The 57,671-nt window shown below is 60.5% G+C and carries 44 protein-coding genes (2 of these 44 cut by a window edge); 22 read left to right on the top strand and 22 right to left on the bottom strand.

Annotated features, from left to right (window positions below; genetic code table 11):
- On the bottom strand, positions 1-477 hold the 5' portion of the coding sequence (locus JS536_RS05705; protein ID WP_214356149.1) for a family 43 glycosylhydrolase. 432 nt of this gene lie to the left of the window's left edge; 477 of the gene's 909 nt are visible here — the first part of the coding sequence; its start codon is at positions 475-477; its stop codon lies beyond the left edge, outside the window.
- Between the two features lie 71 nt (positions 478-548).
- On the bottom strand, positions 549-1,865 hold the full coding sequence (locus tag JS536_RS05710) for an extracellular solute-binding protein (RefSeq protein WP_214356150.1): 1,317 nt from the start codon (positions 1,863-1,865) through the stop codon (positions 549-551).
- Between the two features lie 150 nt (positions 1,866-2,015).
- Between JS536_RS05710 and JS536_RS05715 the strand changes: the two genes are divergently transcribed.
- From JS536_RS05715 to JS536_RS05740, 6 genes are all read left to right on the top strand, one after another.
- Positions 2,016-3,065, top strand: coding sequence for a LacI family DNA-binding transcriptional regulator (locus JS536_RS05715; protein WP_214356151.1), 1,050 nt, complete (start codon positions 2,016-2,018; stop codon positions 3,063-3,065).
- On the top strand, positions 3,013-3,405 hold the full coding sequence (locus JS536_RS05720) for an AraC family transcriptional regulator (RefSeq protein ID WP_276310830.1): 393 nt from the start codon (positions 3,013-3,015) through the stop codon (positions 3,403-3,405). Before JS536_RS05715 ends, JS536_RS05720 begins: the two co-directional genes overlap by 53 nt.
- Before the next feature lie 202 nt (positions 3,406-3,607).
- Positions 3,608-4,570 carry a MetQ/NlpA family ABC transporter substrate-binding protein gene (locus JS536_RS05725; RefSeq protein ID WP_214356153.1) on the top strand — a complete coding sequence of 321 codons (963 nt, stop codon included), beginning with the start codon at positions 3,608-3,610 and terminating at the stop codon, positions 4,568-4,570.
- Between the two features lie 17 nt (positions 4,571-4,587).
- Positions 4,588-4,995 (top strand): DUF3830 family protein, encoded by a 408-nt coding sequence (locus JS536_RS05730; protein WP_214356154.1) that lies wholly within the window; start codon positions 4,588-4,590, stop codon positions 4,993-4,995.
- Positions 4,992-5,498, top strand: coding sequence for a hypothetical protein (locus tag JS536_RS05735; RefSeq protein WP_214356155.1), 507 nt, complete (start codon positions 4,992-4,994; stop codon positions 5,496-5,498). The genes JS536_RS05730 and JS536_RS05735 overlap by 4 nt, the downstream gene beginning before the upstream one ends.
- Before the next feature lie 513 nt (positions 5,499-6,011).
- Entirely contained in the window at positions 6,012-7,448 is a 1,437-nt protein-coding gene (locus tag JS536_RS05740; RefSeq protein ID WP_214356156.1) for an ATP-binding protein, read from the top strand.
- 278 nt (positions 7,449-7,726) lie between these two features.
- Here the strand turns inward: JS536_RS05740 and JS536_RS05745 are convergent, their stop codons facing one another.
- Positions 7,727-10,666 (bottom strand): glycoside hydrolase family 3 N-terminal domain-containing protein, encoded by a 2,940-nt coding sequence (locus JS536_RS05745; protein ID WP_214356157.1) that lies wholly within the window; start codon positions 10,664-10,666, stop codon positions 7,727-7,729.
- Between the two features lie 207 nt (positions 10,667-10,873).
- On the opposite strand from JS536_RS05745, the gene JS536_RS05750 reads away from it, so the two are divergent.
- The gene (locus JS536_RS05750; protein ID WP_214356158.1) at positions 10,874-11,575 is read left to right on the top strand and encodes a LytTR family DNA-binding domain-containing protein; all 702 of its coding nucleotides are present in this window, start codon (positions 10,874-10,876) and stop codon (positions 11,573-11,575) included.
- A gap of 12 nt (positions 11,576-11,587) precedes the next feature.
- Positions 11,588-12,868, top strand: a complete 1,281-nt coding sequence (locus JS536_RS05755) for an ATP-binding protein (protein ID WP_214356159.1) — start codon at positions 11,588-11,590, stop codon at positions 12,866-12,868.
- Between the two features lie 444 nt (positions 12,869-13,312).
- Here JS536_RS05755 and JS536_RS05760 read toward each other — a convergent pair whose 3' ends face one another.
- The 7 genes from JS536_RS05760 to JS536_RS05790 all read right to left on the bottom strand — a co-directional run bounded on the left by JS536_RS05760 (position 13,313) and on the right by JS536_RS05790 (position 21,363).
- Positions 13,313-14,443, bottom strand: a complete 1,131-nt coding sequence (locus tag JS536_RS05760; RefSeq protein ID WP_240544276.1) for an ATP-binding protein — start codon at positions 14,441-14,443, stop codon at positions 13,313-13,315.
- A gap of 344 nt (positions 14,444-14,787) precedes the next feature.
- Positions 14,788-15,072 (bottom strand): type II toxin-antitoxin system RelE/ParE family toxin, encoded by a 285-nt coding sequence (locus JS536_RS05765; RefSeq protein ID WP_346427461.1) that lies wholly within the window; start codon positions 15,070-15,072, stop codon positions 14,788-14,790.
- A 42-nt stretch (positions 15,073-15,114) separates the two neighbouring features.
- Entirely contained in the window at positions 15,115-15,423 is a 309-nt protein-coding gene (locus tag JS536_RS05770) for a type II toxin-antitoxin system Phd/YefM family antitoxin (RefSeq protein WP_214356162.1), read from the bottom strand.
- A gap of 165 nt (positions 15,424-15,588) precedes the next feature.
- A complete protein-coding gene (locus JS536_RS05775) occupies positions 15,589-16,203 on the bottom strand; it encodes a hypothetical protein (protein WP_214356163.1) in 615 nt (204 codons plus the stop codon).
- 173 nt (positions 16,204-16,376) lie between these two features.
- Positions 16,377-16,856: a hypothetical protein gene (locus JS536_RS05780; RefSeq protein WP_214356164.1), complete on the bottom strand. Its 480-nt coding sequence runs from the start codon at positions 16,854-16,856 to the stop codon at positions 16,377-16,379.
- Entirely contained in the window at positions 16,846-19,947 is a 3,102-nt protein-coding gene (locus JS536_RS05785) for a SpaA isopeptide-forming pilin-related protein (RefSeq protein ID WP_214356165.1), read from the bottom strand. Before JS536_RS05785 ends, JS536_RS05780 begins: the two co-directional genes overlap by 11 nt.
- A 105-nt stretch (positions 19,948-20,052) precedes the next feature.
- Positions 20,053-21,363: a SpaA isopeptide-forming pilin-related protein gene (locus JS536_RS05790; protein WP_214356166.1), complete on the bottom strand. Its 1,311-nt coding sequence runs from the start codon at positions 21,361-21,363 to the stop codon at positions 20,053-20,055.
- 499 nt (positions 21,364-21,862) lie between these two features.
- Between JS536_RS05790 and JS536_RS05795 the strand changes: the two genes are divergently transcribed.
- Positions 21,863-25,105, top strand: a complete 3,243-nt coding sequence (locus tag JS536_RS05795; protein ID WP_214356167.1) for a CAP domain-containing protein — start codon at positions 21,863-21,865, stop codon at positions 25,103-25,105.
- A 101-nt stretch (positions 25,106-25,206) separates the two neighbouring features.
- On the opposite strand, the gene JS536_RS05800 is transcribed toward JS536_RS05795, so the two are convergent.
- The 4 genes from JS536_RS05800 to JS536_RS05815 all read right to left on the bottom strand — a co-directional run bounded on the left by JS536_RS05800 (position 25,207) and on the right by JS536_RS05815 (position 29,856).
- Complete coding sequence (locus tag JS536_RS05800; RefSeq protein WP_214356168.1) at positions 25,207-25,875, bottom strand: hypothetical protein; 669 nt, start codon at positions 25,873-25,875, stop codon at positions 25,207-25,209.
- A 133-nt stretch (positions 25,876-26,008) separates the two neighbouring features.
- Positions 26,009-27,169 (bottom strand): MFS transporter, encoded by a 1,161-nt coding sequence (locus JS536_RS05805; protein ID WP_214356169.1) that lies wholly within the window; start codon positions 27,167-27,169, stop codon positions 26,009-26,011.
- A gap of 210 nt (positions 27,170-27,379) precedes the next feature.
- On the bottom strand, positions 27,380-28,585 hold the full coding sequence (locus JS536_RS05810) for an MFS transporter (protein ID WP_214356170.1): 1,206 nt from the start codon (positions 28,583-28,585) through the stop codon (positions 27,380-27,382).
- A gap of 38 nt (positions 28,586-28,623) precedes the next feature.
- Positions 28,624-29,856: a hypothetical protein gene (locus JS536_RS05815; RefSeq protein WP_214356171.1), complete on the bottom strand. Its 1,233-nt coding sequence runs from the start codon at positions 29,854-29,856 to the stop codon at positions 28,624-28,626.
- Positions 29,857-30,075: 219 nt separating this feature from the next.
- Between JS536_RS05815 and JS536_RS05820 the strand changes: the two genes are divergently transcribed.
- Positions 30,076-30,858, top strand: coding sequence for a GntR family transcriptional regulator (locus JS536_RS05820; protein ID WP_214356172.1), 783 nt, complete (start codon positions 30,076-30,078; stop codon positions 30,856-30,858).
- A gap of 132 nt (positions 30,859-30,990) precedes the next feature.
- Here JS536_RS05820 and JS536_RS05825 read toward each other — a convergent pair whose 3' ends face one another.
- Positions 30,991-34,164 (bottom strand): glycoside hydrolase family 3 protein, encoded by a 3,174-nt coding sequence (locus JS536_RS05825; protein WP_214356173.1) that lies wholly within the window; start codon positions 34,162-34,164, stop codon positions 30,991-30,993.
- 360 nt (positions 34,165-34,524) lie between these two features.
- On the opposite strand from JS536_RS05825, the gene JS536_RS05830 reads away from it, so the two are divergent.
- Entirely contained in the window at positions 34,525-35,430 is a 906-nt protein-coding gene (locus tag JS536_RS05830) for a LysR family transcriptional regulator (RefSeq protein ID WP_214356174.1), read from the top strand.
- Positions 35,431-35,521: 91 nt separating this feature from the next.
- Here JS536_RS05830 and JS536_RS05835 read toward each other — a convergent pair whose 3' ends face one another.
- Positions 35,522-36,508, bottom strand: a complete 987-nt coding sequence (locus JS536_RS05835; RefSeq protein WP_214356175.1) for an AraC family transcriptional regulator — start codon at positions 36,506-36,508, stop codon at positions 35,522-35,524.
- Positions 36,509-36,659: 151 nt separating this feature from the next.
- Here JS536_RS05835 and JS536_RS05840 point away from each other — a divergent pair, with 151 nt between their 5' ends.
- From JS536_RS05840 to JS536_RS05860, 5 genes are all read left to right on the top strand, one after another.
- Complete coding sequence (locus JS536_RS05840) at positions 36,660-37,844, top strand: MFS transporter (protein WP_214356176.1); 1,185 nt, start codon at positions 36,660-36,662, stop codon at positions 37,842-37,844.
- A gap of 97 nt (positions 37,845-37,941) precedes the next feature.
- Positions 37,942-38,814 carry a glycoside hydrolase family 43 protein gene (locus tag JS536_RS05845; protein WP_214356177.1) on the top strand — a complete coding sequence of 291 codons (873 nt, stop codon included), beginning with the start codon at positions 37,942-37,944 and terminating at the stop codon, positions 38,812-38,814.
- 169 nt (positions 38,815-38,983) lie between these two features.
- Positions 38,984-39,817 (top strand): alpha/beta hydrolase, encoded by an 834-nt coding sequence (locus tag JS536_RS05850; RefSeq protein ID WP_214356178.1) that lies wholly within the window; start codon positions 38,984-38,986, stop codon positions 39,815-39,817.
- Positions 39,818-39,931: 114 nt separating this feature from the next.
- Positions 39,932-40,186: a hypothetical protein gene (locus tag JS536_RS05855; protein WP_214356179.1), complete on the top strand. Its 255-nt coding sequence runs from the start codon at positions 39,932-39,934 to the stop codon at positions 40,184-40,186.
- Complete coding sequence (locus tag JS536_RS05860; protein ID WP_214356180.1) at positions 40,186-40,566, top strand: type II toxin-antitoxin system PemK/MazF family toxin; 381 nt, start codon at positions 40,186-40,188, stop codon at positions 40,564-40,566. Before JS536_RS05855 ends, JS536_RS05860 begins: the two co-directional genes overlap by 1 nt.
- Before the next feature lie 322 nt (positions 40,567-40,888).
- Here the strand turns inward: JS536_RS05860 and JS536_RS05865 are convergent, their stop codons facing one another.
- The 5 genes from JS536_RS05865 to JS536_RS05885 form a co-directional block, all read right to left on the bottom strand.
- Positions 40,889-41,701 (bottom strand): NAD(P)H-binding protein, encoded by an 813-nt coding sequence (locus JS536_RS05865; protein WP_240544277.1) that lies wholly within the window; start codon positions 41,699-41,701, stop codon positions 40,889-40,891.
- A gap of 263 nt (positions 41,702-41,964) precedes the next feature.
- On the bottom strand, positions 41,965-42,648 hold the full coding sequence (locus tag JS536_RS05870; RefSeq protein ID WP_214356181.1) for a helix-turn-helix domain-containing protein: 684 nt from the start codon (positions 42,646-42,648) through the stop codon (positions 41,965-41,967).
- A gap of 150 nt (positions 42,649-42,798) precedes the next feature.
- The gene (locus JS536_RS05875; RefSeq protein ID WP_214356182.1) at positions 42,799-43,035 is read right to left on the bottom strand and encodes a macrolide ABC transporter ATP-binding protein; all 237 of its coding nucleotides are present in this window, start codon (positions 43,033-43,035) and stop codon (positions 42,799-42,801) included.
- Positions 43,032-43,616, bottom strand: a complete 585-nt coding sequence (locus JS536_RS05880) for a ParA family protein (protein ID WP_214356183.1) — start codon at positions 43,614-43,616, stop codon at positions 43,032-43,034. Before JS536_RS05880 ends, JS536_RS05875 begins: the two co-directional genes overlap by 4 nt.
- Positions 43,617-44,850: 1,234 nt before the next feature.
- Complete coding sequence (locus JS536_RS05885) at positions 44,851-45,831, bottom strand: replication protein RepA (protein WP_240544278.1); 981 nt, start codon at positions 45,829-45,831, stop codon at positions 44,851-44,853.
- A 1,942-nt stretch (positions 45,832-47,773) separates the two neighbouring features.
- Between JS536_RS05885 and JS536_RS05890 the strand changes: the two genes are divergently transcribed.
- The 6 genes from JS536_RS05890 (at position 47,774) to JS536_RS05915 (ending at position 56,205) form a co-directional block, all read left to right on the top strand.
- On the top strand, positions 47,774-49,150 hold the full coding sequence (locus tag JS536_RS05890; RefSeq protein ID WP_214356184.1) for a prenylcysteine lyase family protein: 1,377 nt from the start codon (positions 47,774-47,776) through the stop codon (positions 49,148-49,150).
- Between the two features lie 319 nt (positions 49,151-49,469).
- Complete coding sequence (locus JS536_RS05895) at positions 49,470-49,946, top strand: MarR family transcriptional regulator (RefSeq protein WP_214356185.1); 477 nt, start codon at positions 49,470-49,472, stop codon at positions 49,944-49,946.
- 223 nt (positions 49,947-50,169) lie between these two features.
- Entirely contained in the window at positions 50,170-51,588 is a 1,419-nt protein-coding gene (locus tag JS536_RS05900; RefSeq protein ID WP_214356186.1) for a hypothetical protein, read from the top strand.
- Positions 51,589-51,594: 6 nt separating this feature from the next.
- Complete coding sequence (locus JS536_RS05905) at positions 51,595-52,287, top strand: cysteine hydrolase (RefSeq protein ID WP_214356187.1); 693 nt, start codon at positions 51,595-51,597, stop codon at positions 52,285-52,287.
- Between the two features lie 724 nt (positions 52,288-53,011).
- Entirely contained in the window at positions 53,012-54,379 is a 1,368-nt protein-coding gene (gene guaD, locus JS536_RS05910) for a guanine deaminase (RefSeq protein WP_214356188.1), read from the top strand.
- Between the two features lie 65 nt (positions 54,380-54,444).
- Complete coding sequence (locus JS536_RS05915) at positions 54,445-56,205, top strand: adenine deaminase C-terminal domain-containing protein (protein ID WP_214356189.1); 1,761 nt, start codon at positions 54,445-54,447, stop codon at positions 56,203-56,205.
- A 35-nt stretch (positions 56,206-56,240) separates the two neighbouring features.
- Here JS536_RS05915 and JS536_RS05920 read toward each other — a convergent pair whose 3' ends face one another.
- Positions 56,241-57,671: the 3' portion of a type IV secretory system conjugative DNA transfer family protein gene (locus JS536_RS05920; RefSeq protein WP_214356190.1), read on the bottom strand. It continues 255 nt past the right edge of the window; the window shows 1,431 of its 1,686 coding nt (coding positions 256-1,686); its start codon lies beyond the right edge, outside the window; it ends in the stop codon at positions 56,241-56,243.

Consider the following 57,671-nt stretch of genomic DNA (forward strand, 5'->3'; position numbering starts at 1 on the left):
GTAGGCGATGCCGTTGCCCCAGACCAGCCAGTCCGTGCCCTCGTCGTCGGTGTAGACGGATGGATCGATGTGGTATCCGGGCAGGTCGTCCTTGGCCACCGTCGGCTGGTCTGCGGGGACGAAGGGCCCGTATGGGGAGTCTGAGCTGGCTGCTCCGATCTGGCCTTCGCATACGAAATACAGGTAGTAGCGGGCCCCGTGTTTGAGGATGGCGGGCGCCCAGGCGTGCTCTTTGCCCCATGGCACGTCGTCGAGGCTGAGAATCTGGCCACCGTCCTGCCAGTCGACTAGGTCGTCGGAGGTGTAGACGCGGAAGGTGCGCGACCCCCAGTCATCGTATCCGTCCTCGGTCGCGTACAGGAAGTACCGGGGCTGGTTCCCGTTGCGGGGGTCCTCGAACACGATTGGGGCGGGATCGGCCAGATAGCGATGCAGTGGCGTGTGTTCCGGGGCGGGCAGATTGAACCTGTCGTTCATTTCCTTGCTTCTTTCATGGGAAAAGCGGCGAGGGGCGGATCACCTGTAGCCGGTCCCTCGCCGTGTGTTCGTTACTTGTTGACGGTGAAGCCCTGGTCGTTGCCGAAATCGACCAGGCTCTTCTGCCAGGCCGCGACCCCGTCGCTCAGGGAGGATTTCTCGGAGAACGCCTTGCCGACTGTGTCGGTGAACACGTTGCGCGCGTATACCTCGTAGGGCAGGTTCGTCCAGCCGGACAGCACGCGCTTGGACGCCTCGGCGAATTCCTTGTTGATGTTCTGTCCGCCGAAGTAGTCGCTGGTGGTGTTCAGGAACTCGTCGGATTCCAGCACATAGTTGGTGGCGGGGAATACGCCGAGTTTGTATCCGTACATCGTTCCCTTCTTGGAGTGGTTGATGTATTCGGCGAACTCCCATGCGGCCTTCTGCTTGGCCTCGTCGCCGGTGTTGAGCAGCGCGATGGACGAACCGCCGTTCTCGGCGTTCTCGGTGCCGCCCTTCTCCCAGGTGGGCATTTGGGCCACGCGCCACTTGCCGGACGCGGCGGCGGCGCCGGATTCGAGGTTTGCGGGCATCCACGCACCGGTCAGCAGCGAAGCGATGGAGCCGTCCGCGAGCCCGTGGTTCCACTCGTCGGTCCAGCCCTTCGTATTGGTGTCGATGAGGCCCTCATCGATCATCTTCTGCCAGAACTCGGTGAACCTGGCGGTGGCCTTGTCCTTGGTCAGACTGATTTCGACGGTTGCTCCGTCGTCGGAAACCTTGTATGGGTGGCCGCCTGAGGCCCAGATCATCGAGTCGTACAGGCCGGCGTCCCCGGTGTCGGAGGTGATGTACGAGCCGACGGCGCGGATCTTCTTGGCCGCCTCGTAGTACTCATCCCATGTGGTGGGGATGTCGGTCACGCCGGCCTTATCGAACACCTCCTTGTTATAGAAGAACGCCATAGGGCCGGAGTCCGTGGGCAGGGCGTAGACGCCACCATTGATGTTGACAGACTCCCATGTGCCCTTTGTGTAATCGTCGCCAAACTTGTCCGCGCCGAACTGCGTGAGGTCCAAGAGCTTGCCGGTGTGCACGAACTGGGGGAGCGCGAAGTACTCGATGGTGGCAACGTCCGGCATGCCCTTGCCCGCGGCGATGGCGTTGTTGAGCGAGGTGTACTGGTCGGAGGCGCTGCCGATGTTCTCGAACTTGACCTTGATGTTGGGATGGCTCTTGTTGAAGTCCTTGACCTGCTCGGCCGGCGGTACGCCCCAGCCCCACCAGGTGATCGTTACAGGACCATCCGACGTGGTCGCTTGCGAATTGCTGTTCCCGCATGCGGCGAGCGGCAGCAGGACCGCGGTCGCGGCGATGGCGGCCATTGCTTTCCTCGTTGAAATCATCTTCGACTCCTTTGGCGTGACGACGGCGACATCACCGACGTTTAACGTTTATATTAACGTTTAACTAAAATGTCGTCAAGCGATCATAGAGCTTGCGCGGTTCCTTGAAACAGGTGCTACGTTGGAAACGTAAGCGAAAGGATACGGCCGATGATTACGATGAAGGACATCGCGAACGCCACGGGCGTCTCGGTGGTGACCGTGTCCAACGCGTTGCGAGGCAAGGACAACGTGTCACCCGAGACCGCGCAGCGAATCCTCGAGACCGCGGACAGCATGGGTTACCGTGTCAATGCCGCCAACCTCGCGGCCAGGAATCTACGGGTCAGGGGTACCAGGAACGCCCTGCCTGAGAAGCCGGTGATCGGGGTCGCCATTTTCGAGTTCGACAATATGCAGCCGGCTCAGCTCGCGGCCGAAATCTCGCGCACCGCGTCGGCCAGACGATGTCAGACGCTGTTCCAACAGACACTTACGGATGCCGAGAACGAGCACTCCATCATCGACAACATAGCTAATCAGTTCTGCGACGGGCTGATTCTGAGCTCGGCGAACCTGCCAGTGAAGGACATTATTCGCTTCACGAAACGGCGTCCCACTGTGCTCGTGGACGATGACCGTCCACAGGAGCAGCTCGATACGGTGCTGTCCCCCTGCGAGATCGGGTCAGCGGAGGCGGTCCGTTACCTACTGGACAAGGGTCATCGCCGAATCGGGTTCGTGGGGGACGGATTCGGCGTGATGGACGATCCGATGAGGCTCCACAGCGTCGGAGGACGAAGGATGCGGGGATGCGCCGACGCGCTCTCCGGGGCCGGCATGGCACTGACCACCGGCCAGTGCATCGATACGGAATGGACCTGGGAGGGTGCTCGTTCAGCTATCCACCAGATAGGGGAGTCCATCCGCGGCTACGACGCGTTGTTCTGTCTGACCGACAACATCGCCCTCGGAGTCATCCGGGGACTGGGAGATCTCGGTATCCGGGTGCCTGACGACATCGCCGTGATGGGGTTCGACGGATGCGCTATCGGGGAATGCTTCATGCCCGGACTGACCACCGTCGCCGTGGACATTCCCCAGATGGCGAGCCTCGCCGTTGATTCCGTACTCGACCGTATCGAAGGCAGAATCGGCGTGAACGAACATGGCAGGCGACGGATCGTGGGCCATCATCTGGAAATCAGGGAATCGGCCTGACAGAGAAAGACGGTGGTGCGGGACGGCCCCTGAAGGACCTTTATCCGAACAGCTGCGCATGCCGGAGGTTGCGCAGGCGATCGGCATCTCCGTGTCCCATATGAACCGTGTGTTCACCGCCGTGTACGGCATGACGCCGGCAGCCTACCATGTGAAATGCCAGCTGGACATGGCCGCGAACTTTCTGGTGCACGCGGGCCTGCCAGTCGGGGACATCTCCAGACAGCTTCGCTTCACTAGCGTACGGTATTTCTCCCCCTGCTTCGGCAAGGAATCCGGCAAATCGCCCCGGGAATACCGCGCGGACAACGTGGTCACCTGGACAGCGGGTGGCTGGTAAGGTTCTGCGTTCGCTCAAAATTGTCAGAGCATAAGCGCTTTAGGCACGACTGAGCTTAAGAACCGGCTATCAGAAACGTCGATGGCTGGACGGCCGTGTCCCGAACGACCGGCCCGTATGGTGGATGTCACCGCGTTTCATCCAGGGGGAATCGGATGAGACACGCTTATCAATGGATATTCACAAGAAGGGGATACGCGCCATGAGCGCAGCTAATGTGGGCGGACCGGTCGAACCGGTGCGCGTGAATCATACGAAACGAAACATCATCCTGTCCGTGATCGTCGTGCTAGCAGTCATCATCGCCGGGTTCTTCACCGTGCGTACGGCCACGGCGTCGAAGACCGCGGAGAAGGGCAGCGCTCAGAACCCCGTCACCATCGGCGTGGTCGGGGCCACCAACAAGCAATGGAAGCCGTTCCTCGACGAGGCGCTGAAACAGGGCATCCACGTCAAGCTCGTCGATTTCCAGGACTATACGTCGGAAAACCCGGCCGTTGATTCCGGCCAGCTCGACATGAACGCCTTCCAGCATCTGCTGTATCTGGCGAATTACAACGTGAAGAACGGCAAGGACCTGCAGCCGATCGGCCCGACGGGCGTATGGCCGCTCGGTCTGTATTCCAAGAAAGTCAAGAGCGTCGACGACATCAAGCAGGGCGACACCGTGCTCATCCCCAACGACGAAACCAACCAGGCCCGTGCCATCGGTGTGCTCAAGGACGCGGGACTGGTCAAGCTGAAAGGCAAGTGGACCGCATTCGTCACCCCGGCCGACATCGATGAGTCCGCAAGTAAGGTGAAGGTCCTGCCCGTCAATCCGGAGAAGAGCGCCAACGCCCTGTCCGATCCGCAGGTCGTGGCCGGAGTGGTGACCGGCGATTACATCACCGACGCGGGGCTTGCGGTCAACGACACGTTGGCCCACGATGACGTCACGGGGGAGACCGGCCGCCCGTATATCAACGCATTCGTGACACGCAAGGCCGACGCCAAGAACCCTGTCTACCTGAAGTTGGCGAACATCTTCGCGAACACCCAGGCCGTGAAGGATGGTCTGCAGGAGCAGTACGGCGGCACCACGACCTTCGTGAATGACTCGGCGGAACAACTGCAGCAGTATCTGGCCCAGATCGAGGCCGACGAAAAGGCTTCGGAGAAGTAGAAAGAGAGGATCCGATCATGGCCAAGCAGCTTCTGGTCACCTTGGGCGGAAAGACGTTCCACGCGAACCTGTTCGAGGACAAGGCGCCACGCACCATCGCCGCACTGGAGAAGGCCGGCAGGTTCACCAGCGTGGTCTTCTCCGCGAAAATCTGTTCCAATGAGATCACCTGGAACACGCCCGTGGGCGACATCGACTTCCTTGAGAACGAGACGTTCCAGCAGACGCCGGGCAACATCGTGTTCTTCCCGGCATGGGGTGCGATCTGCGTGTTCTTCGGTCCGACCGAACCGGTGGGCCTGTGCACCAAGCTCGCCGAGATCCACGCGGACGAGCTCGACGCATTCATCGCTGAGGGCAACCACGTCTGGGAAGAGCAGGGCGGCCGCGTGACCACCGAAATCGTAGAGGAGGTACAAGCATGAGCACGGTACAGGACACCATAAGCAAACTGAAGTCCGCGGAACAGGAGATCTGGATCGACCCGCCGGCGGACATCAAACGCCTCATCGGCAGGAACTACCGCACCGGACGCGAGTTCCCCGTCTGGTTCTACGCGCTCGGCTATCTCGAGGGACTGATCGTCACCTTCAATACGCTGCATGCCAAAGGCAAGGCGCGTGAAGGCGACCTGGACACCCTTAAGGACTGGGCCGTCACCCAGGCCCTCTACTACTCGGACGCCACCCCGACCAGCGAGGGGTTCCGGCGTCTGGGCCATCTCGAGGATCTGTCCGACAACCTCGACCTCGCGGCGAAGGCCTACGGAACCATCGATGATTGGGATGATTTCACCGCGTTGACCAAGGCGCTGCAGCGTTACCTGCTCCAATACAAGTTCCAGGTCGACATCGCGTTCCCCTGGGCCCAGGTCAGCTCGCTGGTCGACAAGATCTGGCACGACAAGTACGGCGACACGATCCAGTGACCTCAGGTGGATGACATACGGAAAGCGGTGTGAGGATATGCCTTGAATGCAATATCCTCACACCGCTTTCCGTATGTGAGAGGTTTTACCAGGCTTTCTGGGTGGCGAAGAACCGATTCCAGAAATCGAGGATCCTCTCGGGCTCGACTGGCTCGAGACGGAAGTCCGTACCCAGATCCATCACCACCATGGCGCAACAAGAACAATAACCGCTTGCACGCATCACCACGGAGATCCGACCTGCGCATCGCATATCTCACAGGTAGGATGCGTGTGCGTATGATATGCGCACGCATCCTATTTACGTTCCATATTCCACAGTTCTCGTAAATACCCGTGGCGACGGGGGAGCGGTTGAGCTTAGCTTTTGACTTGCGACGGCGGACATCACCTTTATCGGCCAAGGAATCGCGAACCGACGACTAACGTGCCGGACACCACTGAGTTCCAGTAGATACTTCCTGGTATGATACTCGTGAGTATCATACTTATGCATATTCTATTGGAGGCGATATGTTCGTCGGCAGGGAACGTGAACTGGGGACGCTGCAAGACCTCTGGGAACAGGAGGATTTCCAGATGTTGGTGCTGTACGGACGCCGGCGTGTGGGAAAGACCGCTTTGCTGGACGAGTTCTCGAAGGACAAGCACGTGTTGTCGTTCACGGCCCGTCAACAGACTTCGGCGGCGAATCTCAGGGACTTCTCCCGTGCGATCTATAGGTTCTTCGGGCTGCCGGAGACCATGCCGGCGTTCGGACTGTGGCAGGACGCGCTGGACTTTATCGTGCGGAAGGCGCAGGACGAGCCAGGACGTCGTATGCTGTTCGTGTTCGACGAGTTCCCCTATGCGGCGGCCAGTGAGCAATCCCTTCCCTCTTCCTTGCAGATCGCCATCGACCATGGTTTCAAGAACGCCAATGTCATGATGGTCCTGTGCGGCAGCAACGAGGGGTTCATGGAAAGCGAGGTCCTCGGGTACAAGAGCCCGCTGTACGGGCGTCGGACCGCTCAGCTTCGACTGATGCCGTTCGACGTGTTCGACACCGCGCGCATGCTCCCGTTCACCCCGCCCGTGGACGTCGTCCAGTACTACGCGACCTTCGGAGGGACACCCTACTATCTCAGACAGATACGCTCCGGCATGACCTATGAGGATAATGTGCTGCGTCTGCTGTTCGATACCAATGGCCTGTTGTACGAGGAACCATTGATGCTCCTCAGACAGGAGCTGCGGGACATCACGACGTACAACTCCGTCATGGGAGCCGTCGGGGCGGGCGCGACGAAGCAGAACAAGATAGCGGATGGGGCGGGACTCGCTTCGTCTTCCGGGGTGAGCAAATACCTCAGCGTGCTGTCCGATCTCGGGTTGCTCGAGCGGGACGTCCCCTTCGGGGAGAATCCCACCCACACCAGGAAAGGACTGTGGCGGATCAAGGATCCGTTCTTCTCGTTCTGGTACCGTTTCGTCGGTCCCAACGCCGACCGGATCGAACGAGGGGACGGCGACCTTGCCGCGCGAGCCGACGTGTTCGGACCGGCGTTGGACACGTATGTCGGGCAGCAGTTCGAATCCGTGTGCGAACAATGGATGATCCGGGCGAACCGACGGAACGAATTGCCGTTCCGGGCCACCAGTTTCGGCAAATGGTGGGGGAGCGACCCGCGCGCACGTCAGCAGGCCGACATCGATGCCATCGCGGCGGCCCCACGCACCGGGGACATCCTGCTCGGCGAATGCAAATGGAAGTCGAATCTTGATATCGCGCAGACCACCGCGACGCTCCGTGCCAGAGCCGACCTGGTGCCGGGATATGACAACCGTTACTTCGCTTTGTTCGTCAAGACCGACGAACTGGCCGAAGCCGCCAGAGCACGCGGTGAGTCGGATCTGACCGTCCTATCGGCGGCGGAGATGCTGCGCGAGACACGTCCCGCTGTCAGCTGAATCACTCGGGAACGACGACGAGAAGAGAGAGACGGGGGGAATCCATGATCAGCAGCGTGGCTATGGAATCATCCGGCAGCTAATCGCCGTTCTACAAGATAGAAGCCGGATAGGGGAGAGCGGACGGCCTTTGGGCAGTGGCCGCCCGCTCTTGGAGGAGGTTCCTAGGTCGTGGTTTACGGCTGCCGACCCTATTAGGAGCCGAATCCTCGATCGTTGAATCCGAATTGCCTCGGGTCAATGATCAAGGGCGAAATCCACGCGGTGTTTGGGATTACTCACTCTCCCTCTGACGAGACAGTGACCGTCGCCATGTTGGACCTACGGATCCTGCGCAGTCTGTGAATGGACAACGCCAACCCGATAATGCAGATCACGTAGACGGCTGCGCTGCCTGCGATTGCGGGCATGCGCCAAGGCGCCATGGCCGGTGTGAGATCAACCGCGAAGCTGTTGGCCACCGTGTACAGGTACTGGTGGGCGGCCTCGCGCAGGAGCTTCTGGCCGGATGCGGTCTCGCGCAGGCGGGTCATGCTCTTGGAGCCGTTCATGCCGTTGTACAGCAGTGCGGTGCCTCCGGCGGTGATGGCCACTTCCTGGTTCATGAAGCCGTGTTCCTCGTTGTTGTCGGTGAGGACGGTGCCCTTGAAGCCCCATTCGTCGCGCAGTACGCCCGTGAGCAGTGCCTTGTCTCCACCGGCCCAGGTGGTGCCGATGTTGTTGTAGGAGGACATGATGGCGGTGGTGCCGCCCTGCTTGACGGCCTGTTCGAAGGGCTTGAAGTAGATCTCGCGCATCGACTGCTCGTTCGCCCATGTGCACAGGCCGTAGTGGCGCCAGGTCTCACGCTCGTTGAGCGCGAAGTGCTTGATATACGTGTACAGGCCGTTCTTGTTGGCTGCCTTCACCGTGGCGGCTGCCATGGCACCGCCGAGGGTGCCGTCTTCGCTGTAGTATTCGAAGTTACGTCCGGTGAACGGGTTGCGGTGTGTGTTGGCGCCGGGAGCGTACCATCCGGAGATGTTCCATGCACGGGCTTCCTTGGAGATGGCATCTCCGAACGTCTTGGCCAGATCGGTGTTCCAGGAGGAGGCGAGCACGACCTGTGCCGGGTAGGTGACGGTCTTGTAGGTGGTGGTGCCCATGAACGCGTCGAACACGTAGGACAGGGCCGCCGGTCCATCCATGTCGTAGATCTGGTTCTTGCCTACGGACTTGACCGCGGCGCTGCCCCAGCCGTTCTGTGCGACCATGGTGTCGATGTCATCCAGGGTGAGCTGGTCGAGGAGCTTGTCCCACTTCGGGTCATCATAGTCGAGCCCGGTCATGTCCTTGATGGTAAGACCGTTCTTGGCGCCGAAGGTGGGGGCCTTGTCGGACTTGTCGATGTAGTTGTCGTCGAGATCGAGCGCGGTCTTGAACGCCTTGATCTGTTCGGCGGTGGCCTTCTGGTCGGAGCCGGGCACGATGGTCCAAGTGTCGCGATCCATGTATTTCACGGTTCCCGCCGCGTCATCGAAGAGGTTCTCCGCCGTGGTCTGGTCGCCTTCACGGCTTCCCACGAACTCGGCGGTCCTCGCGTTGTCGGTGGCGTTGGCCGCGTCCGTGTAGACGATCGGGTCGTCGATGGAGTAGCGGTAGGCGAGTCCGTCCTTGACGGTGTGTGCGTCGGAACGCAGGGAGATCTTATAATCGCCGGATTCGAGCACGTACGAGCCGGTGGTGGAATAGTACTTCTGGGCGTCGTAGGAGGCCATGTCCTGGACGGGCAGCTTCAGCGTGACGGTCTCAGACTTGCCGGGCTGGATTTCGCCGGTCTTGGCGAAGGAACCGAGCACGACGTCGGACTTCTGGATATGGCTGCCGTTCTTGTGGTAGGGGGCGGAGTAGTAGAGTTCGACGACGTCCTTGCCTGCCACGGTGCCGGTGTTCGTGACCTGCACGTCCAAGGTAATGGTGTCGTCCTTGCCCAGTTTTCCGCCGCTGACGGCGTTGGTGACCTTCCAGTCGAAGTTCGTGTAGCTCAGTCCGTAGCCGAACGGGTACTGGACGACGTCGTCATAGGACAGGCCAGTCCGTTTCTCGCCTTCGCGGGTGGTGTAGTCATAGGACTTACGGGTCTCGTAGTAGCGGTAGCCGACGTAGATGCCTTCCTGGTAGTTCAGCAGGTAGGCGGGATGGTCCTTCTGTTCATCGTTGGTCTCCACATCCTTGAACAATCCCTTGGTGTTCGTGTACTCGTAGGTATCGAAGTTGTAGTACGAGGGGATGGTCTCCACGGCGTAGGGGTAGGTGTCCGCCAACCTGCCGGACGGGTTGACCTTACCGTTGAGGATGTTCGCCACACCGATGCTGCCGCGGTCGCCGATGCCTCCCACCCATAGGGCCGCATCGATGTCGCCTGTCTTGTCCGCCGAGGCGTTGCCCTCGTTCTCCAGGAAACCAAGCTCCATGGCGTTGGACATGTTCAGTACGACGACGACTTTCTTGAAGGTCTTCTTGGCCTGGTCGATCAGGGACTGTTCAGCGCTGTTCAGCTCCAGATAATGCTTGTCCTGGTCGGGCTTGTATGTGGTGTAGTCGGTCATCACGGTCGGCAGATCGTTTCCTTCGCCGCCCTTGCGGGATAGCACGACGACCGCAGTATCGGAATACTGCTGCATATCGTCGAACGATGCCTTGCCGGTGTACACATAGTCCTGGCCCATATCGGAGGCGAGCGTGTCAGTGGCGGCCGGTTCCTTGATTGAGAAGTCCACGCTGAACGTATTGGCCGTCTGCGTATCGATATGCTTGTAGGCGTCAATGGGCGCGGGGTTGACCGAGAATCCGGCCTTTTCGAACGCCGTGACGAAATCCGTGCGGTATGCGGTATATGAACTGCCGCCAGAACCGGTGCCACCGTAAATCGGGTTCACCGCCGACAGTCCCAGAAGGTTGATTTTCTCCGAGGAGTTGAGTGGCAAAGCACCATCATTGCTCAACAGGGTCGCGCCTTCCTCCTCGATTTGCTGCGCCACCGAGACCGCGTTATCCGTAGCGGACTGCATCAGGCCATCATCGCCGCGGGATGCGGGAAACGCCTTGTCCAAAGCGGTTCCGTATATGCCGAAGGCAGCAACGTCGACCACCATAGCCACTGCCGCCAGTACGGCGAACACGCCGATCAGAATCCGGGACATCAGTCCCTTGGGCTTGACATTCCTGCTTCTTTTCATGGGATTCTCCTTTGCATCGATACGGGTACTGTCCCTATCGCCTCGCCCACGAGGCGGATCCCGTATGGTTTGCAATCTAATCGGGTCCACGGCATCCAATAGGCGGCTTCACACAACCTGTAGGGCAAACGGCACGACTCGCGCGCACGGGTGGGAAAAGCATGTCCGGGAATCCCTAGAATGAACGGAAGGACAAGGAGGACCCATATGCTGCGCATTGCGATCGTGGAGGACGACGAGCATGACCTGACCCAGCTGAGGGCACACCTAAACAGGTTCTTCGAGAATAGCGGGAACGGGTTCGTGGACGTCAGGTACCCGGATGCCGAGACACTGCTCGCTTCGCCGTTGGAGGACTTCGATATCGTCTTCATGGATATCGAACTGCCTGGGTTGGACGGCATGTCGGCTATACGCAAACTCAGGGCCAACCACCCGGATTTGCCTGTCGTGTTCCTGACAAAGGTCATGAGCCTCGCCGTGGACGGATACCAGGTGAACGCGCTTGATTACATCGTCAAACCCGTCTCGTACGAGGCTTTCGAATTGAAGATGCGCCGCCTGTTGCGCGTCATGGAACGAAACAGGGGCGAGGCGATAACCCTGACCGACAAACAGGGGATACGCCGGCTTTTCCTGAATGACATCCTGTACGTCGAGGTGAATCGACATAATCTGATGTTCCACACAAGCCAAGGCGTATTCGTAACTCGCGGCACCATGAAGACCATCGAACGGGAACTGGAAGAACACCATTTCCTGCGTTGCAATAACTGCTTTCTCGTCAATTTGCGGTACGTGACCAACGTTGATGGGGATGCCATCGCCCTCGGAGATATCACGCTTCCCGTATCAAGAGCCCGCAGGAAGGAATTCCTGAATGGCCTGACCGATTATCTGGGAATCTGAGAGAAAAGAACCATGCCACTCACCCTATATGACGCGTTCGGATTTGTGACCGTGCTGATTCTTACTGAAGCCATGCTGCTGCCATATGGAGAACGCAGGTCGATGTTCGCGGCAAGAGCCGTCTCATCCGTATGTCTATGCCTCTTTGCCACATGGCTGCTGTTCCTGGCGGGCTTTCATAGCTGGTGGAATCTGCTGCGGTATGGATCCTTGTTCATAGTGACCATGATCGCTATATGGTGGTGTCTCGATATGCAGTGGCGGGAGATCCTGTTCTATGGAATCGCGGCCTACGCGATTCAGCACTGCGCCGTGAATATCTCCATAATCATCGGGCTCGCGCCAACGACGCTTAAACCCGACTATCTTATACATCTCCTAATGGAGATGGCATCAGCCGCACTGTTATGCCTCCTGTTCCGAGCTGCCATACGAGGCAACAAGAATCAACACATGGCCGACAAGCAACTCATCATACTGTCCGCCGGAATTCTCGTAGTGACGCTGGTCATCAGCTACATACCCGCTTTGTACATCAGTCAGAACGACATCCCTGCCAAATTGGCTTGCTCCCTGTATGGCATTGCCTGCACCGTACTGTCTCTGGCCCTTCTATCCGGCCTGCTCGTCCAATCCAAATGGCGTCATGACGCGGAAACCTCACGGCAGATCATGGCGATGAACAGGCACCAATACGAATTGAGCCGCAGCACCATCGACATGATCAACATACGCAGCCATGACCTGCGTAACCAGATCAACGCGCTTCGCCGTGACGGAGGTCTGGAAGACGATGCATTGGAATCGATGGAGCGGACCATCGCACGATACGACTCCATAGCGAAGACCGGGAACCATACGCTCGACGTGATTCTCACGGACAAGCTGCTGATCTGCAACCACGAACGAATCACGCTGACCTATCTGGTCGATGGCGCGGCGTTCAACCGTATAGAGGCCTTGGATCTGTACTCTCTCTACGGCAACATGCTGGACAATGCCATCGAGGCCGTACGTGATCTGCCGGAGCCCCGACGATCCATCAACCTTACGGCTTCCGTTCACGGGCAAATGCTTGTCATACGCTGCGAGAACTACACTGACCGCATCATCGGTACGGATGACGACGGTCTGCCCCGTACCACCAAAAGCGATTCCGAGGCACATGGGTTCGGCATGCGCAGCATGCGTATGACCACGGACAAGCTTCACGGCCATATGACTGTGAAGACGGATGACGGGGCATTCGTCGTCACGGTGATAATCCCCATGCCGGAGAAGTCCGACGGCTGATCGCGTGCACCCCCGACGAAGGCTCGAACCGGCACATCGCACACCATAAGATACTTATGAGTATGATACGTGAAAGTATCATACTCACATTCCCAATTCTGCGGTTTTCGCCAATGCTCGTGATCGTAGGGGAGAGGTTGGGCTCATCTTTCGGCTTGCCGGCGGCAATCTTCATCGGCAACGTCCCTCTGTTCGCATGACAAACGGTCAAGCCCGACGGGCCGTCGGCGGCTTACGGTTCGCATGAACCATATCTCTTGATTAGCAAAGTCACCGATGAATCGGACCCACCTGTCCGTTTATGCATCCAAGGCCGAAATCGGCCCCCTTCGTCCGTCTCAGCCCGCGATGATGTAATGGACAAGCATCACAACCATGCGGATAGCCCCGCCCCTTTTTCGATTGGCCGGTACGATTCCCGCGAATGCCCACCGATTTCCGTGGCTATCCGACGAGTCTGCCGAGATCGCTTATGCCGATGACCTGGCCATGCTTGGTGGAGAACGACTCGTCGCCACCGTACACCACGAAACGTCGATCCGGATCCAGTCCCATGGCCGGGGCCAGGTCCTCCAGGATTTCGAAAGCCTTGGGATTGTAGGTGGCGGACGATTTGACCTCGACGGCGTACCATGGCCTGCCGCCCTTTTCGAGGATCACGTCGATTTCCTTCTTGTTGCTGTCACGCCAGTAGAACAGTTTCGGCTCCCGGCCCAGCGCCTGGTACCGTTTGATGATCTCCACCACGACGGAGTTCTCGTACAGGTTGCCCCGATACTGGCTCATCAGCATCTGGTCACCGGATTCGATGCCCAGCAGATTCGCCGCCAGACCGGTGTCGTAGAAGTAGAGCTTGGGCGCCTTGATGAGCCGTTTGCCATAGTTCCTGTGATACGGATGCAGTCGGAACGCGATGAAGCTCGCCTCGAGGATGGACAGCCAATCCCTCACGGTGTCCACGCTGATGCCGCAGTCGTTGGCAAGGCTCGCCAAATTGAGTACCTCTCCCACACGTGTGGCGCACATGGTCAGGAACGTGTTGAATTCGGCCACCTTCTTGACGCCAAGCTCCTCGCGCACATCCCGGTCGATGTAGGTGCTGATGTAGTTTGGGAAGAAATCCTGCGGGTCGATGCCCATCGTCTTCAGACGCGGATACCCGCCCGCGAACAGGAATCCACTCATGCTATCCGGCGTCACACCCGCCGCCGACATCTCCGCGTACGAAAGCGGAAGCAGATGCAATATCGCGACACGGCCTGCAAGGGACTGGGAGATGCTCTTGAGCAGCAGGAAGTTCTGCGATCCCGACAGAACGTACTGGCCCGGTTCGTTCCGATTGTCGATCACGCCCTGCATATAGGAGAACAGTTCCGGCACGCGCTGGGCCTCGTCCAGAATCACCTTGGAATCGAACCGTTCCAAGAACGAGCGGGGATCGTCCTGAGCCAGGGCGCGCACGTCCGCATCCTCCAGGGACACGTATCGGTAATCCGGGAACGCATGCTGCACCAGCGTCGACTTGCCGGATTGCCTTGGCCCCGTAATCGTCACCACCGGGAACAGCTTCGACATCGACAGCATCTTGTCGGTAAGCGCGCGTGGAATCATAATCAATCCGCCCCTATGGATAATCGTTGATTGACATAAATCATAATCCACGATTTACATAAATCAAAACCCATGATTTGCATAATCATTATTCTTTGATTTGCATAGGACCAGACGGCAATCCCATATCGGCCACGGAAATCAGGGTTCCGGCCGCCGTTATCGCGTTTCCGATATCATCAATCTGACATAAGGTACATTATCGGACATATTCCTATTCATGGCAGAACGCCGAATTGCCCAGAGGACTGCTAATCGCATCGATCGGGGAACATCGTCGCCGGTCGGTCTTGCTGCGATTACAGGAATCAGGCTTCTTTGCGAATACGCCTCACGGCCTCCTTGTAGACCGTGCCATCATCCCTGACGGATACGATGATGACGACCATCGACCCGGCCGTGCGTTCCAAACGATAGACGACCCGCAGCCCGTCTCCCCTGAGCTTGACCTTCAGGTATCCGGTGAGATTGCCATCCCGCTTATGACCGAGCGGTTTGCCATAGCCACCTTCAGTGAAGGGCAGCGGGTTTTCGGCGACTTTGACAAGCATCGTACGAACATGGCTTTTCGCCGGTTCACGCAGTCGTTCCACGTCGCGGGCCGCGTCCCTGGTGAATTCAATCCTCCACGCCATCTATTCGAACTCCGGCTCGAACCCGTCGTCCACCGGCCGGTAGCCGGGGCCGAACACGTCGTCCATGCCCAGACGGGTCCCGTCGTCGTTCCTCATCCGTTCCTCGGCCTCAAGATAGAGGGCGAAATCCTCCTCGGCCTCCGTGAACCGCCGATAGTCGTCGGGCGTGATGACCACGGCGGCGGGCTTGTTGTTGCGCATGACTACCACCGGATTGTTGTCGGAGACGCGCCCCAGGGTGCGGCTGACGCCCCCGTGGCTGAGCTCCGACACCGACACGAGATTATCCAACGATACAGTTCCCGCCATGATTCCACCGACCTTCTGACATAAAAGATGAATCATATTGTGATTACGATTATGCTCATAATTATATCCGAAATGCCGAACGGCGCCGGAATCCCCGACAATAGGATGAAGTGGATGGGTGACGCATGATTCCCAGCCACCCGCAGTGGTATGTGACGCCGTACGTTATTCCAGCCTGTCGCCGACGAGCAGAGCGTCTGAATCGTCATCGTAGTGCAGGCCGTCCTCCAGCCATCCGACGCGGTCATTGGGGTCCGCATGCAACCGGACGGCCACCGTGTCTCGCACTGTTTCAAGTTTTGCGCGTCCGTCGCGTACGGTGACGACGCCGATGCGCGTACCTGCCGCCGTCCGCAGCGGCACGGTGAACGTGCGGTCCGTATCCGGCGTGAACAGGATGTATTCGATGTCACCTTTGACCGGATCGCCGTCGTCGTCGGTCGTGTCGGGGAACGCAACCGGTTGGACGGGCCAATCCTTGGTGGGCACGGCGAGCAGGTGCTCTGGTCGACCGCGAAGCCGCCATCTCAGGTAGAAGAAGGCATATAGGACGGCGGTCGCCACAATCAGAACCAGCACGACTGTGCCCATGTCGACCGGCGAATCGCCGTGCGTCACCCTGTTCAGCCAGTCGTCAAGCGGCGCGAGAATCAGACCGCCCACACCCATGGCGACCGAGACCGCACCCAAGGTGAACAGGATCCAATGGCCGCGACGGCGCAGCCAGACCCGGCGGGCGAGATGTTCATCGCCCGACATCCAATCCGTTTCTGTCTTCATGGTTTCATTCTGACGCTTCATGGTGAACGGAGAATGGCGGAGACGATTTGAATTCAAGAAATCATAGGGGAAATCTGTGGCCTTAAGCCAAAGGGCTGGCCATGGGCCATATTTTCTTCATGAGGTCATGAATATTCACCAGTCTGATGGAGAAGTCGCGGCTTGATCCCATATCATTCCGCCGACTGCTCCCCCAGTCGTCGTCTGTAGTCTTCGACGAGCCGACTGAGGACATCGATGACGACCTGGCGGCGATCCGCGTCGATGGTCATCGGATCGAGGCCGAGCCGCTCGCCCAGTTCGACAGCACGGCGTTCCAACTCGGCAATCGTTGCAAGCTGGCTCGCGGTCGTTCGCACCTTCTCATCCCGGGCAGCAGGGATCGGCGGTCGGCCGCGCCGCATCGGTGCCGTTTCGGTTTCACGACGCCATCGGGCCACGCACCGTTCGATGCGTTTGCTGCCGATGATCTCGGGGCCAAGCCCGGCCTCCCGGAACACGGCGGTCGGTGGCACACCCTCCCGGTAGCGGCGCATGACCTCGTCCCGGAACCAGTCCGCGTACACGATGCGATTGGCATCGGCACGGGCCACGGCGGGCAGGCCGTTCAGATACGCGACCTGCCCGGAATCGAACCCGCGACTATCGGACACCGGCCCGTCCGCGCATCCGGTTCATGACCAAGGCGGAGGCCAGGGCCAGGAGCGCCAGCACGCCGCCGGTGACCAGCCAGTCCAGGGCCGAGCCGCCGGTCAACGGCAGCGCCACCATCTGCTTTGCGTTGACGATCGCGTTGTCGTCACCGGTCGCGCCATCGATCTTCACGGTCTCTTCCTTGTCGGTCGAGATGGTGAACGTGTACGAGACGGTGGACTTCACGTACCCGTCCGGGGCGGTCTGCTCGGTCAACGTGTACTCGCCAGCCTTCAGGCCGATGAGGCGGAAGACGCCCGGCTTCGAATCCCTGTCATCGGCCGTGCAGGCGTCCTGCTTCACACAGTCGGTGATGTCGTGGCCGTACACATCCTTGCCGTCTTTGTCGGTCAGTTTCCACGTGCTGCCGGCCAGGGCCTTGGACGTGTCGTCGGAGCCGACCTTCATCCACGAAACCGCGGTGGGAGTGTTCGCGATATTGCCGTTCTCGTCCTTCCCCCAGGCGACCGTGTACTCGGTGCCGTCCGCGCTCTTCGAGACCGTGAACGGATGCTTCGCGTTCGTCGGCTTGAGGTAGCCGTCCGGCACTCCGGTCTCGACCAGTTCGTATGAGCCCTCGGCCAGTTCGCCCCCTAGCTTCAGGGAGAAGCGGCCGGCCTTCGGGTCCGTGTCCGGGCCCTTGCAGTCCTCGGCCTTGTCGGCCTTGCAGTCCGCGATGTCCGTGTAGTCCTTGATGTCGGATTCATTGCCGTTGTCAGTCTTGACGATCTTCCACGTGGAGCCGCCGATCTCGGCGTTGGTCTCGGAGTCGGTCTTCGACCAGGCGAGCACGCCCTTCAACGCCTCGTTCGGGATGTCCGTCGTCCCCTCGGCCTCGGCTTTGTCCGCGGAGGAATCCGTCGTCACGGGCGTCAGCTTCGGCGGCGCGGGCAGGTGGCCGGCCGCGGTCGGCGTGATGGTGAACTCGTAGGTCACGTCCGTCTTCACGTAGCCGGTCGGCGCCACGGTCTCCTTGAGCGTGTAGGTGCCGGGCGCGAGGTTGTCCAGGCTCAGCGAGCCGAAGTCCTTGTTGTTGTCATGCGAGTCGTTATCCGTGATCCGCACGTACCACGTATTCGCATCCGTCTCCGTCTCCGCGGTCTCGGGATTGTCGTGACCCCAGCAGTCGGCCTTCGTGTCGTCGCCGGCCTCGCAGTCGCTGGGACGCATGTCCGTGTCGAAGTACGGGGTCGCGCCACCGTCCGTGCGCGCGTCCAGCTTCGTGGCGGTCAGCAGCCACGTGGAGGCCGTGGACACCTTATTGCCGGTGTCGGCGTCCGTCTTGTTCCAGTCCACCGAGTACGGGGAGTCGAAGATCACCACGCCGTCCGAGCCGAACGCGCCACCCGACAAGCGCGCGCTGTTGCCGGTGAACGTCAGCTGGGCCGCGCTCTTCACGGCGTCCTCCCGGTTTTCGTCCAGAACCTTGGCCTTCAGCGCGAGGCCGGTGCCGATCGCGCCCTCCGGGGTCGGATCGGCGGAGGACAGGGTCAGCAGGCCCGCGTCCTGCGTCCTGTCCTTGTTGGTCTGGGTGGAGGCGAGGACGGCGCGTATGCCCTGGTTCACCTTGGTGTCCCCCCAGGACGTCTCCGGCAGCCAGGAATCCTGGTAGCCGGACGACTCCTTGAGCGGCGTGTTGTTCCACTCCCACGACACGGCCGGCGTGGAGCGGTCCGTGAACCAGGTGTCGAGCAGCTGGAACTGGTTCGTGTCCTTGGCCCAGCCGTGGATGGCCTTCCAGCTCGGGTTCATGATGGCCAGATCGTCGCCCGCGACCGTCGTGTCCGCGCCGTCGGGCAGCGGCGTGACCTTGTTGTCCGGGTTCGCGTCGTACTTCGCTTCAACCAGGTTGTCGAACAGGGCGATGTTGCCGCCCTTCGACGCGGCCGAGTTGCCGGAGGGGCAGAACCACAGGCCGCCGCCGAAATGGCCGGCGATGTTGCTCCACGCGACCGCCTTGCCCACGTACGAGGTCGAGTTCTCCTCCGTGTAGACCGCGCCGCCGAGGTACCCGGACACGTTGTCCTTGTACTCGCCGCCCGTGAAGTACGCGGTGGACCCGCCGCCGTCGAGGAACACGGCGCCGCCCGCGCCGCCCCTGAGGATGCCGTCCTCCGCGATGTTCCGGTCCCCCGGATCGGCGATGGTCGCCCAGTTGTCCTCGAACAGCGGCTTCACCCCGCCCTCGCCGTTCTTGATGGCCAGCGTGCCCTTCGCCCAGATGGCGCCGCCGCCCGACCTGAAGTCCGCGGCCGTCGCGCCGTTATGCCTGAAGACCGCGCCGCCGCGCACCGTGAGCGAACCCGCCTCGGTCCGGACGGCGCCGCCGCCCTGGCCGCCCTTCATGCACGTCGTGTCGGCCGTCTGTTCGGAGCAGCCGGCCGGGGACGCCACGTTGTCCTCGAACGTGCCGCCCGTGATCGCGGTCGACCCCTTCGACTGGAAGACGACGCCGCCGCCCTTGCCGGACGCCGTGTTGCCCTTGAACAGGCCGCCGTCGATGGTCAGGTCGCCGCCGGTTTTGTCGTCGCCGTTGAGCACCACGCCGCCCCTATCCACGCGCAGGCCCGTGAACGTGCCGCCATGGATGGTCACCGTCCCGTAGCTGTGCATGAGCGGGCCATACGTGTTCCCGTCATCCGGATGCGTGAACGTCAACGCGTTCCCGCCCTGGTTGTAGGCCGTATTCTCGACGCCGATGGTCAGGGAACCCGAAGCCTGCGGCCAGAGCATCGATCCCCCTCCCGTCCACGTGATCGTGTGCATCTCCAGCCCGTCGGACACGATCGTCACCGGGCACGTGATATGCGTGCTGGCATCGGACAGGTCCTTCGGCTCCACCGTGATGTCGCCGGTGATCGTCACGGTGCGGGCCGCCGTCGAACCGCCGCACGTCAGCGCCGCGGCCAGGCTCGCCGCATCATTCGCCTCATACGCCGCCGCGTCCTCCGCGTTCGCCGCCACGGTCAGGCCGCCCGCCAGCATCGCCGCGCACGCCACCGCCGCCGCACCGGCGCGCATCCGACGCGCCACGTCCACGTTCCGCATCATGTTCTTTTCCACTCCACCTTCAGGTACGGGCATGCGCCCCAAGCCCCACAACGGGGTCGGGGCGCATGCCTCAATCACTTCAATCGACCGTCAACGGCCATTGGTTCAGCGCAACGCGCGCTTGACGGAACGGGAGCGCGCGAACGTGACGCCCGCGCCCGCCGCGAGCAGCATGGCCACCACCGCGAACATCGCCGTACCGGCCGCACCGGTCAACGGCAGGTGCACGATGGACGTGATGTTCCTGTACTTGTATCCATTAGTGGCATCGCCCGTGAGCAGACCATGATTATTGAGGTCTTCAATCGTGTACGTACCAGCCTGGCCCTGGGTTCCTTCGGTGACGGTCACCTTGAGCACCGCGCGGAAGGAGGTCAGATACTGCTTGCCGCTGTTATCGGTGACGGTCGGCATGGTGCTCTCGTACACGTAGTACGTACCAGTCGGAAGTACGCCGAAATCGACCTTGCCGCCCGTGCCGGAAGTCAAGGTGTTCGTCTTCGAATCGGCGGCACCGAACCCGTTGTACGCTTCGAACTTGGTCGAATCGATGTTTGCGGGATTGGCAAGGGCACCATTCTTGAAATCGCTGTCGTTCGTCGCGGAGGAGGAATCCTTCGCGGTGTATACGGAGAAGACTGCGCCCTGGAGTCCGGTCGTGCCGTCGTCGCCGACCTTGGTGAACCCGGGGTGCGGCTTGCAGACCTCGTCCTTGGTGGACTTCACCGCAACCGCGGCGTCTCGGGCGATATCACCCCATACGGCATCTGCGATGGTCAGGGAACCCGTGCTGAGCGACTTCTCCGCATCCGTCAGCTTGGTGCCGATGAGGATGGCCTTCATCTTGTGATACGTGATAGTGCAGCCTTCGCTGGCACCGGCCTCGTAGTCACCGCTCTGATCGATGATCAGATACAAGCCACGGTCACCCGGATTCGTCTTGGTGAAATCGAACGTCAACGTCCTGCCTTCATCACTCGACGTCGGAGTGATGTCATGATTGGCCAGTCCTTGTAGATTGGTGTTTTCGACGAACTGACGCCAATTCGTGCCTTCAATAGTCGCGGCGTCCTGCGAGCCAAGCCAGGTGAACGGATCCATATTCGCGTCCGGAGTCAGACCAGCCTCCGTCAAAGCTGTTCTGATTGTTTCCTGGTCCACACCCGTCGTCGTGGTCAGGTACGGCTTGTTATTCCCATCGAAGTTGTAGTCGGCGAGCTTCGCGTACTTGAACGTACGCGTCCCATTATCACCGAACTTGAACTGGTCGGCGCTGGATGCCGTGATACGAATCTGCGTATCAGTCAGTTCATCCGCGGTATCAACGGCATCCGCCGTGCCCGCACCGAACGCCATGCCGACGAACAATGTCGCAGCGGCGGCCAGACCGGCCATGACCTTCCTGAACTTCATCATCAAGAAATCCTCTTCCATACTTTCCGTTACCGCTCACATTCACGGTCCGGGAAACTCGTGTCTCTGAAAAACCACCGGAAACACAAACCCCCGTTGGGCGTCTTCCATAACGCCCTCCTTTAGCCACTAATACCCCCCCCCAACACGATTTCGTCAAACGGAACTCGCCGCCTCTACCACTTTCGCCTTATTTTTCGCAAGACCATGGCTTCATAGGCCCTAATGCGAACGTTTTCAACGGTTTTCGAATCTGACTCGTCAGCCCTACAACGTTTGCTATCGGCCGCAGTTTCCCGTGATCTACAGCCCCTCATCTTGACGGTTGCGTCCGATTCGGGCGTGTCGCCCGCCGGTTTGTCCGGTTGTTTGGGGTGTCGGCGACGGAGGGAACATCCCGGGTGACCGGGTTCCTTTCGTCTCCTATCCGTTTTCATTCGTCGTTTGCGACGGGTCGCGGCATGGCAAGGGGTCGTGCCGCGCGATTTGAAAGGAGTCCCTTATGGGAAGCAGCAACGGTAACGGCCGCAAGGCTGTCATCACGGGATTGGCCGCGACTCTGGCGGTCAGCATGTTCACGCCGGCGGCGATGGCCGACGAGGCCACTGTCGACCCGACCGCGTCCGTGCCGGTCGATCCGGCGCCGGTCACGGCCCGTGACGTGGTGTCTGACGCGAGGCAGGCGGTCGAGGACGCCAAGGCCAACGTGCAGGAGAAGCAGGACCAGCTGAATCAGGCGCAGGCGGCGGCCCCGTCGCAGGAGGAGATCGAACAGGCCGGGCAGGCCGTCGAATCCGCTAAGCAGGCGGTCTCCGACCAGCAGACGGTGGTCGACCAGGCGCAGGCCGAGAAGAACCAGGCCCAGGCCGGTTATGATCAGGCGCTGCAGGACACCGGCATCGACAAGGATTCCCTGGACCGGGCGCAGCAGGACGTGACCGACGCCGAGGCGGCGAAGTCCAAGGCCGACCAGCATAAGGCGCAGGCCGAAACGGACAAGCAGGCCGCCGATGCGAAGGCCGCGGACGCAGGACAGGCCAGGGACGACGCCCAGCAGGCACTGGACAGCAAGGCTCAGGCTTCTGCTGACGCGAAGGCCACGCTGGACTCGGCCGATGCCGCCGCGGACAAGGCCGATGCCACCCAGGAGAACATCGACAAGGCGCAGGCCAAAGTCGACTCCCTGAACCAGGACGTCAAGGACGCGCAGCAGGTCGCCGACACCGCCAACAAGCAGCTGACGGATGCGAAGAACTCCGCCGCCGACCTGAAGGCGAAGGCCGATCAGGCCAAGCAGGAAGCCAAGGACGCCAAGGACGCCGCCGATGACGCGAAAGCCAAGGCGGACGAGGCCAAGAGGAAGCTCGACGAAGCCAAGGGCAGCCAGTCCCTCACGGATCTGAAGGCCGCCTATGAGAAGGCCCAAGCCGACTACGAGGCCAAGCAGAAGGAAGCCGAAGCCGCCAAGACCAAGGCCTCCAAAGCCAAGGATGCGGCCACCCAGGCGAAGGCCGACGCCGATCAGGCCAAGCAGGATGCGGACACCCTGAAGGCCGACGCCGAAGGCAAGAAGCAGGCCGCCGACGCCGCACAGGCACAGCTGGACGAGGGCGCCATCGGATTCCTGCGTCAGGAGGGCACGGACGCGGCCAAATATCTGGTCAACAAGGACCCGACCTTCAAGGAGTGGGTCGACAAGGGTTGGATCGTGGGCCCGAACCATGAGCTGGGCACGAGCATCAGCCTGACGAACATGAGGAAGTCGTTGGCCTACATCGACTACTTCAACCAGATCCGCAAGGACAACGGACTACCTGAACTGCAGGTGTCGGACTATCTCATGGGCTCGTCCATGGCCGACAACGAGGCCATTCAGGAGAACGGGTTCAACCATCCCCAGAAGTTCGACGTGGGCGAGAACATCGCCTACGGCTGCACCACCGCGGACTGCGTATTCGGCCTGTGGTACACGGACGAGAAGAACTACCTCGACGAGTACGCCAAGACCGATACGGAACTCGCCGCGCACAAGACCGACTCGGAGTGGATCGCGAAGAACCGTCCGTGGATCTACCATGGCGAGGAGCACGACGGCGTCCAGTACGAGGCGGTCGGCCACTACCTGAACATCATCGACAAGCGGCTGAAGGTCACCGGGTTCGGCATCGGACGCGACTACCGGACCGGGTACACGTACATGACCCAGAACTTCCAGATCCAGCCCTTCGGCGACGACACCCAGTTCTACACCACAACCGAGTATCTGGACCGTCTCGACCGGTACGAGAACGGCCTGAACGCGACCATCGATGATTGGCAGAACGCCGGCAAGAAGGCCAGCGACAAGCAGACCGAAGCCGACACCCTCGCCGGCGTCGCCACGTCCAAGCAGCAGGAGGCCGACGAGGCGGCGGACCGCCAGCAGGCCGCCGAAGAGGCCGCCGCGCAGCTGAAGGCCGCATTGGATGCGGCGCAGAAGGCGTACGAGGACGCAGCGAAGGACGGTTCCGCCACTCCCCCGTCGATGGAAGGCGGCCAGGAACTCATCGACCGGCTCCAGAAGGAGTACGAGCAGGCCCAGGACCAAGCCGAACAACTGCAGGCCGAGTACGAGGTCAGGCAGGAGGCGGCCGACAAGCTCGACCAGCGGTTGGCCGAGGCGAATCGGACCCTCAAGGAGAAGACCGATGCCTTCGACAAGGCCGACAAGGACCTTACCGACAAGAAAGCCGCGCTGAAGACCGAAAACGAGCGGCTCGAATCCTTGAAGGACCTGCGCCGCAAGGCCGATGATGCGGCCGACGCCTACCAGACGGCCGTAACCGCACAGGCGGACGCGAAGACCGCACTCGACCAGGCCGAGCAGGCGCTCCTGAACGCCCAGGCGGATGCCGGGAACGCCCGGACGGCATTGGATGAGGCCTCCCGTGCTGCCGAGCAGGCCGCCACGGACCTGCAGACGGCCCGCGACAGGCTCACCGGACTCGAGCAGACCGCGGCCGACCCGTCCAAGGTGCCGGCCATCAAGGCCGCCCGCGAGGTGCTGGACGAAAAGACGGCGGCACTCGAACAGGCCAACGCCACCCTCGCCGACCTGAAGAACCGGCTGAACGACGCGCAGGCAGTCACGGACCGTCAGGACGCGCTCCTCAAGGCCGTGCAGGACGCACAGCAGGCCTTGACCGAAGCGAACGCCGCACTCACCCAAGCACAGGAGACCCTCGACCGGCTCCTCTCCCCCACCCCGGAACCGAATCCCGACAAGCCCGGCAACCCAGACAATGGCGGTGACCAGAACGGTGGCGACGAGGGAGACGCCGATACCGATGGCAGCGGTTCGAATGACGGCGGTCAGGACAACGGCAGGCCCGGCGACGAATCCGGCTCCGAATCCGGTGAAGACGAGACCGGTCCCGACGATCCCGACGGTTCCGGCAGCAACGCCGGCGACACTTCTGGCAGCGGAACCGACGTCCCGGATACCGGTGGCACCGGCAATGGGAACGGCGCCGACGGCAACACCGTCACCGTTCCGGCCGGCTCGGCCGATCAGAGCGTCGTCCACGCCCCGAAGGACAAGGACACCGAGACCATCCGTTATAAGGTGGACACCGACGCCAAGGACGTGTCCAGGCTTGCCAGCACCGGAACCGATCCGACTGCCCTGATCGTCGCCGCGGCGCTCACCCTCGCGGCAGGACTCGGCATCGAGACCGTGCGCCATGTCTCGGCCCATAGGGACTGACGGACCACGCCTGATTCCGGTATGACGGGCCTGTGCTCCCATCAGGAGCATCGGCCCGTCATACCGGATCTCATGTGAATGTCACATGTCTGCCGGTTTAGTCACTTCCGGTGTTCCCGCAGCCACGCGGCGACACCGGGCAACGCGTCGGGCACCTGCGCGTCATACCGGTACGCGAATGATGGCGTGGTTGCGTCGATGAGCTCCCTGATGATTGCATAATGCCCGTCTTTGATGGCGGCATCGACCGCCTTGTACGTGTCCTCAGCTTGCTTGACCACGCCCCGGCCGCCTTCCACGAAGAACGATGCGTGAGGCAATGGCTTGATGGCGGCGTCATACGTCGCCTGCCATCGTCGCAGGTCCTTTTCATACTCCTCACGCCACGGGGTGTGCCCCACCAGCCGTTTGATGGGGTTCTTCTCCCGCTCACGGTACTCCGCCCATTCCGGTTTCCGCTCGAAACCGGCCTCACGGGTCGCCTCCAACGCATGACAGCGGCGTTCCCGCTCCGTTACCTCCCTGAGGGTGAGGAATTCCTTCCACGTCGGACGCCAGGTATCGATCCACTGCTTGTAGTGTTTCCCGTCATCGGTCTGAATCCACATCGCGTACTGGAAGTCACGGTCGCGACGGCCGATCTCGTCGAGCCTTTGGGTGAGGCCCGTCATCGTTATGGACAGTTGCTGGTTCGCCGCTTCGAGGCTGTCCAAATGGAATTCCATGCTGTCCAGCTTGCTACGCAGTTCGTCGAGCTCGTAGGATTCCATCTTGTCCTCCCATCGGTCACCGTGAATGCTTCCGAAGCCAATATTAGAAGAAATACGGTTTTACCGATCCCTACCTCAGAGCCGAAAACGCCCGTGCTGATTCGGCTCCGTGAGGATTCTGAACGAGGTCCATTCACCGGTTTTCCGCGATGCGTGCCTTGATGTAGCGGTTGGTGGCGATGAGTACGAGCATGGCGAGCAGGACCCATATGGGGGCGATGCGGAACATGATGGCGAATCCGAAGCGGGAGACGATGAGGCCTCCGACGACCGGACCGGCCAGCTGGCCGAGGTCGGATGCGACGAACAGGGTGCTGGATGCGGCTCCCCGGCGTTCCTCGGGGACTACGCTCATGGCGATGGAGCGTACGACCGGTCCGGCTGCGCCGTAGCCGAACGCGCCGACCAGGGCAGCCAGGAGGAGGATCCGCAGGTTGGACGAGTAGCTGATGAGCCACAGGGATACGGACATGAGCGCGAGCATCGGGATCATCATGTAATGGCCGTGCCGGTCCACGAGCCATCCGCCCAGGGGCGCGGCGGCGAACACGGCGAGTCCGTATACAGTGTCGAACAGGCCGACGTTGCTGCCGAGTCCCTCCTCGTGGCCGTAGACCACGAGGAACGCGAACACGCAGGACCAGGCCATCATGAACAGGAACTGCATGAGCGCGGGCGGAATGGCCTCACGGGCGAGGAATCCGGACAGGGAGAACCGGAATTTCTCGGTCCTGTTGTGTTCCACGCGCAGGTTGAGGATGGCGATCAGGGTGGCGATTTCGATGGCCATGGCCAGGAGGAACGCGATCTGGTAGCCGGCGGTCTCCTGGATGCGCAGGGCGACGTACGGTCCGCACATGCCGGCCACTCCCCTGGCGACCGAGAGGGTGCCGATGCCGCCGGCGAAGTTCTCGCGGGTCACGGTGCCGGCGGCCAGGGTCAGGCAGATGGGTGCGGTGAATGCCTGGCCCACGCCCTGCAGGATACGGAAGCACATGAGCATGGGCACGGAGGTGACGAACGCGTCACCGAGGAACGAGACTGTTAGGACCGCGACGGCGGCGAACAGGAGCTTGCGCCGGTCGAACGCGTCGATGGCGGATCCGGCTGCGAGGCGGAAAATCATGGATCCGTAGGTGAAGCCGGTGGCGACCATGCCGATCACGACGGGGGTGGCGCCCAGGGATGCGGACAGCGGGGAGACCAGCGTCTCGCCGAACTCGAGTCCGAGGTTGATCATCAAATAGACCACGAACACCATGACGAACGAATGGTTCTTGATTGCTGCGGACACCGTTGTCCCCTTGCGTCTTGAGTGGCCTTGCGGCCGTTTGCTGATCTGGCATGCAGCTCCGGCCGGCGTTTCCGAACACCAGCCTACCGGAGCGGAACGGGTTTCATGGGATATGCCGGCGGGCGCGTCCGCGCCCCGTCCTTCGGGGTCACGGGCTCGCCCGCCGGTCCGGCCGATGCCCGTGCGAGCCGCACGGGCGTCAGGCCGGTCTCATTCGCCGTCATTCTTGAGGGCGGCAGCCTTGTCCTTGACGTACCTGTTGGTGAACACGAGCAGGATCACGGCGAGCAGAACCCAGACGGGGGCGATACGGAACATGACGGCGTATCCGAACGAGGAGACCAGCAGGCCGCCAACAACAGGGCCGGCGAGCTGGCCGAGGTCGGATGCGACGAACAGCGTAGACGAGGCTGCGCCCCGTCGGTCCTCGGGGACCACGCTCATGGCCATGGAGCGCACGACCGGGCCCGCGGCGCCGTATCCGAACGCGCCCACGACGGCGGCGAACAGGAGCATGCCCAGGTTGGAGGAGAAACTGATGAGCCACAGGGATGCGGACATGAGCACCAGCATCGGGATCATCATGTAGTAGCCAAATTTGTCGATGAGGCGACCGCCGAGCGGGGCGGCTACGAACACGGCCAGGCCGTAGGCGGTGTTGAACAGGCCGACGTTGCTACCCAGCCCCTGTTCCTGGCCATAGACCACGAGGAAGCCGAACACGCAGGACCAGGCCATCATGAACAGGAACTGCATGAGCGCGGGCGGAAGGGCCTCCTTGGCGACGAATCCGGACAGGGAGATACGGAACTTCCTGGTCTTGTCGGAATGACGGACCTTGAGCAGCGAGACCACGAGGAAGCCGAGCGCGAGAATCACGAAGGAGGTCAGATAGGCGAAGCGGAAGCTGGTGGCCTCCTGAAGCTTGAGACCCACGAGCGCACCGAACAGGGTGGAGCCGGCGGTGCCGAGCGCGAAGACGCCCATGCCGGAGGACATCCGCTCGCGCGGCAGGCTGTCAGCGGCGATGGCGATGAACGTGGTCGCAGTGAACGCCTGGCCCACGCCCTGCAGGATGCGGAAGCACATGAGCACGGGCACGGACGGGGCGAAAGCGTCGCCGAGAAACGCGATACCGATCACGACGAACGCGCCAAGCAGCAGGCCCTTACGGTTGAACGAGTCGATAGCCGGGCCGGAAAACAGCTTGAACACAATGGACCCATAGGTGAAGCCGGTGGCGACCATACCGATGAGGACCGGCGTGGCTCCCATGGATTTGGCGAACGGGGTCGACAGGTTGTTGGCCATGTTCAGGGACAGGTTGACCAGGAAGTAGGCAGCCAGCAACCCTATGAACGTCAGGCTCCATATGCCCTTCGTCCCGGTGTTCTTCTCTTCGATTGCATTACTCATCTTGTATTGTTTCCTTTCCTTGTCGGTTGCCCGGGCGCCTATGCCCGGTACTCGTCCATCACGACGCGGCCGGTTCGTTCGTCTCGGCGGAACTGACGGAAGAACTCCCACGCAAGCCGTCCGGCCATCACCGGCCAACAGTGGGGCGCGTTTTCGGCCACGACATAACGGAAAGCATCCATGCCGTCGGAGTTGCGGATGTCGATCATCCAGTGCTTGTATCCGTAGTACTCGAGGACCCGCTCCTCGTCACCGTAGAAACCGACCACCCGGTGCAGTTCGCTGTCCGGGTCGGTCAGGTAGGAGATGCAGGTGGCGGGGTCACGCGGCGGGCAGCCGAGACTGTCCATACGTCGATTGAGCCGTTTGATCATCCATTCGTGCCGGTCAGTACCCTCAGGAGGCGCGGGCTGATCAGAGAATGCGCGGTGCCCCCCGACGATTCGGGTGGGATCGCGCCGGTCGTCGCGCCGGGGATCGTGGTACGTATGCTCGGATGAGGCGTGGCGTCCCCAGTCCTTGCGCGGCGCCCAGTCGTTGACCGGCGCAAAGTTCGAGGCCTCATACTGACCGACCACCTGCATGACCGGCACGAACGTCTCCTTCAACCGACGGTATTCCTCGTCGGTGAACCTGATGTTGAAGTTATCCCAGTCGCGCCAGATATCATTGCCGCACGGGGCCACGGCGGTGATGCGTTCGGGCATGCGGAACAGCGCGGAGGTCACCTCGTAGCCACCCTGGGACTCGCCCATCAGGTACACGCGCTCCCGGTCGACCGGATAGAGCTCCTCGATACGGTCGAGAACGCGGCGCACGTTACCCCAGTTGGTGTCCTGCAGCATGGCCACCATGATGCGCTCGTCGGCGGCGACCTGCGGCATGCCGCACGCGAACTCGTCGTTCGGAATCGGCACGGACCCGCCGTGGTGGGCGAACACGAGCGGGTACCTGCGGCCCTTGGCGGCCTCGGAGGCGAGCTCCTTGGGGGTGATGAGGATCCAGCGCCGGTAGTAGTCCTCGTTTTCGAACATCACACGGTCGAGACCGAGCCTGTCGTAGTAGGCGCGCACGGCCTCGCTGGTCGGGTCCTCCTCGAACTCGAAACCGAGCCGGACCAGACGCCCATGCTCCTGGCCGTACTCGCTGCGCGCGAACGCGTCGATGTCGGCACCGCCGTTGTGCGCCACGTGGAGGTAGTCGAGGGCATCCGCCATCTTGCCGTCCATGACGGCGTCTCCGGTCGGGGCCCAGATGTCCTGCTGATTCAACTTTGAACCTTTCCTTGACATTACTTGGATATCTTTCAAGAACTTATTCTTCATAGGTCTTTAAAAGGTATCTATAATGTACGGTACATATCGAAAATAAGTCAAGGTGCGACACGCCGAAAACCGTCTATATGCCTTCATCGAACTTGATACATCTTTAATAAGTATCTAAAATAAGGTTTCGAAAGATACCATTGATACTCACGGCGAGGAGCAGGCATGGAAGAGACCGCCGAGGGCAGGACCGTCCCCAAGTACGTCCTCATCTACCGGAGGATCCGGCAGGACATCCTGTCCGGCAAATACCCGGAAGGTGGATTCCTGCCCACCGAGGCCGAGCTCATGGATGCCTACGGGGCCAGCCGCACCACCATACGCAGCGCCGTCAAACGCCTCAAGGACGACAACCTGCTGCGCACCACGCAGGGGCGCGGCACGGAGGTCCTGCCCGTGCAACGCCAGTCGGGCTACGACTTCTCCCTGCAGGGCAGGACCACGGTGGCCACCAACTTCGCGGGCCGCAGCACCGACGACATCGTCGGCCAGCCCTCCACCATCGACGTCGTCGCCCCGCCGGACACCGTGCGCGAGGCGCTCGGCACAGATGAAGACGAGACTGTCTATCGTCTGCAGCGGGAGAAGATTATCGACGGCGAACCGTTTCTCTATGTCATCAGCTACCTGCGGCGCACGGACTTCCCCGGTCTCGAGGCGTATGACGGGCAGATTTACTTCCTCTACAAGTTCCTCGAGGAGCACTACGGCACCACGTTCTCGTCCACCGAGATCGACATCACCGCCGCCTGCGCCGACTACGTGCGCTCACGCCTGCTCAACACCCCGGTCGGCGCACCCCTGCTCGTCCAGACCAGGCACACCCGCTCCGCGGACCGCGTCATCGAGGTCTCGCACAGCTACTGCCGGCCCGAATACATGTCCATCACCGTCACCACCTCGCCCGAGGACCTCTCCCTGAGCCCCTTCCTCACCCGCGGGTTCTAAAGTCGGCAGTCACGGCGGTACCGTCATACATGAAGAATGCGGGACGATGGCCGGAGGAGCCCAGCCATCGTCTCGCATTCCTGTGTAATCCATGGATCCGAGGGGCAGTGATTCCATGGAAGCTTCTTGGTGTTATGCGGTCATCACATCATCGTCCGCCGTACCGGCCTTGCGGTTCCGGCGCGCTTTGCGAACCTTGTACCGTTCGGGGTGGGCCTTGGCGTCCCTGGTGCGTCGGATCATCACCACGGCCATGCCGAGAGTGAAGACCGCGATCACGGCGTCGGCAGCGCCGAGCCAAATCTTCCACGGGGAGGTCTTATAGGTGATCTGGGTGCCGGGAGCGATGCCATTCATCGTGCGGCTGTTGACGATCGCGTAGCTCATGTCCTTCACCGCACGGCGGATGGTGCTCACGCCTGTGGCGGAGGTCTTGTCGCCAATCAGGGAGGTGAATGCGGTGCCCCATGCCATCCAGCTATCGGTGCCGGATCGCAGGGCCTGGTCAACGCTGTTGGAGCCGGCGTTCATCACCATGTCGGAGATGAGGAAACCGTTGAAGCCCCATTCGTCACGCAGCAGTTCGGTGTTGAGCGCGTAATCCGCGCCACCCCAAGTGGTACCGAGGTAGTTCATGCAGCCCATGACCGCGGTAGCGCCACGGATGGTCTTGGAGACGGTCTGCTTGCCCTCGTTCACGTACTTGACGGTCGTCTTGACGTTCTTGATGGCCATTTCGAACGGTTTGAGGTAGATCTCGCGCATCGCCTGCTCATTGGCCCAAGTGGCAACACGACTGCGGTCGTTGTCATACATTTCCTGGTCGTTGAGCGCGAAGTGCTTGATCGTGGTAATCAGTCCCTGATCGGCGGCGCCGGAGACCTCGCTAGTGAGCATGAGTCCGGAGAGCACCGGATCCTCGGAGTAATACTCGAAGTTACGGCCGGAGAACGGGGAACGGTGGATGTTGGCCGCGGGAGCATACCAAGAGTTGACTCCGGCCGCGGCGGCCTCCTGTCCTACGCTGTCTCCCATTTCCCGGGCGAGGTCCTTGTTGAACGTGGCCGCAATGATGGGTTCGGTCGGATAGGCCGTGTATTCGGTGGCGTCGGTGATCGATCCGACGATACCCTGCGGGCCGTCGAAGTCCACGGTGGCGGGCTTGCTGATGGATCCGATCTGGGCGGTCTGGTCGTAGGATGCGGCGAGGGCCACGTACAGGCTGGACTCGTTGAGGTCGAGCTGGTCGAGCAGCTGGTCCCACTTCGGGTCGTTGAAGTCCGCGCCGCGCAGGTCGGACAGGGTCAGTCCGTTGTCGGCGTTCGTCTTGGGCTTGCTGTCGGTGTACACCTTGCTGTCCTTGACGTTGCCGAGCGTGGTGTCGGTGTCGAGGTCCATCTGCTGCAGGATCTTGCGGCCTTCGGAGTCCGTGGTGTAGTGGAAGCCGTCGGGGATGTCGTCCTTGTCCTGTTCGGTCGGGAAGGTGGCCGTGTTGGCCAGCGGCCCGTCGGCGCGGATGAGCTGGTCGGTGGACTCCATATGGTCGGACATGTCCTGGAACAGGTTGGTCGCGGCCTTGAACGTCTTGCCGTTGGCGGGCTTGCCGGTCGGGTTGCCTTCCTCGTCGAGCGTGGACTGGGCGTCGATGTCGCTCTGGCGCGGGTTGTCGTTGTCGTACCAGATGGTTTCGGGCACGTTCACCTTGACGGAGCCGTATTCCTCGTGCGCGTTTTTGTTGACGCTCAGCGTGTAGTCGCCTTCCTCGAGCAGGTAGGCGCCCTTGGTGCCGTCCGGGTTCTCGCGCTTGTAGCTGTAGGAGGCCATGTCCTCCTTGCTGATGGTGACGGTCACGTCCTGCGACGCGCCGGGCGCGATGTCGCCGGTCTTCTCGAAGGCGATCAGGTTGACGGTGGACTTCTCGATGCCGTTGGCCTTGTCGTAGTCGGTGTACGGCGGGTTGTAGTAGACCTGGACCACGTCCTTGCCGGCCTTGTCGCCGTTGTTGGTGACCTCGACGTTGAGCGTGACGGACTTGTCGTCATCCTTGCTGGAGACGATCCGCTGGGTAAAGTCGGTGCCGTAGCTCAGGCCGTAGCCGAACGGCATCTGCACGGCGGCGTCGTAGTCCTGTCCGGTCTTGCCGTTGACGGTGAACGTGCCGCCGGTGTCATCCAAGGTCTCGTAATACCGGTAGCCGACGTAGACGTTCTCCTCGTACTCGATGAAGTTCATCTCGGTGGGGTCGCCGACCGGGGTCGGGTATCCGCCCTGCAGCAGGTACAGGTCCTTGTATTCGGCGTTGCCGAAGTTCGACATGCTCGGGTCGGCCATGATGTCCGTCATCCACGTGTCGACGGTCCTGCCGGACGGGTTGACCTCGCCGGTCAGAATCTCGGCCAGAGCCTTGAACCCCTGGCCGCCGGGGCCTCCGATCCACACGACGGCGTCGGCGGACAGGTCGCTGCCCTCGGCCATGAGGTCGCCGATCTCCATCACGTTGGACGTGTCGAGCACGACCACGACCTTGTCGCAGTTGGCCTTGGCGAACCGGATGGTGTCTTTCTCGTCCTTGCTCAATGCGAGCTGGTGCGGGGTGCCGTCCGCGTATCCCTTGCCCTCGATGGGGCTGCCCGGCACGTTGGCCGTCACGTCGCGGCCCTCGCCGCCGGAGCGGCCGATGAACACGATGCCGGTGGTGCCGTGCGCGGAGTCCTCGATCCCCTGGTAGATGCTGGGATCGTACTCGATGATCTTGTCGGTGGCTCCGGTGAACCCGGCCTTCTCGTCAGGCCCCTGGTAGCCGTCGGCGTCCATGCCGCGGGCCGTGGCCTTCTCCATCGCCTGCTCCGCCGCGTCGTTGACCTTGAAATACTCACCCAGCGCGCGCTGAGCCGTGTAGATGCGCGACGACGACGTGTTCACGCTTCCCGATCCGGTGCCGCCGTAGATCGGGCTGATGTACCGGTATCCGAGGGGCGTCACGTCCGACCCCTTGGCCAGGGGCAGCGTGTCCGCGTCGTTCTTCATCAGCACGATGCCCTGTTCCGCGATGGACAGCGCGGTCTGGTTGGTGTGCTCGTCCAGATTGTCGGCCACGTCCTTGTAGTAGGCGGTGTCCACGTTGGCCATGTCCGGGTCGGTCTTGACGACCTGCTCGCCACGGCCGAGGAAGATCTCCATCGACAGCGAGAAGAAATTCATCGCCACCGTCGCCGCCAATGCCAGCACCACCAGCACGGACACGACCGTGGTCCATATGATGGTGAACTTGCGGTTGTTCATCCTGAGTCTCGTCTTCGAGCTCATCTCGTCCTCCTTGATGTTCTCTCACGTCGCGGCGGGATGTATTCCGTATATCCCGGGAAACGTTCCACCGCAACGGTTCTCGCGTTTGCGATGCCTCCTATTCTCGGGAAAATGGGCTGTCCGGAAAAATGACGATTGCAAGAGAATCAATATGCATTCCCTGCATATCATCCGATGCCGATCGCCCGGGAACCCAACCATGGCAACGGTTCGCGACCATTACCGCAACCCGCCATATTCGTATCGGAAAGCGAGTTATGAGGACAACCTGTCATTTTCGGCGCATAATCTGTCATGAATAGCCGTATACGGATGACGCATATAATCAACGAAGGCCACTCCACGAACGAAGGCGCGCATATGGACATCGAGATACTGCATCATTTCGTGACCACGGTCCAGGAGGGCGGTATCGCCGCGGCGGCCGAACTCCTGCGGATAAGCCAGTCCACGCTCTCCCGTCAGATCCAGTCGCTCGAGCGGGAGGTCGGAGCGACCCTGCTGCAACGGCGCAACCGCGGACGCGAACTGCGACTGACCCGCGAAGGTCGTCTTCTGTACCGGAGGGCCGAGGAGATAGTGGACCTCGTCACCCGGGCACGGGCCGAAATCACCTCCGACGACGTTTCGGGCGACATCCACCTCGCCGCCGCCCAATTGCCATCGATGGACATCGTGGCCCAGGCGGCGAACGACACCCGGAACGCGCACCCGGACGTAAGATTCCATCTCATCGACGGCTACAGCACCGACATCATGAAGCAATTGGACAACGGCCTGGCCGATTTCGGCGTGCTGGTCCAACCGGTGGACATGGGCGACTACGACTGGATCGACCTGCCCGAGACCGACCGCAACGGTCTGCTCATGCCGGACTCGCATCCCCTGGCGGACCGGGAACGCATCACCAGGGCCGACCTGCGGGACGTGCCCATGCTGGTCCCGCAGGGGGCGTTGAGCCGGAACAACCTCAGCGGATGGCTCAACGCCCGGGACCGGCGCACCAAGGTCGTGGGCACCATGAACCTGGCCTATAACGCCAGCCTGTTCGTGAAGGCCGGCTACGGATGTGCCGTCATCCCCGAGGGCATCATCGATACCTCCCCCAGCAGCGGGCTGAGATTCGTCCCGCTCGACCCGCCGCTCATCGTCCGTTCATGCCTGGCATGGAAACGCAACCAGCCCCTCACCAAGGCGGGCGAAGCGTTCCTCGAATGCCTCAACGCACGGATACAGGCACGGAATACGACGCAACCCGACCGCTGAACACGGACACGGACGGCAATCCGTCACGGCAGCGGGCCAGGCCAGACGGCTCCGCAGGGGACGTGCTCGTCCGACGCTTCCGGCCCGCGCGTCATTGTCGTCCCAGGGCGATGCGGAAGTCGTTGCGGTACCGGTCGGGCGTGGTCAGGTAGCGTTCGCGGAAGAGTTTGTGGAAGTAGGCAGTGCTTTCGTAGCCGACCGTTCGGGCGATCTCGGCTATGGTCCGGTCGGTGGTGACGAGCAGTTCGGCCCCCACGCGTAGCCTTTCCTCGTTGATGAGGTGTCCGAGCGTACTTCCGGAGTGTTTGCGCGCGTATCGGGACAGGTAACCCACGCTGTATCCCAGCGAGGCGGCCACGCCGTCGTTGCTTGCCACGGCGGGGTCGGCTGCTATCGCGTCGAGGATGGCGCATATCAGCGGGTCCGCCTGCGCCCGTTGCTCCAATGCGTGGGAGGCCGCGTGGAACAGTTCGCATAAGTTTCCCATGACGGCGAGGTCCGGCCGGTATCGTCCGTCCCGGCAGTAGGCAATGAGCAGACGGCTCAGCGCGGCCTGTCCTGTCGGGTGACGCCCGGCGGCAAGGAAGCATGCCGTCTGCCGTGCGTCGTCGAGCCATTCGAGGAGGGCACCGTCCGTCTGTCCGTCCGCGAATCGGCGGACCGTGTCGAGCAGGGCCGGTCGGACGAGCATATCCGCCTCGAGCGGAGCCCTTCCGTCCTCGATGATCGGGGAGATGAGATGGCGTGCCCCGGGTTTGACCAGTATCGCGCCGCCGGCCTCCAATACGAAGGTCTCGCCTTCGACCCAGACCAGTACGGTGCCCCTGATCGCGTGCGTGATCTCGAGGTAGTCATGCCGATGCAGCCGTGAGGGGTGGTCGAGGTCGTGACCGACCACGCCGAACAGGTCGTCCTCCCTCAGATGAGGCGCCGCGTGGACGATGGTGCCGAACCGGGTCAGCGGGGCGTCCGTGCCGAGGCCGGCCGCCTGCGCGGCTTCGCGTCCGCTTCGCGTGTGGTCGGCGTACCGGTCGTCGTCGCCCGGCTTCAGACGGGGCAGCCTCAATCCATCCTGCATGGCCCCTCCTTGCCGCCTTGTTCCCGAATACCCGGAAAGAAAGTCATTATAGAGTGCAATAAGGTCAGTATACGTGATTTTGCCCCACATATCCTTGATACCAACAGCGCTGCAACGAATGTAACAAGGTCGTTATCGAGGAGAGTTTCCAATGAACGCAGTGAAAACCAGGATAGGCATCCTGTCCCTGAGCTCCATCACCCTGTCGGGCATCTTCATCGTGCCGATCATCGGCCTGGTAGCACAGGCCTTCCCGGACAGTTCCCTGTCCGGCGTGCAGATGATCATCTCGGCGTCCACCCTGACCGCGCTGGTCGGCGCGTGGCTGACCGGCAAGCTCGCCAGCATCCTCTCGCGCAAGACCGTGGCCCTCATCGGCGCCGGCGGCATCCTCCTGTTCGGACTGTTGCCCTACTTCATCCACTCGTCGCTGGCCGCGGTGGTCGCGTTCTCCGCGTTGATGGGCGTGTGCCTAGGCTTCATCAACAACATCCTGCCCACCCTGATCTCCGTGCACTACGAGGGCGAGGCGCGCCAGTCCCTCATGGGGCAGCAGGTAGCCGTGGCCTCCATCGGCGCCATGGTGTTCATGACCGTGGCGGGCAAGCTCGCCACCGCCCAGTGGTACGACGCCTATCTGGTCTACCTGTTCGCGGCCCTCGTGCTGGTCGTATGCGCGTTCACCCTGCCCTCCGAGAACGGGGAGAAGGCCGAGGCCGGCCAGGAACGGCAGTCCGGCCCATCCGTGTCGGTCCGCGAGGCCATGAACGGCAAGATGTGGTTCCTGGTCATCGCCGGTTTCCTGTTCCTTCTGGCCAACAACGCCTATTCCAACAATCTATCCCTCCTGGTCGAGCAGCGTGGCCTGGGCGACGCGGGCACCGCGGGCCTGGTCTCCACCATCGGCCAGCTCGGTGGCCTCCTCGCCGGCCTGCTCGTCGGCGTCCTGGTCCGGTTCGTCAAGAACCACCTGCTCATGGTCGGCTTCCTGGTCGAGGGCCTGAGCCTGCTGCTGCTCGGTTTCTCGAACAGCCTGCCCCTGCTCATCGTCGGCAGCTTCCTCGCCGGCGCCGGCCTGAGCCTGTACTACGCGCAGGCCCCGTTCCTGGTCACCGTCATCGAGAAGTCCTATCTCATCCCGCTCGGCATCGCGGCCATGACCACCGCGAACGCGCTCGGCGGCTTCGCCAGCCCCGTCGCGGTCAACCTCGTCAACGGCCTGTTCGGCTCGACCGCGGCCGGCGCCATGTTCATCGGCGCCGTCATCGCACTGGCCGGAGGCATCGTCCTCGGCGTGACCGGATTCCAGAAGAAGTGCCTCGAAGAGGCCCGCTGACCGCACCCGCATCGTCACCCCGAAATTCCGCCGGTCCTGGCCAGACGCCTCGGGTCCGGACCGGCGGCGCGAACAGCATAGTCAAAGGAACAACACGATGAAAAGCACCGACATCCACATCCGCGACCCGTTCGTCCTGCCCCACGACGGCGTCTACTACCTGTACGGCACCCGCGCCGACAACGTGTGGGGCGCCATGGACGGCTTCGACTGCTACACCAGCCGGGACCTCGAGAACTGGGAAGGCCCCTTCGAAGTGTTCCGCAAGCCGGAGACCCTCGACGCCGACCGAGCCTACTGGGCTCCCGAATGCTACGAGAAGGACGGCGTCTTCCACCTGATCGCCACCCTCGGCCGGCCCGACGGACGCAAGGGCGTGCACGTGCTGCGCGCCGACAACCCGCTCGGACCGTTCGAATACGTCGGCCAGCTCACCGACCCCGCGCAGTCCTGCATCGACGGCACCATCTTCGAACAGGACGGCCAGCCCTGGCTCGTCTATTCGCACTCCCTCGAGGATGTGCCCGAAGGCGACATGGACGCCGTCCGCCTGACCGAGGATCTGACCGCCACCATCGGGGATCCCGTGACCCTGTTCAAGGCCTCCGACGCCCCGTGGTCCGTGCCGGTCCCGTTCGCCAAGGCCGAGTTCGGCATCGATGGCGACTCCTACTTCTCCGACGGGCCGTTCCTGCACCGTCTCGCTGACGGACGCCTGGCGATGCTCTGGTCCAGCTGGACCCGGTCCGGCGGCTACGCCGTCGGCCAGGCGATTAGCCAAACCGGCGAGGTGACCGGCCTATGGGACCAATGCCCCGAGCCCGTGCTCACCCACGGCGGACACGGCATGCTCTTCACGGGATTCGACGGCATCACCCGCTACACGTTGCACGCGCCCAACGACCCCGGTCAGGAGCGTCCCACGTTCCTGACCGTCACCGAACGGGACGGACGACTCACACTCGAGTGAGCGGACATGAACATTACGCCGGGCCGGGAATCCCCCCGGCCCGTGTCCGGGCCGGCGGCCAGGTCCGGAAACGCCGTTCCGCGGATTCGACCCGGACATGTACCTCCTGCCCCGCCACGCCTAGGCTGGCCAATGGAACGATGGACGTTCCGGAAAGCTGAGGCATACTATGGCCAGGGACAGGGCTGAAAGCAAGTACTTCACGGTCGACCCGGGAATCGAACTGCACTACTGGGACAAGGGCGAGGGCGACACGATCGTGTTCATCCCCGGACTGTCCTACTCGGGCGAGATCTTCAAACACCAGATCGACCACTTCTCCAAGACCCACCGGGTCATCGCCGTCGACCCACGCGGACAGGGCCTGTCCACCAAGACCGTGCACGGCAACGACTACGTCACCCACGGGGCCGACCTCATCAAGCTCGTCGACGGACTGGGCCTGAGGAACGTGGTGCTGGTCGGATGGTCCACCGGCAACCTCGAGGTCTGGTCCTACCTCAAACAGCACGGCTACGACAACGTCAAGGGCGCGGTCACCATCGACATGAGCCCCCTGCCCATGAACCCCGACCCGCACGCCTGGACCGAGGGCAGCATCCCCGAACTGTCCCAGGCCGCCAGCGAGATCCTCACCAACCCCGAAGGCGCCAGCGAATTCTGGTACGAATACCTCACCCAGGTCATGCTCCAGCACAAGGCCGAACCGGACGAACTCGAATACCTGCTCGACATGGGCCGGCGCACGCCCTACTGGATCGTGCACGAACTGTTCTGCAACGCGGTCTTCAGCAACTACCTCGACACCGCCAAGGAAGCCTCCGAACATATCCCGACGCTCATGTACATCGCCGAGCACTGGGCCGACGTGGCCGAACCCTGGTACCACAAGGAATGCCCCGAAACCCCCACCTACGTGATGGGCGGCCACCTCATGGCCTACGAATACCCCGACAAGTTCAACACACGACTCGACCAATTCCTCGAATCCATCGACAAGTAACCGCACGGGAAGCCGCCGCCCCTCGCCACCGAGGACGGCGGCTTTTCTCATTCACCAGGCCATGGACACATTCCATCAGTGGGTATATACTTTGTATACACAAGGGGAGGCGTGATGAATACGACGACATTAGCCAAATGGGGCAACGGGCAGGGCGTGCGTCTGTCCAAGGAGACGATGGAGCGCGCGGGGCTACACGTGGGCGACTCGTTGGAGGTCAGCGCCGAAAACGGCGTGATCACGCTCGTGCCGGCAAAGAAACGGTATATCGACATCCCCGACTACAGACAACTGTTCAAGGACTACGCGGGCCCGATGCCTATAGAGGACGGGTTCGCCGCCGTGCCCACCGGCCGGGAGTCCATCTGATGGCGGCGGGGAACAGGTACCATTACGGCGACGTCGTCTGGGCCGACCTTGACCCGTCCGCGGGCCACGAGCAGACCAAGCGCCGTCCGCTAATCGTGGTCAGCAACGACGAATACAACCGTTTCAACAACCTGATTATGACCGTGCCCGTCACCAGTAACAGGGAATATCCCCTGCATGTCAACGTCGGCCTTATCCCCACCGAGGACGGCAGCGAGATTCACGGATGGGCCGAAATCGAGCAGGCCAAATGCCTCGACCTGGATGCACGATACGCGCGCAAGGTCGCAAGCGCGGACGAGGACGTCATGGAACGGATCACGGAAATGCTCCTGGGCGGGCTGATGCGCCCGTCAATGCGCATCGAGCGCATGTACTGACTTCATACACGGCCACCTTCGACAGCATGCCAGCCCGGCCATTTGCCTTCCGTGATACCGATGCCGCCACTTAGGACTTGCCTCATACTCGGCGGTGTCGATATCGCGGAACGTCCGGGCATGGGACAAACCCATACCCGGATGGGAAATGCCGAACGTACGCCAAAGAGTTATCCCTGGCGTATGTCACTGCTTTCAGGCGTCCTTGGAGTGGCGGTCGCCGATCTGGAACTCGTCGGCGTGCTCGAACATGTAGCGCACCGTGATCGGCTCATCACCGGTCAGCTTCCGGAAGTCATCGGTATGCACGGCCATCTTGCCCTCACGGATCGCCTGCGCGAACGTGACTGCCGTCCGAGCTGAACGGCGCCTCCGAACCATCCAGGAACACGCCGTCCGTGGTGCGCGGCACGCCCATCGCGTCGAACACCTGGTAGTTCTCCTCGTCGGTGATCTCCTGGTAGGTCACGTGGTTGCCGGTGGCCTCGTTGCCGATCTCGACGAATTGGCTGATGGTCATCAGCTCGGGACCGTTGATGTCCAGGATCGCGTGGTGCAGGTCCTCGGCGAGCAGCGCGTGGGCGACGGCCTTGGCGCAGTCGCGGCGGCTGATGTAGGCCATGAGCCCATCGCCCTGACTGTTCTTGAGCACCCCGTCGCCGTGCACGTACGTGAAGTAGTTGGTGATCATGGCCTCCGCGTACTGGCTGTTGCGCAGGAAGATGTAGTCCAGTCCGGTTTCCTTGACGTGTTCCTCGGTCCAGATGTGGTCCTTCTTCTCCACGCTCGGGTTGGTCGGGTCGCCCGCGTTGACCAGCGACGTGTACACGACCTTGCCCACACCGGCCGCCTTGGCCGCGTCGACCGCGTTGCCTTGTGCGCGCTGGCGTTTGACGCCCACGAACGGCATCGAGACCAACGCCATCACGTCGCCGCCTTCGAACGCCGCTTCTAGGCCGTCGCGCTGGTTGAAGTCGGCCACGCGCGTCTCCACGCCTCGGGCCGCGTACTTCTCGAGCGAGGCCGGATTGTAGCCGGTGAAGATCAGGTTCGACGGGTCCGCCAGCTCCAGCAGGTAGTCCGCGGCCTGCCCGCCGAGATTGCCGTCCACGCCCGTAAGAATGAGCTTGCCCATGATGATCCTCCTTGATCGGGATAGTTAACTACCATATGGAAGCTATCACACGCATGCTGGGAGTTTCATGAACGAACCGCCCAGAAACGCATATGCCCCGAACGAATCGGCATATTATCGCCCCTCACTCACGACGAGTCGCCCCATATAACACCCGAGCAATCTGGATATATTACATAAAGTGAGTATTCTCTAAATAAATAATACTCACTTTCTATAGTGCGCGTCTACCGCCAGTCTTGGAAGGGCACGCCACGATTGGGTTAATCTACCCCGTCGTATCGCACCGGCCGCGGAGCGATACGGTCGATGTATCCGGCATCCCTTGCCTTCTTGATCCATCGCCCGGCGGTGGATTTGCTGACGCCGAGTGCCTTAGCGACCATCTCGTGGGCATCCGCGTTGCCGTATCGGGATGAGACGTATACCCTGGCCACCTTCATGAGGTCCCATTCATCCCCGCCCCTGGAATGCGAAGCCCCGCCATACATGTATGACTCGTTGTTCCACGCATGCCATCTGGGTTCATCCGTGGGGCCACCGTCCTGCAGGATCCACGAGGAGATGACCTTGCGCTTGTATCGTTCCAGGGCGAGCTTGGTCAGTACACCACCGTCGATATCAATCGGATCATTGCCCCGCTTGGAAGCATCCTGCTTTTCGGCCGAGCCATCGAGGACCAGCTTGGAGATCACGAAGTCGTCCTTGCCGGGGAGATAGTTCACTTCGATCGCCTTGATGACCAGACCTTTCACTTCATCGACGGCGATGTCGAAGGCCTGCATGTTGCATGGCACGTACAGGTCGGCTCCGAGGTGCTTCATCTGGTTCGGAGCCGCGGGGTCGAGCTTCGATTCGGTATCCAGCACTCCCCTGATGCCGAAACCTTCGATGCGGTTGAACAGCCATTCCCGGCGTTCGTAGCCGGGACCCAGATTCATTCTCATACGACTATAATATATGTATTAGGACACGAATACTCTATGGGTATCCGTTTTATTTTTTATATTCAACTGTTTCCCCAGTGCCGCCGCTTCACATCTCCCCACTCGGCAAAGACCCGTCGGCGGAATCATCACCGCCGACGGGTCTTTGTATCACTTCATGCCGAGATACTGCCTGAGGGCCGCATCGATGACGTCCTGCAGTTTCATGCCGTGCTCGACCGCATAGAGTTTCGCCGCGGTACGGGTCTTGGCGCGCAGACGGACGGAAGTCATCATCAGAGGGTTGTCCTCTTCGACGGTGGTCGGGTCCTGGCGGAACACGTCTTTGACCTCGTTGATCTCCCGTTCCTCGCTCACGGGCTTGTAGGCCCTGCGGTTGCCTTTCACTGTTCGACCTCCTTGATGAGTTCGCTGAGCACGTCGCCGTACTCGTAAAGCTTGGTGGGGTTCCAACCGAGCGACTTCTTGATTTCCTGGCGCTTGCGGACCACAGTCTCGAAGCGCACGGTGTCGTTCTCGTCCAGTGCCTCAAGGGTCTCTTTGAAAGCGTTGGTGCCCATCTCGGCACGCACCACCAGCGCCGCGGACGGCTTGGTCCCGCTTACCGCCTTGAGTGTGGCCCAGGCCTGCTGCAGATCGAGAGGAGAATCGGAAGTCGGCACGATCACGAAGTCGGCGGCCTCGATCGCGGCCTCGAGCACGCGACCGGACGGCGGGGCGTCGATGAACTTCCACTCCCCCGGCCTGCAATCCAGGCGCGCAAGCGTCGACAGGTTGGCGGGCACCACATCAAAGGGCAACGGGTCGTTATTGTCCGCAGCGAGATCGGCCCACATGCTTGCGGACGACTGCGGGTCGGCGTCCAGCACCTCCGCCTCCAGTCCCCTCATCACCGCGGCGCAGGCCAGGTATATAGCCGTGGTGGTCTTCGCCACCCCTCCCTTGGCGTTCGCTATTGCTACCTTCATCAGCGGTCCTTTCCTTAACAGTAATTAATTAATACAATAATTAATTAATTGGACACCTGCCGGGGCATGTAGCCGCAGCCAACCGCCGCATGTCTCTTCGCTTTCCAGTCACACCAACGTCCGATACCGTCCGGTACCGGACGTGACCGCTCCGAGCCCCATATGAGCCAGAGTCACCACACAACCGGAAGGTCTCATCCGAGTACACCGAAACATCAATGGACTATCGAAGTACTTTGCGCGAAGCAACCCCTGTTTTCGCCGCACGAGCATTGATGGACTATCGAAGTACTCCCCTCAAAGACTCGGGCCACGCAAGGATCGCCGGCCCGACGTTTGAATCCACTGCACGATGGTGGACTATCGAAGTACTTGGACTGTATTCACCGGCTCCCCTTGATGGACTATCGAAGTACTTTTCATGTAGTCCTCCTCATCATCGCTCCGCCACGTAATAGTCGTTCGGCTCGCGGATTCCACGATCGTTGAAATCATCGGGCACCTCCTGGCGTCGAATTTCCCTGCACAACTCACATGAGTTCATCCCATTCGGCACAGCCTCCGGTCGCATGGCTCCGTTGCCGAGACCGGGGCATAAGGCTCCTGTGGATAACCGGCCACCGTAGTGGACTATCGCAGTACACTTTGGTGGACTATCGCAGTACATCGGTTTTCAAGACGTCGTCCTGATGGACTATCGCAGTAGTTGATAGTGGACCATCGAAGTAGCTTTAATGGACTATCGAAGCCGTTAAAGTGGACTATCGCAGTACAAACAGTGGGCTATCGCAGTAGTTGACATCCTTTCAGCCTTACTCCCGCAAGGCCCGAGCCACTCCTCTTATAGTGTTATAGCTGTTATAGGGTTATAGATTAGTTATAACAACATGCTTGCCGACTTATCCACATACGGAACCCACAATCACCGGTACAGCCAATCAGCTGAACCTTTACTACTTCGTTAGTCCACCATCTTGTCTCTGGCACTGTCATTCAGCTGTTGACTCCGTGAAAGACATCCCCATTCCACGTGCTTCCTGTCCAGTTTTCCCACTTCATACGGTTAGTGATGTACTACGAAGGTCCATCATCTGCGTTGGAGAAAGCTGCTTCACATCCGAGCTTCTCCTGTCTTTACGTAAATACTTCGTTAGTCCATCATCAGTAAAGGCTCCGGTTCTGTTTCATTCCCTCATGTGCAGCAAATACGTGGACTATCGAAGTAAAAATGTGATTACTCCTCGACTGCAGTCGTCTCCACGGATTTTGGATGCGCCGCAATTGCAGTTGGACTCGGATGGAGGATGACCGCTTTTCGTGTCACGGTGAAGCGCGCGGCTGGGTACACCTCGCTGACTTTGTCCAAAGCGCGACGGAACTTCAGACGGAAGTTTCTCATGTCCGCAATGCCATCGCCGAAGCGTTCATACAGCCAATCCCATGAGACCGGCAAATCATGGTCAAGGTTCTTCATGCTTCCGGTAATCCACACGTACACGTCATAGGGAAGAACACTTCGTCCCGACAGCAGCAGCGAACTAGCCCTGGTATCGAACGGTGCGGATTCACGGGCGAGACGGTTGTACACCTCTTGGGTGAGCACGAACGCACTGCCTGAGAATGCCGCATTTGCGTCATCCTCCTTGAACCGTACCGCCTCCACAATCGGAAGGCTCACCATGTCATGAAGCTTGCCGCCCGCAAAACCAGTGGTTCGACGGATGGTGATGTGACTGGAGAGCAGCAGCCTGAGCTGCTCCTGGATTTTGTCGGCGGTCTTGCCTCCGCGTGGCAGGCCCATCTCGTTGCAGAGTTGCCAAATCGAGGGAATGGTAATGGTGCGCGTCTCCGGATCGACGTATTCGGTCTTGTGACGGCCGGCCGCCCTGATCTGCTTGGCAATCCATGCCATCACCAGGCGTGGATACTTGCCATAGGGGAACTTGCGCTTGCGCTCCTCCGGATCGATGCCGGCCTCGAGCACGTATTCGAGTGTTCCGTTGGTCTTGCTCACGAAGTCGGTGCCCGCCGCAGGCTGGGTAGGTGGGAACAGCGTCGAGGTGAGGATGGAATGGCCGTACCAGATTTCCTTGCTGTCGGGCTCCCTCATTTCGATGTCGGCCAGTGTCTGCGGTCGAATCAATGCCGCATGCGATATCTTCGGCTGCATCTCCGGGCTTTCCTCGCCGTGCGTTTCTGTCTGCTTCCTCACCATGCGTTCCATCGTAGCGGTCTTGCCCCGACAGAAGACGCAATTATCAGTGATGTTCACATTTGTGTTAAACAATTAATTAATTAATTAACACAAGTTGGCGTTAGTGTCCGTGAACGGTACTTGACGCAGTAATCTCGAAGTATATGCCCCACCTCGCATGCCCCGCTGGTTCTTCGAAAGGGAGTTGCATTATTGTATTAAATAATTAATTAAATACCTGTTCTCTCGTTAATGAGAGTCCTGTGATTCGCACTGCGACAGCATGAAAACCATGAAAGAGAATCGCGTCGGACTTCCGATCCGCGAGCGGGTCCGAATCGTCGGGCGTTGTTGAGTTCGGAAGCGTCGGCGCAGACGACCATCCCCTCGCGCTTTGAAGAGGTCGATAGTCGCATATCTTCGATATTTGTTAATTAATTAACTATTTAACTAATTAACACAGACTTCGGTTCCATCGTCATCCCTCCGGATGCTCGGACATGACTAGATGCAATTCCGCATCATGCGCAAGGATGTCAGTGTGCGACTTATGCCTCAGTTGGGTTCGAGCAAGTAGATTCATGGTGCCAACGAACCATGGATTGCAATGGCACTATGCTTCAGCTGGGCACTGCGATTGTCTGAAAAACGTTGTCGTGATAGAGAGTGTAAGACATACGTATAAGTATTTAATTAATTAACTAAATAACACAATAATGCCAATACGCGAATTGAAGTGCTTGTTAGGCGTATCCAGAGTATTTAGGGATACTTTGCTGTCTCCTCGGAAATTAAGATGTGCTCTGCCCCGAGAACCTTAACCAGCGCTTTTATCGACTTCAACTACAATTCGGTTGATCATGAAGAATGGGGCGATTCCGGATCAATGTGGCTGCCCGGTTTATGATGTGATGGTTCCGCAGCGGCCTGGACGCGACTTGTCAGGGGTTTGCCATGGGACGCCTGCGATGGGAGGTTCCGAAATCTCAAGAAGATAGTATTATTTTAATAATTAATTATTTAATGCTTTGCATGATTCCGGTGAACCCATGGTGATGCACGAACATCAATGATGACTGATGCAGCTTGGGTTATGGCGTCGTTGACCGGAAGGAGTCCGGGGCATCGCGTGTGAAAGGCTTGTCTCCTATCGCGAGTGGAATTAATTAAATATTTAATTAATTAAGGACGACTTCCTGTCTTTATCATGGAGGCTTATCTTGCGGGGTCCATGGCGTAGGGGATGCCCCAGCCCTTCGCTCCCTTATGGCCGTTTCCCGCATTCTCTCCAGTGAGCGCTGGAAACGGTTGGTCGGGATCGACGAAAACTATTTAATTAAATAATTAATTAATACAAAATGTCAGGCAGACTGAACATGCACCTGCCTTGTCGGGCGCCTCCTGCCACGCAGGGGAAAGAGGCGACTGCGCCTGGTGCCGTGATCGGAAGAGCTAGTCATTGAAGGTCGGTCCAGGACACGACGAATCGGCATGAGCGTAAGTCTAGCTCGTGAAGTCGGTGAAGCCATATCCGTTATTGAACAGACGTTAGAGGATTGTATGAGGAGTGGAGTCGCAGTGTCTTGACGACTCGCCCTCGAGTTCGTCATTTGGTTGGCGACATATGCGAATACGACAAGCTCATTTCGGCATACGGCGGTCGCCAAATCATGTGTGGGCAATTCTGTCCATGTGATTTATAGAGATGAGGGCAAGAAAGTAAGAAGTATTTAATTATATAATTATATAATTAAATAATTAACTAATTAAATACTATGGCCGGGTTCGATTCTCGCTATTGCCTAGCGTGGGGAGATTGAAGACAGCAGTGGGGGGTGCGCTTCGCACGATAGCCTCCTATAAGCAACCCATATAACCGTGAGCGGGATGTCGGCTGGTGCCTTGTATGGGGCGTGGATACATTTCATGTGGATATAGGTTTGCGGACGATAGGGGAGCGGGAATGGCTAGGATAGCGGTTGCCGGCGCCGGTGCTGCCGGTGTGGGTGCGGCTTGGCAGTTGCGTGAGCTGGTGGGTGACGATGCAGACATCACGGTGTTCGAGAAGAAGGAGCACGCCGGAGGGCGCGCATGGACGGTGGAATTCGCCGGAACCACGGTGGAGATCGGCGGCTCGATCCTGCATTCCACAGGCAAATACACCCGCCAGTGGCAGCAGCTCACCGGAGCCAAGGAAGGGGAGTCCGGGCTGAGCATCGACGGCAAGGACGAGACCTACGCATTCTGGACCCGGGATGGGTTCCCGGTATGGGCGAAGACCTCATTGGCATCGCTCGGCTGGGCGATCGTCCGTCACGCCGGCATCCGGTCGAGCCTGACACTGGTCCGGCAGGCGATACGCAACGCGAACGCATGGAACCGGATCTACGACCTTCAGGATGAAGGCCGGACGTTCGAGACGCCCGAGCAGATCGTGGACGCCCTTGGTTTGGGGGAGGCCACGTCGGTGTCGCTGGGGCAGGCGCTGCGTAAGGCCGGTGCCAATGAAAAACTGATCAAGGACATCGCCGAGCCGATTGTGCACAACATGTACAACCAAGGCGAGGGGATCGAGGCGTTCGCCGGCGAGGTCGGCCTGGCCGGCGCGGGGCTGGCGGGCGGCTACCTGTACTGCATCGATGGGGGCAACTGGAGCCTGCTGCACCGCACGCTCGAAGCCATCGGTGTGACGACCCGGTACAACACCACGGTGACGTCGGTCGAACGGAGGAGCGTGGGAGGCCCAGGCGGATACGAGGTGCGATATCTGGCGGGGGAAACGTCGGAATCATCATCCGGCGATGGGCAGGCCGAACGGTTCGACCTGGTGGTGCTGGCTGCACCGCTGGCATTGGCCCACCTGAAGCTCATTGAGGACGGCAGGCCGGTCGAGGTTCCGGTGCTGCCCTATCAGAAGGTGGAAACGACCTTGGTCGCCGGAACGCTTGACCCGCGGTACTTCGGCGTCGAACCGGACCGGAAGCTGCCCAGCACGGTGTTCATCGCGGACAGCGCGCCGACGAACGCCAAATCCATCGGCGTGACCGGATGCTCGCCGAAGTGCCGGACGCGCATCTACAAGATCTTCTCCGCCGACCACCGCGTCACGGACGAGGAGATCGAACGCATCTTCAGCGAGACCAAGGAAGTGCTGCGCTTCACCTGGGAAGGCGCATACCCGGTGCTCAGGCCCGGGGCGCAGCATGTGCCGTTCACACTCCGCCCGGGCCTGTACTACGCGAACGCCTTCGAGACGGTTGCCGGTTCCATCGAGGTCGAGGCCGTCGGCGGCGTCAACGCGGGACGTCTCGCCGCTCAGTATGCGCAAACATTGAAATAGAAGTGAGTATTTGTAATATATCGAATTCTCATTAATGAGTGAGTGTTCACCATATAAGTCATTGCGGTTCGGATGGGTGCGGGCCACTCATGATGCGACGACAGATTGTGTGCACCCGGGGCGATTGGTCGTCTCCTGACGTCAAGTTCGAGCCATGATTGGCTGAAACGTTGATGGGAGCCTTCCAAGGTCCGCGCGTTCCACCTGCCCTGACAACCGGACGGTCCGACGATGAAGCCATAGGCTTCGATGTATCCTATGCTCGATACGGAGGATTCGCTCGCTACCGGCTTACGCCGGCCAACGAAAGGGGCATCGTATGGACTCGAGGTTGCCGGATGCAGGCTCATCCCTAGAAGACGGAACCTCCCCGGACTATGTGTTGGAATCCAACATCGGATTCCTGCTGCGTGTATGCAATCAGCGAAGCACGGCGTTGTTCGCTGAGAAGGCGCCGGAAGGCCTGTCCTCGCCCCGGTTTGCCGCATTGGCCAAACTGGTGGAGTCGGGGCCGTTGCCTCAGAACAGATTGGGCAGGCTTATATCCATCGATGCCGCCACGATCAAGGGTGTGGTCGACCGATTGCAGAAGGCGGATGCGGTCAGCACGGCACCCAACCCGGATGACAAGAGACAGCGCATCGTCAGTATCACCGAACGGGGCAGAGAACTGTATTCCAGAGGAGTTGAGGCATCCCTGTACACGGTCCATCGGCTGTGCGAAGGACTGGAGCAGGAGGAAGTCGAGGCTTTCGCTCATATTCTGCGGCACATTGCAGCGCGGGCCGACCGCTGAACTTTAAGTCGGTTTTCATCCGTTGTCTGCCGTTGGCCCATGATGCACGACGAAGCGCAGGGCGTGAAATCAGTTCGTCATATTCGGGAAATGGGTCAGTAACCGCACAATAATTGTTTGTATACAAATAAATGGGACTCTTCCACTGTCACGATAAACGGATCAATCAATCGCCGGTGCCGCACCGAATGGCGAGGCCCGACCTGACAGAGGGGAGAGGGACATGTCCATCGCGATTGGAAAGGCCCCCAGCACAACCAGACGGAAGCCCGTGGCCACGGACGCCAACGACTACGCGCGAACAAGGGTGCCCGATACCGCCAAGCGCGGGGCGGGATCTATCCTGAGCGTACTTGTCGGATTCGTCACCGCGTTCTATTTCCCGCTCGTCGGCGGCACCTACATGATGCAGAATGGTGCGCCAGCCACCTGGGCCGCGCTTGTGATCTCCTTCCTCATCCTGATGGCCTTGGCCCTGGTCGTCACGCATGCGGCCTCACGCGAAGGGTTGACCTCCGAACTGCTCACCCGGGCATGCGGGTTCGGATCCGTGGGCTCCGTGGTGACCTCCGTCATCTACGCCGGAACATTCGTCATCTACGCAGGCATGGAAGGCCAGATCCTCTCGGCTTCCATCGACCAGATCTGGGATCTGCCCAATCAGGTCTGGTACGTGCTCGTCGGCGTCATCTTCCTGCCGATGGCATGGAACGGCATCAACGCGATGACCAAGATCCTCACATGGACCCTGCCGGTCTACTTCCTGCTGCTCATCGCGGCTATCGTCTCCGCCTGGAACACCAACGGAGGCATGCCTGACATCTTCACCGCCACTCCGGCCGGATCGGTCGGAGGCATCGCCGGCGTCGTCGCGGTCATGGCCGGCCTCGCCGGAACCGTGGGCATCAACCCGCTGGAAGCATCCGACTACAACCGCTTCATCCATCCCAAGGACTTCAAACGCAAGGCTTGGTTGACCGTCGTACTCCCGTACGCTTTCATGTTCTTCATCGCCATGCCGCTCGGCTTCTACTTCACACTGGCCACCGGAGCCAAGAACCCCAACCCGTCGTTCTACTTCGTCGGACTGATTGGACTGCTTCCCGGCGTTCTGCTAGCCTGGATCTCCCAGATCCGCGTCAACCTCACCAACCTGCACATCGGTTCCCTGACGTTCGCCTCCGCATCCGAAGCGGTCGGAGCCTCAAAGCTGAATCGTCGCTTCTGGCTTCTGGTCGTGACCGCCGGCGCCATCGCACTCATGTGGTTCGACGTGATTGGCAACCTGAACGCCTTCCTGGAATGGCTCGGCATCTTCCTGCTGGCCTGGGTGGCCTGCGTGTTCGCCGACATCACCATGGTCCGTGGTGTCTTCAAGCTCGTAACCGGCCCCTACGAATACCGCAGCGGATACGCCCGCCGGTTCAACCCGGTCGGCATCAGCGGCCTGCTGTCCGGCATCGCCGTCGCCTCGGCCATCTGGCTGTTCAGTGGCAACCCGATCCTGCACGGCCTTTGCTCCTACATCGGATTCGCCGTGGCGTTCATCGTCCACACCTCCGTGGCTCTCGCCACCAAGGGACGCACTTACTTCATCGACGGTGCCGAGGAGCGCATCGCCGCCAACGCGAAGGAACGCTGAAACGACATGCACAAGACCATCATCGACGAATCTGTGCGTGCGGGGTACCGGGCGCTGAAAGGCAACCGCGAATACGCCTTCACGGACATCGACCCCAAGCGCACCGCCCATCTCATCGTGGACATGCAGAACGGCTTCCTGGAACCGGGTGCGCTGCTGGAGACCCCTTCGGCGCGCGATATCGTGGCCAACGTGAATGCCATCAGCGGCGCCATCCGCTCGCATGGCGGCCTGAACGTCTTCCTGCGGTTCACCACCTCGACGACTTCGGCGTGGAGCTGCTACTTCGAACGGTTCCAGGACCCCGATTTCGGAGAGAAGGAGGTCGCCGACTTCCTCCCCGGCACGCACTGGCATGACCTGTACCTCGGCATCGATGTACGGGAGGAGAAAGGCGATGTGATTCTCGACAAGACGAGGTTCAGCGCCTTCGTGGGAGACTCCTCCGATGCCTTGCGGGTCCTGAAGGAACATGGCATCGATACGGTCATCGTCTCCGGCACCCTGACCTCCTGCTGCAGCGCGTCCACCGCAAGGGACGCCCAGCAGCTCGGATTCCGGGTCATCGTGGCTGAAGACGCCAATGCCGACGTGTCCGACTTCGCCCACAACTGCGCGATCAACAATCTCGCCGCATGGTTCGCCGACATCCGGTCGACGGAAGAGGTCATTCGGCTGCTGAACGCAGATATAGGGTAATTAAATCGACGACAGGCATGGTGCGGTGGTCCACTTAGAGGCCACCGCATTTTTATTTTTTTGAAAATGATTTTGACTCCGATGAGAAAATAGACCATCAGAGTTTGCTGACGATGTTTTCGTGCTGTTTTCCGCTTCAGATCAGGAAGAATCAGCTGCTGAAAAGTGATGCGATGACTGGACAGCGCAATCGTTGGATGATGCCTTGGATTGAGAGAGGGCGGCTGAGGATTTCCTCGTAGAAATATGTGAAGTGCGGTCAATCTCCTTCGGAAAAACGCGAATTCCGGGGTCTCGTGCTGGCAATAATACCTGAAATAGAAAGGTGACGGCAGAGCTCCCTATATATAGAGCAAATAAACGGATATCAAGTTCAATATTTATATGGGGTTGATTGGAGTCAATAGATTATTTCGATGACATCACAGGCATTTTCTCCTCCGTTTTTGGGTATCTTCCTGTCTCAAGACGGATTGTCTTGCATCATGGGGCATGGGGGGAAGAATAGTTGAAAACAATATCGAGCTAGATGGAGGAGTAATGACATCTTCGTTCTGCAGGACGTAATCGGTTACGGCAGCCGTTCCTTATTTCTCTGCCGATAATATGATTCCGTCTGAGGGCCCGGTCGAAGAAGCGGATTCCTCCCATAAGTGCAGACGAATGCGTCATACGCATAAACAGCGAACAAAGTCCGTGAACATATGAGCTGGAAGGATTCGGCATGACGATTGTATTGGCAATAGAAGCCAAAGGTTTCACTCCGGAAAGCCTAAGCCGGGTCCGATATTTCTCGGATACGATGTTTCTCATCGACGAACATGGCGTGATCAGAGAGATAATTCGTTCGGATGACAGGGAGTTCAAGGACCGCCGTCGGAGACTGAAGGAACTAGGAGTCTACAGGAGAATTCCCGCCACCAGGTATCTGCTGCCGGGATTCGTGGACACGCATGTGCACGCCCCTCAATGGGCGCAGACCGGCACCGGGCTTGACGAGCCGCTGAACGTGTGGCTGGACAAATACACGTTTCCAACCGAAGCCAGGTTCGAGAACATCGAATACGCGAGGACGGTGTATGGGAACTTGGTGGGCAAGCTGCTCTCCGTGGGAACGACGACCGTCGTTCACTACGCCACGATCCATCGGCAGGCGTCGGTCGAATTAGCGCGGATCTCAGCCGAGAAGGGGCAGCGCGCTCTCGTCGGCCGTCTGGTCATGGACGATCCAGAGGCGAATCCCGACTATTATCGGGATTCCTCCACGCGATCCGGTCTGGACGAGACAGAGAGGTTCATCCGGGATGTCGAGGAGATTGGCCGGACGAGCCGTCAGGGCGTATATCCGGTCATCAGCCCACGGTTCATCCCCAGTTGCACGGACGAGGCGCTCAAAGGCCTGGGACGCATCGCCGAAAGGCATCATGACACCGCGTACATCCAGACGCACTGCAGTGAAGGTGAATGGGAGCACCATTACGCGTTCGGAAGATACGGGAGAAGCGACACGGAGGTACTCAAAGATTTCGGATTGCTGACCGATAGGAGCATCCTCGGCCATTGTGTGCATCTCTCCGACAAGGACATCGATCTTTTCCACGAGACCGGCGCCATCGTATCGCACTGTCCACACTCGAACGCGTTCTTCGCCAGCGCGGTGGCTCCTGTCCGGAAATACCTGGATCGAGGATTGAAGGTCGGTTTGGGATCGGACATTTCTGGCGGCTTCACCCCGAACCTGTACGAGACCATTCGCCAGTCCGTCATCTCGTCGCGAATGCTCGAAACCGGAGTGAACGCCTCAATCGCCGCCGACCGTCGCGGAGTGCCGGACAGCGCCCTTACCCTGAACCAGGCGTTCTATCTGGCCACGGCCGGCGGAGGAGAGGCCTTGGGCCTTCCGGTCGGCAGACTCGAGCCGGGTTATGCCTGGGACGCCCAGACCGTGGATGTGCGCCGCAGGGAGAACCCGCTGCCCATCTTCGACAGGGACGAGCCGCCGTCTGACATCTTCCAGAAGATCATGAACCTCTCGGAATCATCGAATATCCGACAGGTATGGGTGCAGGGGAGGTTGGTCGTCGAAAAGTGAGTGTCGGCAGCTCGAACACCTGAACATACGAAAACAGCCAGTTTCAAAAACAGAAGGGAAGTCCCATGTCAAAGGAGCTTCTGGACGTCGCGGCAGGCGAACGTCCCGCCGACAAGGCAATCATCAACGGCAACATCGTCAACGTGCTCTCAGGTGAGATCTACGAAGGCGGGGTCGCCATATACGGCGATCAAATCGCCGCCATCGGAGACGTCGAATACACAATCGGCGAACAGACCGAAATCATCGACGCCAAAGGCAACTACATCACACCTGGATTCGTGGACGCCCACATTCACCCGGAATCCACCAGTCTTGCCATCCGCCAATTCGCGGACCTCGTCCTGGAGCATGGCACCACAACCATCGTCACCGACCTGCACGAAGTCGGCGTGGTCGCCGGCGAACCAGCTATCGAGGACGTGCTTGCCGAGAACGCGGACACCGGTCTGAACATCGAATACATCGTGCCCTCCCACGTCCCATTCTCCCCGAACCTGGAAACCAGCGGCGCAATCTTCAATCACGAGATCATCAGCAAGGCACTCGACCACCCCCAGGCGGCCGGACTATCCGAAACGGTAGGCGAATACATCTGGCGACGAACCCCGGACCTGCTCGCGGCCATAGACGACACGCTCGCCCACAAATATGTGGTCCACGGACATCTGCCCGACTTGGACCAGAAGCACTTCAACGTGGCCATCGCCGCAGGCGTCACGACCGACCATGAGGCCATCAGTGCGGACGACGTAATCCAACGACTCCGGAACGGTGCCTATGCGCTGCTGCGCGACGGGTCCGCCGCACGCAGCATCGGACAGCTGCTGCCGGTGGTTCTGGAGAAGAAGCTCAACGACTCACGTGTCAGCATCATCACCGACGATTTGAGCACTACCGATGCAGTGGACCGGGGACATCTGGACGAAGCGGTGCGCAGTGCCCTGAAACTGGGAGCGGGATTCATCCAAGCCATCCAATTCGTGACCATCAACCCATCAAACGCATCCGGCATCGCGACCAAGGTCGGTGCCCTCGCGCCGCGACTGCGTGCGGACATCAACATCACCACCGGTCCGGATGACTTCAAGGTACTGGCCACCATAGCCGGAGGACAACTGAAGGCCAGAGACGGTCGGATCATCGACCCGAGCCCGGTCGCCGAACACACCCCGCGCCTACTGAACACGGTCCACCTGCAACGTCCTGTCACTGCCGATGATTTCGCCATCCACGTGGACGAGACCGCGTCGAAGGCGAACGTCATCGTGGCGGACGTACTCCCCTGGATCGCCATCACCCAGCGCAGGGATGCGCAGCTCGAGGTCAGGGACGGGATCATCCAAAGCGACGTCGACCAGGACATCCTCTACATCGCGCAGGTCGAACGACATGGAAAGAACGGCAATATCGGCAAGGCCTTCCAGGGTGGATTCCATATCAGGGAAGGCGCTATTGCCTCGTCGGTCGGCCATGACAACCACAACATCATCGTCGTGGGCACCAATCTGAAGGATCTCGCCTTCGCCGTCAACAGAGTCGCCGAACTTCAGGGAGGACAGGTCGCGGTCAGGAACGGCGAGGTACTGGCGGAAGTCCCGCTCCCGGTCCTTGGCCTGTTGAGCGACAAGACGGGCGAGGAGCTTGCCGCGGACAAGCATAGGCTGAATGCCGCGGCCACGGAACTCGGCAGCAGCATCCCCGACCCGTTCATCTTCCTGTCGTTCATCAGTCTCGCCGCCGTCCCGGCATATGCGGTCACTGACCATGGATTCATCGATGTGGCACAGCAAAAGGTCATCGACCCGGTGCTGAACGTCGAATAGAAACGTTGTCCGACATTGGCTGTTTTATGAGTCCGCTACCGCTCCGCATCGATCTTGCGACTGCGGAACGGGCGGACTCCCCTGAGGATGTAGATGCATTCGTCGGTCGGCAGCAGGCCGAGCTCGTCCGGCTGCATGAGCTCACGTTTGGTACGACGCCAGCTGATGTTGTACGAGCCGTTGGCTCCTCGGCTTTCGCCGTCGTCCATGACGTCGATGGTCTGGAAGCCGAGCCTCTTGGATACCCATTCCAGCGTGCTGGTCTCCGTGCCGCCGAGGAAGAGCATCGAATCGCAATTGCCGACGATGGTCTCCCAATCGTCCCGGTACATAGCCTTGCCCTGCGCGTAGTTCTGGATGATGACCGAACAGGAGATGCCGCGGCTGCGGATGGTGGCGATAAGCCGCGTGAAGTTCGGGATGCGCCCGATGTTGGCGAACTCGTCAAGGAAACAGTGCAATTGCATTCGCCCGGCATCGGGCGTATCACCGGCATGGTCGGCCCTGTACACGTTGGACTCGAACAGGCATTGGTAGAAGATCGCGGCCAAGGCTGAGAACGTCCCTTCGGTGTCCGGCAGGGAGAGGAACACCGCGGTCGGCCGCACCATGATCTCGTCAAGACGAATCGTGTCCCCGGACAGTATCCGACGCACGCTGCCGACCTCCAGCGGGGACAGGCGTACGCCCAGTGATGTGATGATTGAACGCTTCGTCTCGCCCGCGCCTTGGACGAACTTGCGGTACTGGCGGGACGCGAAGTCCAATCCCTCCAACGTCTGGCGCGACTCGGCGTCATGACGTTCGGGATGTTTCCTGTATTCGGCCACGAGTTCACGCGCCGCCTCGAACATCAGATCCACGTCCGAAACCATTGTCTCGTCCGTCTCGCTGGAATCCATGAGCAGCAACAGATCCATGACCTGGGGTAGGTCGGGCTCGCGCTCCGCGAACCGGACCCACGCGGTCAACGCGGTCAGGAGATTGCGTTCGGCCCGCTCCCAGAAACCATCGCCGGAATCATGGCGCGGACCCTGCCCCGTGGTGTTCGAGATGATGTTCTCCGTCAGCCTCAGAATCCCGGCCTCAGGATCACGCGGGTCGATATAGCGCATGGGATTGAACCGGTCGGACCGGTCGAGGTCGATGAGATCAAGGCAACGGATCCCGTATCCGCTGCCTCGTAACGAATCGCCTACCGCGGCGCGGATCTCGCCCTTCGGATCGGTGACCGCGTACGACATGTTCGCCTGCCGCAGGTTCGGCAGCACATACCGTCTCGTCTTGCCCGAACCTGATGACCCGATTACCAGCACGTTCAGGTTGCGTTGCGTGATTCTGCCGTCCAACCCCAGCGACTCCGTGGCTGTCATCAGCAGGTTGCGCCGGCCCTCCTGGCGAAACGGCCTGATGTCCGCCGGCGTGCCCCAGCGAGCCGACCCATGCTCCTCGCCCTCGCGCAGGTC

The sequence above is a fragment of the Bifidobacterium sp. SO4 genome (genome assembly GCF_018555355.1).
Classification (GTDB): Bacteria; Actinomycetota; Actinomycetes; order Actinomycetales; family Bifidobacteriaceae; genus Bifidobacterium; species Bifidobacterium miconisargentati.

What these genes read in the sequence shown, in the direction of transcription:
- JS536_RS05915 (WP_214356189.1), top strand. Translation starts at nt 54,445, where the DNA reads ATGTCAAAGGAGCTTCTGGACGTCGCGGCAGGCGAACGTCCCGCCGAC.
- JS536_RS05850 (WP_214356178.1), top strand. Translation starts at nt 38,984, where the DNA reads ATGGCCAGGGACAGGGCTGAAAGCAAGTACTTCACGGTCGACCCGGGA.
- JS536_RS05775 (WP_214356163.1), bottom strand. Translation starts at nt 16,203, where the DNA reads ATGAAGACAGAAACGGATTGGATGTCGGGCGATGAACATCTCGCCCGC.
- JS536_RS05845 (WP_214356177.1), top strand. Translation starts at nt 37,942, where the DNA reads ATGAAAAGCACCGACATCCACATCCGCGACCCGTTCGTCCTGCCCCAC.
- JS536_RS05900 (WP_214356186.1), top strand. Translation starts at nt 50,170, where the DNA reads ATGTCCATCGCGATTGGAAAGGCCCCCAGCACAACCAGACGGAAGCCC.
- JS536_RS05810 (WP_214356170.1), bottom strand. Translation starts at nt 28,585, where the DNA reads ATGAGTAATGCAATCGAAGAGAAGAACACCGGGACGAAGGGCATATGG.
- JS536_RS05720 (WP_276310830.1), top strand. Translation starts at nt 3,013, where the DNA reads ATGGCAGGCGACGGATCGTGGGCCATCATCTGGAAATCAGGGAATCGG.
- JS536_RS05870 (WP_214356181.1), bottom strand. Translation starts at nt 42,648, where the DNA reads ATGAGAATGAATCTGGGTCCCGGCTACGAACGCCGGGAATGGCTGTTC.
- JS536_RS05760 (WP_240544276.1), bottom strand. Translation starts at nt 14,443, where the DNA reads ATGTCGAAGCTGTTCCCGGTGGTGACGATTACGGGGCCAAGGCAATCC.
- JS536_RS05800 (WP_214356168.1), bottom strand. Translation starts at nt 25,875, where the DNA reads ATGGAATCCTACGAGCTCGACGAACTGCGTAGCAAGCTGGACAGCATG.
- JS536_RS05770 (WP_214356162.1), bottom strand. Translation starts at nt 15,423, where the DNA reads ATGGCGGGAACTGTATCGTTGGATAATCTCGTGTCGGTGTCGGAGCTC.
- JS536_RS05820 (WP_214356172.1), top strand. Translation starts at nt 30,076, where the DNA reads ATGGAAGAGACCGCCGAGGGCAGGACCGTCCCCAAGTACGTCCTCATC.
- JS536_RS05710 (WP_214356150.1), bottom strand. Translation starts at nt 1,865, where the DNA reads ATGATTTCAACGAGGAAAGCAATGGCCGCCATCGCCGCGACCGCGGTC.
- JS536_RS05905 (WP_214356187.1), top strand. Translation starts at nt 51,595, where the DNA reads ATGCACAAGACCATCATCGACGAATCTGTGCGTGCGGGGTACCGGGCG.
- JS536_RS05835 (WP_214356175.1), bottom strand. Translation starts at nt 36,508, where the DNA reads ATGCAGGATGGATTGAGGCTGCCCCGTCTGAAGCCGGGCGACGACGAC.
- JS536_RS05885 (WP_240544278.1), bottom strand. Translation starts at nt 45,831, where the DNA reads ATGGTGAGGAAGCAGACAGAAACGCACGGCGAGGAAAGCCCGGAGATG.
- JS536_RS05895 (WP_214356185.1), top strand. Translation starts at nt 49,470, where the DNA reads ATGGACTCGAGGTTGCCGGATGCAGGCTCATCCCTAGAAGACGGAACC.
- JS536_RS05730 (WP_214356154.1), top strand. Translation starts at nt 4,588, where the DNA reads ATGGCCAAGCAGCTTCTGGTCACCTTGGGCGGAAAGACGTTCCACGCG.
- JS536_RS05865 (WP_240544277.1), bottom strand. Translation starts at nt 41,701, where the DNA reads ATGGGCAAGCTCATTCTTACGGGCGTGGACGGCAATCTCGGCGGGCAG.
- guaD (WP_214356188.1), top strand. Translation starts at nt 53,012, where the DNA reads ATGACGATTGTATTGGCAATAGAAGCCAAAGGTTTCACTCCGGAAAGC.
- JS536_RS05785 (WP_214356165.1), bottom strand. Translation starts at nt 19,947, where the DNA reads ATGATGCGGAACGTGGACGTGGCGCGTCGGATGCGCGCCGGTGCGGCG.
- JS536_RS05855 (WP_214356179.1), top strand. Translation starts at nt 39,932, where the DNA reads ATGAATACGACGACATTAGCCAAATGGGGCAACGGGCAGGGCGTGCGT.
- JS536_RS05740 (WP_214356156.1), top strand. Translation starts at nt 6,012, where the DNA reads ATGTTCGTCGGCAGGGAACGTGAACTGGGGACGCTGCAAGACCTCTGG.
- JS536_RS05830 (WP_214356174.1), top strand. Translation starts at nt 34,525, where the DNA reads ATGGACATCGAGATACTGCATCATTTCGTGACCACGGTCCAGGAGGGC.
- JS536_RS05755 (WP_214356159.1), top strand. Translation starts at nt 11,588, where the DNA reads ATGCCACTCACCCTATATGACGCGTTCGGATTTGTGACCGTGCTGATT.
- JS536_RS05715 (WP_214356151.1), top strand. Translation starts at nt 2,016, where the DNA reads ATGATTACGATGAAGGACATCGCGAACGCCACGGGCGTCTCGGTGGTG.
- JS536_RS05745 (WP_214356157.1), bottom strand. Translation starts at nt 10,666, where the DNA reads ATGAAAAGAAGCAGGAATGTCAAGCCCAAGGGACTGATGTCCCGGATT.
- JS536_RS05880 (WP_214356183.1), bottom strand. Translation starts at nt 43,616, where the DNA reads ATGAAGGTAGCAATAGCGAACGCCAAGGGAGGGGTGGCGAAGACCACC.
- JS536_RS05790 (WP_214356166.1), bottom strand. Translation starts at nt 21,363, where the DNA reads ATGATGAAGTTCAGGAAGGTCATGGCCGGTCTGGCCGCCGCTGCGACA.
- JS536_RS05750 (WP_214356158.1), top strand. Translation starts at nt 10,874, where the DNA reads ATGCTGCGCATTGCGATCGTGGAGGACGACGAGCATGACCTGACCCAG.
- JS536_RS05725 (WP_214356153.1), top strand. Translation starts at nt 3,608, where the DNA reads ATGAGCGCAGCTAATGTGGGCGGACCGGTCGAACCGGTGCGCGTGAAT.
- JS536_RS05860 (WP_214356180.1), top strand. Translation starts at nt 40,186, where the DNA reads ATGGCGGCGGGGAACAGGTACCATTACGGCGACGTCGTCTGGGCCGAC.
- JS536_RS05825 (WP_214356173.1), bottom strand. Translation starts at nt 34,164, where the DNA reads ATGAGCTCGAAGACGAGACTCAGGATGAACAACCGCAAGTTCACCATC.
- JS536_RS05795 (WP_214356167.1), top strand. Translation starts at nt 21,863, where the DNA reads ATGGGAAGCAGCAACGGTAACGGCCGCAAGGCTGTCATCACGGGATTG.
- JS536_RS05735 (WP_214356155.1), top strand. Translation starts at nt 4,992, where the DNA reads ATGAGCACGGTACAGGACACCATAAGCAAACTGAAGTCCGCGGAACAG.
- JS536_RS05840 (WP_214356176.1), top strand. Translation starts at nt 36,660, where the DNA reads ATGAACGCAGTGAAAACCAGGATAGGCATCCTGTCCCTGAGCTCCATC.
- JS536_RS05890 (WP_214356184.1), top strand. Translation starts at nt 47,774, where the DNA reads ATGGCTAGGATAGCGGTTGCCGGCGCCGGTGCTGCCGGTGTGGGTGCG.